The following is a 57,671-nucleotide window of genomic DNA, read 5'->3' on the forward strand; positions in this document are numbered from 1 at the left end:
CAACAGGTTGGGCTAAACAGTCACCGGGAAAGCAGGTATATGTCGACATGGACACCAAACCGCCCAACATGCAAAAGAGCTAGATGCGAGACAAACGGAGCGGCCGCAGAAAAGCGGCCCTTTTTGCTACTTAACCGTATACTTGAACTGCCCCTGCTTGTTCGCCGTCACCTTGATCTTGGAAATGGCCAGGCCTTCCGCCATCTTCGCCAGCACCGACTCCGCGATCTCCGGCAACAGCGTGCCATTCAAGATATGGTCGACATTGCGCGCGCCCGAGTCGACCTCGGTGCAGCGTGCCAGCACCGCCTCCACCAACGCCTGGTCGTAGCTGAATTCGGCCTTGTGGTTGGTGGCGATGCGCTGCTCGATCCTGCGCAGCTTCAGTTCGATGATCTTGATCAGCACGTCGTCCCCGATCGGATAGTACGGAATCACCTTCAACCGCCCCAGAAACGCCGGCTTGAACTGCTTCATCAAATGCGGCCGAATCATCTCCTCCAAGGCCGCCGGCTGCGGCAGGTCGGCGCCGGTCTTGTTCAGGCAAGCCTGCATCATCGCGCTCGACGCCACGTTAGAGGTCAGGATGATGATGGTGTTCTTAAAGTCGATCTCGCGCCCTTCGGCATCGTCCATCACGCCCTTGTCGAACACCTGAAAAAACAGCTCCATCACATCCGGATGCCCCTTCTCGACTTCGTCGAGCAGCACCACGCTGTACGGATTGCGCCGCACCGCCTCGGTCAGCACGCCGCCTTCGCCGTACCCGACATATCCCGGCGGCGATCCCTTGAGGCCCGAAACGCTGTGCGCCTCCTGGTACTCGCTCATATTGATCGTGATGAGTTTGCGCTCACCGCCGTACAGCACGTCGGCCAACGCCAGCGCGGTTTCGGTCTTGCCTATGCCGGACGGCCCGACGAACAGGAACACGCCCTTCGGCTTATTGGGGTCGTCCAAATTCGCACGCGAGGTGCGCACGCGCTGCGCCACCGCCTCGATCGCATACGACTGGCCCAACACGCGTTCTTCAAGCAGATCCTTCAACTTGAGCACCGTCTTGATCTCGTCCTTGACCATTTTCCCAAGCGGGATGCCGGTCCAGCCGGCGAGGATCTCGGCGACCACGTGCCCGTCCACCTGCACCGGCACCATCGGCGTCTCGCCCTGCAGCGCGCGTAGTTCGACCATCAGGGCCTGGATATCCTTGCCCTGGCTGGCGTCCTGCTGCCCGCCCGCCTCCAGCGCGCGCCGGCTGGTCATGAGCTTCTCGGTCAGCACCTTCTCGCGCTCCCAGCGCGCCGACAAGGCGGCATGCTGCTCGGCCGCCGAGCTTCGATCGGCGCCCAGCTCCTTCAGCCGCGCCGCATGCGCACCGCCGACGCTTTGCTCGCGCGCGAGCGAGCACGCCTCGACGTCGATGCGTTCAAGCTTGCGCGTCAGGTTTTCAATCAACGCCGGCGTCGCATTTTGCCCCAGCGCCACCTTGGCGCAGGCGGTATCGAGCACGCTGATGGCCTTATCCGGAAGCTGACGGCCCATGATGTAACGGTGCGACAGCCGCACCGCCTCGGTGATCGCCTCGTCGTAGACGCGCACGCCAAAGTGCTTTTCCATCAATGGCGCCATCCCGCGCAGCATCGCACACGCCAGTTCCTCGCTCGGCTCTTCTACCTTGATCACCTGGAAGCGGCGCGCCAATGCGGCATCCTTCTCGAAGTACTTCTTGTACTCCCCCCAGGTGGTGGCGGCAATGGTGCGCAGCTCGCCCCGCGCCAATGCGGGCTTGAGCAGATTGGCCGCATCGTTCTGGCCGGCGGCGCCGCCCGCGCCTATCATCGTGTGCGCCTCGTCGATGAACAGGATGATCGCGTGCGGGCTTTTTTTGACTTCGTCGATGACGTTCTTGAGGCGGTTCTCGAACTCGCCCTTCACGCTGGCGCCGGCCTGCAGCAAGCCCATGTCGAGCGTGTGGATCTCGACTCCCTTGAGCACATCGGGCACATCGTCGATCGCGATGCGCAGCGCAAGGCCTTCGACCACGGCGGTCTTGCCCACCCCGGCCTCGCCCGTGAGGATCGGGTTGTTCTGGCGGCGCCGCATCAGGATGTCGATCGCCTGGCGGATCTCGGTGTCGCGCCCGATCACGGGGTCGAGCTTGCCATCGCGCGCGCGCTGCGTCAGGTTGGTCGTGAACTGGTCCAGCGACGGCGTCTTGGACCCCGCTCGCGCGGACATCTCGCCGACCGGGTCGCTGCCCTCGTCGGCAGCCGCCTCGCTTTGCAACGCTGGCGCCTCCTGCGATCCGGTGGTAAGTTTGTCGAGCTTATGCTTGATCTGCTCCACGTCGAATTTATCGAACAGCTTCGAGCCGCGGCAGGCCAGTTGCGCCAGTTCCGGGTCCGTCAGCAGGGCTTGCAGCAGATGCGCGCTGCGGATCTCGGCTTGGCGGCCGGACTGAATGTCGAGCGAGGCGATAAGCCACGCATGTTCGAACAACTGCGGCAGCCGCGCCGAAAAGACCGGCGTGCGGGAATTGCCCGCCTTGAGGCGCCCCACCTCCGCACGCAAATCGGCCTCGAGCATGTTGACGCTGATGCCGCTCTGGCGCGCCATGATCGTAAAGTCGCTTTTGGGCTGCTCGAGCAGCGCCAGGAACAGATGTTCGATATCGACCTCGAACTGTCCGAGCGAGACGCAGATGCTGGCCGCGCGCGTCGCCGCGGTGCGGCTGGTGTCGTTCAATTTACTGATCAGCGTTTTCAGGTTGATGCTCATTTGGACGTGCTCCTTGTTGTTGTTTGTTTTGATTTACAACGTGTGAAAGTCATAACGGACGTCGGTGCGGTCTTCGGTCTGCTCGCCACTTAGCAGAAATGCGTCCCATCCCAGCCGCGCGCCGCCACCCGCCTCGCCCAGCGCGGCGCCCCTCACTTCGGCAGCGCGCAGCACCAGTTGCACCTCGTACTCGAGCGTGACGCCGGTGAACATGGTCAGCATGCTTTTGAGCGCGCGCGCCGCCTTCCCGCCGGGCAGAAAAGTGCTGAAACCGGCACGACCGAGCGGCCCGATCTCGAGCCGCAGGCGCAGGTCGCGCTGCCACACCCGCGCGCCGGCCATTGCGCCGCCGCCGAGCGAGGCGTTGGCGCCGCCCAGCGCCGTCTGCTGGTCGGCCGGCACGTCGTACCAGCAGCCGATGAACTGGATCGCCTTGAAGGGTTCATTGAAATACTCCGACAACACGCGCGCGATCTGCACCGACGACGCGGGCCGGTGCCGCATGGCGGCCGCAAAGTAGCCGACCGATTCATCGAGCACGCCGCCGCCAAGGTCGTCGGTCAGGCGCTTGCGCAACGAATCGTTACCCAGGCCGGCGAGCGACAGCAGCAACGGCAAAAAGGTGTCCTTGCCATCCACCTGGTATTTAAGCTCGATCCTGTATTTGCACCAGGCCTCGTAGAACAAGGCCAGCGAGCGGTTCGAGAAGGTGTCGAGGAAGGCGCGCGGGCCATCGTCCTTTTCGTACAGGGCGTGCGCGGCGATGCGTTCGGTGTAGTGCGCCGGCAGCGCGCCGTTCCCGCCCAACAGGCCCATGAAGGCGGGCGTGATGCGGATGTATTTGAGCGTCTGCGCCTGCAGCGCCTCGCCCAGCGCGCGCGCGTCACGCGCCAGACCGCGCGGCTCCGGCTCGAGTTTCAGGAGCTCGCTGGCGGGAAAATCGAGCGAGGTCGAATTCTGGAAGCGCAAAAAATTGGCGACCGTGTTCTGGTGCGGCGGTCCATGGCGCTTGAGCCAGAGTTCGAGCATGCGCACCGCCTGAAAATATTCGAAGCGGTACGGCTCCTCGAACAACCGTTCGATTACAGCAGGCTCAAATCGCCGCTTCGTGGTATGCATTTCAATAGCTCTTCTCCGGTTTTGTTCGATACCATCACCAGTTGGGTGAAGCTGTTGGCATGCACATACAGGCCAAGGAAGCGTTCGATGATGTGGGCAAACGCGTGGATGCCGCTGCCGACAAATGCCTCTTCCTCGATCACCATGCGCACCTCTATGCCGCGCACCAGGCAGGCGAACGGATTCCCCTTGAGCCAAGTGCTGGCCGCCTTGTGGGTGACAGCCTTGATGCCACCGATCTGGCGTTGCGACGAGGGTGAGCGCGACAGGTCGTATAACGTGAGCATTTCGCGGAAGGCGTCGAGGCCACCGTCGGCCAGCGACAGGTGGTTGAGCGACAGGTGCGAAATCAGGCGCCAGTGCGCGCCGCGGCCTTGCTCGAAGCGCTGCGAGGCGCTGGGTTTGCGTAAAAAGGTGATCGCTTTGACGCCCGAGCCGCCCGTGATGGTCAGTTCGCCCCCGCGCTGGCCATAACTTAGCAGCGTCGGCAGGTCGCGGTTGGTGCAGGTCAGCTCTATGCTCAAGGTGTCGGTTTCGACCTCGGCCGGATCGAAGTCGATGTCGACGATCGATATCTCGGTCTCAAAGCCCGGGCTGAGCGAGGCTATGGCCTCGTCGCGCCGCATGAACCAATAGTGGCCGCTTTTTTCGGGCGTCTGGCCGTGGTGCAGTGAATAGAAGGGGCGGAATTCGATCACCGACTCGCCCTGGGGCGTCTGCCGCACCAGCTTGACCGAGTCGATCGAATGCACCTCGTAGGCGAAGGCGCGGCGGCCGTCGCCCAGCACCGGGTAACTGGCGCTCGCGTGCGTGAGGCGAATCGGCTCGCCGCGCTTGCTGAACAGGTTGACCACCGGCGTACAACCGAGCCGCATATTGTTGGTCGAGAGCGTGCCGAGCATGCGCGCGGCGTTCGAGTCGGTGCGCATGCCCGACAGCGCCAGGTGCAGCGTGATCGATCGGCATCCCGACGGCAGCGCGGCGGCGAGCGTCTTGAGGTCGATGTCGAAAAAATTGAATTTTTCGGGATAACAGAAGTACTCGGTCAGCAGGCGGTATGCCGTGTGCGAGCGCGCCGAAAAATCGATCAGCGATTCGTCCTCCTCGAACCCTACCACGCTCACCGGTATGGCCGGCAGCGTGATCCAGCGTCCGTTGCCGTTCGCCTCCACATAGGCCGACACGGTGCGCATGAACAGCGCGTCGCGCAGCGCCGCGCAAAACGACGGCTCGCCATCGATGAACACCCGCAGCTTGTCGAGGCCCAGCTTGCCGACCGCGACCTGCTGGGCGGTGCTGCCGATGGTCAGGCTCACGCTCGAGGTGGCGCCGACCGGCGTGATGATCGCCTCGGGCGGGTCGATGATGGCCGAGAACGAGGCGCGCGTGAGCGCCAGCGGCGCCACCGTGACGTCATAGGCGGTGCGGAAGATGCACTCCGCGCCGCGCACCTCACTCGTTGTGAGCTCGGTGCCGCGCGGGACCACGCTGGCGGTGGTCAGTTGCGTCGCCGTGGCGCTACAGTCCATGTGCGCGATCGAGCACGATGGAAACGGCCGCAGGTAATGCGGGTAGAGCACGTCGAACAGGGCTTCGGTGAACTCGGGAAAGTCGTCGTCGAGCCGTTTTGCGATGCGCGAATTGAGCAGCGCGAACGATTCGATCATGCGGCCGATGTGCGGGTCTTCGCACACCTCGCCGCCGATCAGCAGGCGGCCTGCGATCTTCGGGTAGCGTTCCGAGAACTCGCGCGAATAGCGGCGCAAAAATCCCAGCTCCCGTTCGTAGTACGGTAGTAGCTCATCCAATTCAGGCTCCCTTGGACGCCGTGCGGCGCGCCTTGCTGATGGTGTAATGCAGGCTCGATGGCTGCAGGATCGCGTCGAAGTTGACCGACTCACTCGCCGCGTTCACAACCAGCAGCGCTGTGATGGAAAAATTGAGACGGTTGATCGAGTCGGCCCGCAGTTCGAGCGACGCTGTTACCTCTCTGAGCCGCGGCTCGTGCCGCTCGATGGCGGTTTGCAGGCAGGCGCAGATGTAGGCGCGGTCGTCGGTGCTCGACAGCGACAGCCCGGCAAAGTCGTTCAGGCCATAGGTCACGATCGAGCGGGCGCATTCCGGGAAGTGCAAAAGCAGGTCCTCCGGGATCACGGTGCGGGTGTTGAGCAGCGCCTCGAGATCGCGCGCGACCGAGTCCTTCAGGTCCTCGATCGACAAGCGGCTCACCGTCCCGCTGGAGGCGCCGTGCACCGGCACATCCAACAGTCGGTCGAACAATCCGGGGGTGAATCCGTTCATGGCCATCCGATCGGGTAGTGGTTGTTACGACTTGGTCGATGCGGGAAGCTCGGCGACCAGCCGGAGTGAAACGGAGAGCTCGTCGAGCTGGAAGTGCGGCCGCAGGAACGACACGGCGCGGTACACGCCCGGCCGGCCCGGCACCTCCGACACCTGCACCGAGGCCTCGCGCAGCGGGAACTGGGCCTTCTGCTCCTGGCTCGCGTTGTCGTCGAGCAGAACGTACTGGGTCAGCCAGCGGTTGAGGAAGTCCTCGACACTCGAGGCGGCCGCGAAGCTGCCGATTTTGTCGCGCATCATCGCCTTCATGTAGTGGGCGATGCGCGAGACGGCAAAGATGTACTGCAACTGGGCCGACAGCACCGCGTTGGCGTTGGCCGCCTCGGAGTTGTATTTCTTGGCCTTTTGCGCCGACTGCGCGCCAAAGAAGGCGGCGTAGTCGGTGTTTTTGCAGTGGACCAGCGAGATGAAGCCGAGGTCCGACAGCTCCTTTTCGCGGCGGTCGGTGATCGCGATCTCGGTCGGGCACTTGAGCGCGACCTCGCCCTCGTCGGTCTTGAAGGTGTGGGTCGGCAGGTCCTCGACCAAACCACCGCCTTCGACGCCTCGGATCGCGGCGCACCAGCCAAAGTCCTCGAACGCGCCCGTCAGCTTGGTGCCGAAGGCGTAGGCGGCGTTACACCACAGGTATTTGTGGTGGTCGGTGCCGTCGACGTCCTCGACGAAATTGAAGCCCTCGGTGGTGGCGCCGTCGGCCGGGTTGAACGGCAGGCGGCCGAGAAAGCGCGGCAGCGTCAGGCCGACGTAGCGCGCGTCTTCCGATTCGCGGAACGACTTCCACTTCGCGTATTCGACCGTGTCGAACACCTTGGACAGGTCGCGCGGCTTGCCAAGGTCGCTGTAGCTTTCGAGTCCGAACAGCTCGGGCGAGGCGGCCGATATGAACGGCGCGTGGGCGGCGGCGGCGATGTGCGACATCTGCTCGACGAAGTACATGTCTTCGGGCTGGCGGGTGATCTCGAAGTCGCCCAGCAGCGCGCCGAACGGGGCGCCGCCGAAGGTGCCGAACTCCTCCTCGTAGATCTTCTTGAACATCGTGCTTTGGTCGAATTCGAGCGCACTCTGGAAGTCCTTGACCAGTTCCTTCTTGGTCGCGTTGAGCATCTTGATCTTCAAATTGGCGCTCGTCGCGGTGTTCTTGACGAGGTAGTGCAGGCCGGTCCAGCTGCTCTCCAACTTCTGGAATTCGGGCGCGTGCATCACGGCCGAGAGCTGGGCCGAAATCATCCGGTCCAGTTCCGCCACGCGGGCGTCGATGGTGGCGGCAAGGTTGTCGGACACGAGCACGGTGCCTTCCATGACCTGGCTCACCAGTTCGGAGATCAGGTCCTTGGCGCGCGCGTGCTCGGTGCCGGACTTGGCGACCTTGCTCTGCTCGACGATCTGGTCGAGCAAGCTGGTGTCGTGGACTGCGGCGGCGCCGCCTGCGGGGGTCGGTTGAGCGGACATGGTTTAGTCTTTCGTGGCGTTGGCTTGCTGGCCGAGCGTGGCCAGTTTCTCGGTGCTGCCGAGCACGTCGCTGAGGAGGTCTTCGAGCTTGTCGTTGCCCGCCAGCTTGTTGCGCAGGTCGGCCAGCTTGGTGCGCGCCTCTTGCAGCTTGCGCAGCGGCCCGACTTGCTCGACCACCGACTCGGGGCGGAAGTCGCCGAGCGAGGTGAACTTGAGGTCGACCGAGAAGCTGGACTTGTCGTCGCCGAGCGTGTTGGCGACCTTGAAGGCGGCGCGCGGCGCGACGCCCTTCATGACCTCGTCGAAGTTGTCGCTGTCGATGCCGACGAAGGCGCGGTCCTTGAGGCGCTTTTGCCCGGATTCGGAATTGCCGCCGAAATCGCCGACAACACCCATCACGAACGGCAACTCCTTGTTTTCGGTCGCGTCGCCGATCTCGACGTCGTACGTCATCTGGACGCGCGGCGGACGCACTTTCTGCAGGCGCTTTTGAACACTTTCAACTTTGGACATCTGGTTCCCCTCTGTTTGGATGGACGTGAATGGAAGCTGTTCGAGCGTGCCGAAGACTAACTTGTGATTGTTTCCCCCCAGGGAAACCATGCGCGGACGACGTTGGATTGGCGTCAAGCGGGCCTCTGAAACTGACGGTTTAAAGATGCGCCCATGGAATTAATTATTTAAACTTAACGTTATCAGAAATCCAAAAAGATTCCTGCCGGATCCGGTTACTTTGTTTAGAAACTTTGTCGTAGCGCACGACATGGGCACATTGCGCATCGTTTTGTTTATGGAAATGTTATTGTTCCGCTAATTTACGATAGTACCCATCGACTTTCCCACGGCGAAGGAACATCCGGTATGATCAGCAAAGTACTCTGGGGCGAAGGCCTGTTCCTGCGCCCACAACATTTCCAGCAGCAAGACCAGTATCACGAGCATCGCCTGCACGAGAGCCTGAAGGCGGTCCATCCCTACGCCTGGGGCGTGGACCAGTTGCAGGTCGACCGCGATGCGCTGGGCAACAACACGCTGCGCGTGCAGGCACTGTCGCTGCGCTTCCAGGACGGCGAGCTGGTCGACGCCCCCGGCGTCGACGCCCTGCCGGAAGTCGTCGACCTGAGCCAGCTGATGCAATCACAGCAAACCGTGCTGTTCTACGCCGCCCTGCCCGCCTTCAAGCAATTCGGCGGTAACTTCGCGCCGACGGAGCAAACCGGCAACGCCGCCCGTTTCGTGCAATCGGACCGCGACACGCCCGACCTGTTCACCCAGGCCGCGCTGGCCCAGATCAGCTACCTCAAGAAATCGGTGCGGCTGGTCTCCGAATCCGAGCCGCGCGACTCGTACACCCACTTCCCGCTGCTGCGCCTGCGCCGCGTGGCCACCGGCGGCTTTGAGATGGACCCCGGGTTCGTGCCGCCGAGCCTGTCGGTCCGCAGCGCCCCCATCCTGCTTTTGCAACTGCGCCGCCTGATCGAAGCGCTGCAGGCCAAGGTCAGCGCGTTGTACGGCCACCACCGCGAGCCGAGCAAGAACGTGATCGAATTTCGCTCCGGCGACATGTCCTCGTTCTGGCTGTTGCACACGGCCAGCTCGGCCTACGCTTCGTTGTCGCACTATTTCCACCATCCGACGTTGCACCCGGAGCGGCTCTACGAGCAGTTGCTCGGCGTCGCCGGCGGCCTGATGACGTTTTCCAAAAGCTGGACCCTGACCGACTTGCCACCCTATCTGCACGCCGACCCCGGACCGGGCTTCACAAAGTTGCACCTGATCATCCGCGAGCTGCTTGACACCGTAATATCGTCGAAGTATTTCGCAATCGCACTCAACGAAATAAAGCCCTCCTATTATTTGGGGCAACTCGATTCTGGAAAAATCGACGACAAGACCAACTTCTACCTGGCCGTCTCGGCCAACATGCCGGCGCTCGAACTGGTCGATGTGGTGCCGCTGCGCTTCAAGATCGGCGCGCCCGACGACGTCGAAAAATTCGTCCTCTCGGCCATGCCGGGGGTGCGCATCTCGCACGCGCCGCAGGTGCCGGCGGCGGTGCCGGTGCGCCCCGACACCTGCTACTTCCAGATCGAAGCGAAGGGCCAGATGTACGAGCGGATGCTGCAGGCGCAGTCGATTTCGATCTACTGCCCGTCCGGCATGCGCGAGCTCAGACTCGAACTCGTCGCCGTCACGGCCTGACCCGCGCGGGCCATCCGAATGACTACGACGACCGCCCCCTCCCTGGCCGGCGGCCCCCAGGCGCAAGGGCATGCCTGGGCGGCGCCGCAGACGCTGCTCGACCTGATGTACGACGGCTTCTATGCCCTGTTCATGCTCAAGAACGGCAACGGCCCGCTGGACAACACCGACTTCACGCTCAAGATGACCCAGTTCCTCGACGAGTTCGGGCGCGGCGCCAAAAAGCACGGCGCCTCGGCTGACGACATCGACGGCGCCAAGTACGCATTCTGCGCGGCGGTCGACGAGATCATGCTGCGCTCCTCGTTCTCGATCCGCGAGGCGTGGGCGCGCCGACCGCTGCAACTGGTGCTGTTTGGCGACCAGCTCGCGGGCGAGAATTTCTTTGTCCGGCTCGAAGCGCTGCGCGCGCGCGGCAGCGCCCATCTGCAAGCGCTCGAAGTGTTCCATATGTGCCTGCTGCTCGGCTTCCAGGGCCGCTACATCATCGAAGGCTCGGAGAAACTGAACTATCTGACGGCCCGCCTCGGCGACGAAATCGCCAGCATGAAGGGCAAGCGCGGCGGCTTCGCGCCGCATGCGGAGCGTCCCGACCAGATCATGCACAAACTGCGCCGCGACCTGCCGCTGTGGGTGCTGTCGTCGGTGTTCGCGCTCATTTGCGCGCTCGGCTACATCGGGCTTCGCGCCTCGCTCGGAAAAAACACGGCGATGTGCATGAGCGCATACAACGACGTCGTCAAGCTGCCGCCGCGCGCGGCCAAGCTGACGATCACACTGCCTTGAACGACGCCCCGCCATCGGGAGGCGGCAGCATAAATTTGATGTGCTTGAGATATTTCTCAAGGTGAACTTGGCGGCTTTGCGAAAAGCTGTCAGATCGTGTGGGATGCGCGGCGCGAAACATTGACGTCCCCAGTTTCAAAAACGCGCCGCCTCCCTTTTATTCATCAGGAATTCACTCCACTCGGAATCATGAACGACCACATCGATCCTGTCCCGCCCCCGGCCAACCTCACTTTCATGCGGTGTTAAATGAAAGCCCTCGAAACGATTGCCTCTTTGGGCATCTTCGGCACAGGGTTGAGCCAACATGCGCGGCTCATCACGCTCGCCAGCGCGCAGGACCGGGGGCTGGCAGAATCGCTCATGGCCGAACAGTTCACCGGAAGCGAGGCGGTCAACGAGCTGTTCTCGTTCGAACTCGACGCGCTCAGTGTGTCGACCAACCTGGATCTGTCGCTGTTCAACGGCGAGGAGCTGACCATCGCCCTGCTCCAGGCCGACGGCAGCCGGCGGGCGTGGCACGGCATCTGCAACGGGGCCGCCTGGGTGGGCGCCGACGGCGGCGTGGCGCGGTACCGCCTGCGGCTCGAGCCGGCGCTGGCCGTGCTGCGGCTGCGGCGCGACAGCTATATTTTCCAGGACAAGACCGCGCGGGACATCGTGACCGAACTGCTGGCCGATTATCCGCAGCTGCGTTTTGACTTCGACATCAGGCAAGCCATGCAGCGGCACGCAATCTGCACGCAGTACCGCGAGAGCGATTTCGATTTTTTCAAGCGGCTGCTCGCGTCGGAGGGGCTTAACTGGCGCTTCGAACACGACCAGGCCGACGACGCGGATGCGGGCGATGGCCATGCGCGGCACAAGCTGGTGATCTTCGACAGTAGGGCCGACGCACCCGCGACGCCGGGCGGATCGAGCATCCGCTTCCATGGCGTGCGGGCCACCGACACCGACGACGCGATCGACGGGTTTGCCGCGCGGCGCCAGGTGCAGGCCAACGGGGTCAGCATCAGCAGTTGGGATCCGGCCAAATTGCTGGCCCCGGCGGCGCAGCAGCAGTCCGGACTCGCGGCGGGCGAACTGCCGGCGCTGCCGGTCTACGACGGCAGCGGAGAGCGCATCGCCAGCCTTGACGGGGCGGCCGATCCGCACAGCCTGCTGATGCTGCAGTCGCTCGAGTTCGACAACAAGGTGTTCGAGGGTACGGGCGCGTTGCGCCGGATGGCCGCCGGAAACGCATTTGAGCTGACCCAGCACGAGCGCTACAGCGCTGGTGATCGCGCATTCACGGTGCTGTGGATGCGCCACGAAGCGCGTAATAATTTTCTGCCGCGTATTGGGTCTGGCGTGACTGACGGCCTTGAGGCGGGGACCTACCGTAACAGCTTTGCGTGCGTTCGCAAAAGCGTGGCCATGGTGCCGCGCGAAACGGCGGCGCCGCATGCGCGCACCGCGATGGGGCCGCAGACCGCACTCGTGGTCGGGCTGGACAAAACCGTCGCGACCACTGGGCGCGACTATCAAGTGAAAATCCAGTTCGCATGGCAGCGCGGGCAAGGCGCCAACGCTGGCGGCATGTGCCACAACACCGACGAAACCGGCAATGCGCCAGGCAATGAAGCATCGGGCACCTGGGTGCGCGTGGCCGAAGCGCTCGCCGGACCGAACTGGGGATCGCAGTTCACGCCGCGCATCGGCACCGAAGTGCTGGTCGATTTCATCGAATGCGATATGGACCGGCCGGTGGTGGTGGCGCAGCTTTACACTGGGTCGGACCCGCCGCCGTTCGCGGCCGGATACGAGTCAGGCATCAATCACGCGGGGGTTTTGTCGGGTATTCACAGCCACAATTTTGAAGGTGGCGGGTTCAATCAATGGCAGCTTGACGACACCCCCGATCAATTGCGCACGCGGCTGGCGACAAGCAGCGCCGCGACCCAACTGAACCTGGGTTACCTGATAGAGCAGGCGCCCATCTCGGCCCAACGCGGCAGCTATCGGGGCAGCGGCTTCGAGTTGCGCACCGACGCCTGGGGCGTGGTGCGCGGCGGTGACGGCGTACTGCTGTCGACCTCGGCCCGCGCCGAACTGGGTAGCAGCGTGACATCGACCCAGTTGGACGCGACCGAAGCACTCGGCGGGCTCAAGGTGGCGCAGGCATTGACCAAGGCGCTGACCGGGGCGGCCGCGCAGCAACAAGCACTGTTTAGTAAGGACGGCGCCAAGGCGCAGGCGGACTTCATCGAGCAAATCGACCCGAAGGAAAAGGGAAAGCACCCCGAGTCCTTGGGCGGGCAGGACGCGCTCAAGGCCACAGGCGGCGAGCGCACACTCGACGCCGATCTGCCAGTCGAAAAATTTGGTACGCCGTTGGTGCTAATGGAGTCGCCATCGAGCGTCAACTGGGCCACGCCGGCATCGACCGTGGTCTTCGCAGGCGCGCAGCTGCACTGGACCACGCAGTCGGATCTGCACATGACAGCGGCGCATACCGTCTCGACGGTGGCGGCCAACGCCGCCGGAGTGTTCACGCATGCGGGCGGGATTCAGGCCATCGCTGGCAATGGGCCGGTGTCGCTGCAGGCGCATACGGATCAACTGGAGATTTTGGCGGATAAGTCGATTACTGTGAGCTCGGTGAATGACAGTATCGAGATCAATGCGAACCATAAAATCGTACTGCAGGCGGGACAATCGTCGATCACACTAGAAAGCAGTGACATTACTTTCGCTTGCCCCGGCAGTCTTACCGTTAAGGGTGGGCAGCATTTATTTGACAGTGGCGCCGCCACGAACGCAAAGCTCAACGATCTACCGCACGAGCTTGTGACGCCGACGCTGGAGCCGTACAGTATTCGTTGGGCTGCAATTTCGGCGATTACTGGAAGGCCTGAGCCTGGTGTCGATGTTATTGCGATAGACAGTGTAACAAACGGAACTATCTTAGATGGAAAAACAGCAGCCGACGGCAGGAGCCTACGCCAGCGCGACGAAAAAAAGCGCAAGGAATTCACAACTTTTGTCGGATCAGGGGACTGGGTGACAGAACTCACCACCAGCGATGAACCGCGGCCAGTCGAAAGCGAGGAATGGATGAACTGGGAGGCAGAGGAATGAGCAGAGTGTATGAGGTTGTAGAAGGAGACACCTTGTCCCTAATCGCGGTAGCATTTGGCGTCAACGTACGGGCGCTGGTGAAGTTAAACTGCATCAACAGCCCGATTTCCATTAGGAAAGGGCAGAAATTGCGGATCCCAGATGCTGAGGAGATTCCGATGACTCCCTTTGATCTGAAGCATAAGCCGATCCAAATTGACTTTTCGCGCCTCTTAGCACTCGAATTTTTCGATGCGGCGAACATGCCAATCAGTGGTATGAATGTTGCCATACATTTAGATGGCAAGGTCGAAAAATACAAAACGGATGCTAACGGAAAAATTCCCCATATTACCTCCGACGAAAAGACTGTGGTGCAAGTGCATGTAGAAAAAACGAACTTAGATTGGAAGAAAATATCGGAGATCCAACTCGAAAACGAAGCGACATTCGCGCGTTTGATCAGTCCAAAAATAAAATTGCAGTCCACAATGAAGGTTCACAACGGGCCCGCCCAGACCGCCAGAACGGATAAGCCAGAGCCCCAAGCAGTGGCGACGGAAACTCTAACACGCAGTGCAAACGGGAACCCTGTTCACAAAATTGCGATGGAGTGCCCGAACCAAGAGAACCTAAAGTTGGGAACGAACTTCAAGTACCGCGATATTATTATTGCGGCTGGTAAGCGAAGCGGTTTCTCACCCCAAGCGATTGCAGCGATTATGAATGCAGAAGCTGCGACCCTAACCGTTATCGAATACATACCAAAAATAAACAAAAAGACAAAATTGCCTATTCTAGGAAAGGATGGCAAGGTCTTGATGAAAAAACTGCTAAGAAACGACGGCGAATGGGATGTTAATTCTGCATCTCCCGCATCGTCAGCACGCGGAATGACACAGTTTTTGGACGGAAGTTGGATTGCCCAAGCCGTAATCGATGGATCTTTCGTAAATAGCCGCGCAAAAAAGGAGGGTTGGTTGACGATACGAAAAATAGCAGTAAAGCAGAAGAAAAATTCTGTGGAAAAACAAGTGATTGAATTTAAACTGACTGATGGCAATTTTGTTACCGCAACAAAAAAGCATACATTGGCGCAAGTGCTCATAGCGAAACACTTAACAAGCCGCGCCACATCCAACGACGAAAATCTACAGAAGCTGCTGGATTTACGTTACGAGGCGGAATATTCTATACATGCAGCGGTTGATTATGGAACACAGAATCTGGATGGCTTGAGGGATAAAGAATTTAGGATCGACGACCTAAATGATGGAGACAAAGCCAAGCTTGTATACCTTACTCATCACTTGGGATTAGGTGACGGCAAATCGTTTATCAATAACACGATGGGCGAAGCAACTGCTAAAAACTTGCTTATAACGCAAATCGGCGATGAGGCGGCTGCAATACGCGCAGCGAACGAGGGCGGGGAGTACGTAAAGGCCCACCGAAAATGGCTGTTTGGCTTCATTGATATGAAAATCGATTTGCCGGCAAAGATGTGCGACAAATCTAAAGCCGAGCCCGCTAGATCGCTGCTGGCAATTACTGAAGCAATTCGACCCGCCTAATTAAACTTCATCCTCAAGAAATAATATGAAAATATCGAATTTAATTCTGCTGCATTTTCTTGCATCGTGCACGCTTGTTCAATCGTCCGTAGAGCAGGTGGAAGAATCTAAAACAACAATACTAACTGGAATTTCGCAAGAGCAAGAAAATTCTCAACAGATATATTCAACCAAGCTCGGTATTGTGAAATTTTCGGCCGCTGAAGGCTCCGGCGGACTAGCTGACAGAATTGTCTTAAACGGCTTTGATTTAATCAATTTAAAAGGCAAAGAAGACGCGCAAAACAATACTCAACATTTGATGCCAGGAAATATGCTTATCCATAGCGGAATTGATCTTGGACCAGAGGCAAAGTTACGAAGAAAAGGACCAATAAACATGAGCAGACTTTTGGTTTTTGAAGGCCCCAACCTCAATTGTATAAAACGTTTTTTGATTATCGACTTTACTGGCGATAAACCGTATATATCTGAATATTTTGGGAACAATCCGCAAGACAAACACTGCCTTGTCTTTAAACGTGCGGAATGGGGGGGGGGGAAATCTTATATATATATTGAAGGCCCAGAAACCTATGTTTATCACAGCCATGGAAAAGTTATTGAAATTCACTAGGGAAGCGCTGAACAATTGATGTTTCTGGCGCTAACGCCGGACTCAAAACCGGCCAATTTCTAAACGATGATTCTTTTTGATTTTCGCGCCCAATCAGGTCGTTTTTGATGCAAATCGAAGGATTTTATCCCTATTTTCGTCCTCATAACGTAATACGGGATTCAGTGACCTTAAATTGCCTGCCGCCGAGCACCAGATTCGCAAATTTGAACCGGCTGAACAGTTGCGCAGTGTTCTTGGACAAACCGCGGTAGCGGGTCTTTCGATGACGGAAGAGGTTCTTCACCACTTGAAACGGATGCTCAACTTTCGCGCGCACGCTCACCTTGCCTTGAGGTGGTCATCTCACCTATAAGACCGCGTAACAATTCAGCCGCTATACGGTTGGCTGGATAGGAGTGCAATGGAACGCGTTTAGTAGTACAGCGAGCATGCTGTGCCCCTGCTTACGCAAAGTGTCGAGACACGAGCGGATGATGCAGAAATGCTCGGGGTTCGGAAGCAGCTCGATATTTTCTATTTTATTTTTGGCATGCGCACGGCGTTTTCTGCCGTGTTGTTCGCAAATGGTATCGATGAAGCGCAGGACGGCTTCGGCATGCAAGCGAAAGCGGCGCAACAGGTTCACGGTGGTGGACTGCTGGCGCGGTCGTTTTTGGTGATGTTTTTAGGGTTGAGCGACTCGCCTTCGCGCACGATGCCATAGTAGACGGTGCGGAAGGCGCGGACGTCGTCGCTGAACATGAGCTGCCTTTCGCGCGCCACGTGGCAGAGTTTGTTGGCAGTGAGCAGGAATTCGCTCATCGCCTGTGCCCGTTGCGCTGGCCCCAGACTATCAGTTGCTCACGCGCGGCGGCGCGAAAGGTGTCGCCGGCGGCCAGCAGCACCGATTGGTGGTGCGCCTACATGTGCTTGGCGAGCTTGCCGATGGTCGTGGTCTTGCCGGCGCCGTTGACGCCGGAGATCATCATCACTAGCGGCTCGTGGCGGCCCCCGTACCAGGTAAGTTTGTCGCTCGCGGCAACGTGCAGCCAGTGCAGTTTGCCGGCCCAGTTGGTCGCAGCGGCACGTGACAGCGAGCGCCTGGTGCTCAACAACGCTGAATGCCACGGCGACCTGCCGGCGTCGCTGCTGCAGCTCAAGCAGGGCCTCGTCATCATGCCAGATTGGTTTTTCGAGGCGCCTCGAAACCATATAAAAAATTCCTCAATTGTCCATCCATTCAATATCAGGCTCAGTCCAAGTCCCAGTCGCGACATACTTAAATAAGTTAGTATAAGCTCTATTTAGTCGCACATCTCCAGCAAGTTCTTCACTTCTCCTTTTAAGTCTTGGTATAAACGAATTCGCAATTTTTCGAGCTGCGATGTCATCGCGATGTCGTCGAATAACTCTAGTGTACCCCTCTGCCAAAGTGACGATTGGGAAAGTGTCGTCACTTTCAATAAGCTTATCTAAGTCCTCCAATATTTCTCGTGCTTGGTCTGCGTATGTCAACGCCATTTGTGTGTCATCGGACTGTTCCGCAACAATTAGCAGTTGCTGCGCTAACGCATGCAGGGTGTGTCCCATTGGGTAAGCCTGCCTAGCCGTAGATAATTTTTCTAATGCCTCCGTATGTTCACGAAAATCACGTAAGGCAAGTCCATATTGAAGCCAGAATAAACCATCAAGTTCAAATTTTTTCTCAAGCGATTTGTAAAGACCCAAAACTAATTCTTGATGCCCTTTTAAGACATCTTTCAGAAAGGCATGGTTAATTAATCCTTTGTAGATAGTGCCTTCCAATTTGTTTACATTTTTTATTACGGGTGACTCATACTGAGAGAACGCGTCTAACAGTGCGCCGAGTGCTTTAAATGTGAAGCTAGGATCAACCAAATGGTCAAGAATGTAACGAACATAGACCGGATGGCGAACTGAATGAGCGCCCGACCGCTGCACCACCATGCCGGCCAAATTGTTTGATAAAATTATGTCGCCGTTGAGAATTCCGATGGAACTGAATGCCCTATCGATTAGCGCCGACGGTGCATCTTGTTTTCGATCAGTTATTAGTCCTACAATTAGCAAGCAGAGTCTCTCTTCGTCAGTCTGCAGAGTCTTAAAATCGTTGGCGATAATTTGCCCATATCCCAATCCGAACGTCGCCTCCAGCAGGGCAATCAGCAGTTGTTTTTGAGCACGGTCGACAAGCTCCTTAACTCGTTGAGCCGGTGATAATTGTCCGAGCCGTGTCCAAGAACCGAATTTTTCTAATTTACCAAGTATTTTTTCAGCGTCATGGTAGCTGAACTGATCAACCTTAATTGGAACGCTGCAGTAAGCCCCAATTCTAGTTCGAGTCTTACGTTTCCAAATGTTCTCTCGTTCGGTTCCAAGTAACATAGTCCGACGAAGTCTATTCGATTCAAAAATATCCCGCAATTGATCTGAAACAAAGTCAAAATTATCAATCGCAACAAATATTTTTTGTGCGGTAGATGTTCGCTCAATTGCTTCAAGTGTATCTATTAAATAGTCAATCGGCTGGTTGATGTAGAAAACTGCATAGCCAGGATTCGCCTGTAGTGAATAACACAACTGCATTAGCAACGTGGTTTTTCCCGAGCCTGCCGGGCCAATTAGAGGCCAGATAGAATTGGCTTTAAACCCTTGTTCGATAGCTTTGAGGGACAACGACACAATATCAAGCTCGGCAGGAATACCCTCAATAATGTCATCCCATGTCGGCCGAAATCCTTTATAAAATTCGCGTATTGCATACTTGGCGCTTCGAGCTCGATTCGTTAAAGTGCTTTTCTTTACCGGGGTAACATGATCAAATAGTGACGCGTATTTTTTCACGTCTGGCGCTTTTAATAACTCTGCCAATTGAGGAATACTTTCCATTGCCAATTGTATTGGCTGCAGAGGAGAGGGAAAAGTTTCCTTAAGCCATTGAACGAATTGAGTTAAGGTGCCGGCAATATGCTCAATATTATAGTCCAAAAGTACCTGTTTTTGCAGATCCGTCGCCGAAGGAGTAATTACAAAACTCTTGCCTGGGGATTTTCCAGTAACATTTTTGTATCGTTCGATATGATATTTTAGCAATGGCTCGCTAAGCTTCGTCCCGATAAACAGGATGGGCAGCCGCAGAAAATCAGATGCGCATTGCTCGTACCATGGAAGCGTTTTCGCTGTAGATTTGGCATATTCCGACGAAGAAAATATAATGCCGCCCGACAATCGATCGATTGATCCGTTTAGTTTTACAAGATGCAGCCGTTCAAAAAAATTATCTTGATCCACAATTGCATCAGATGACATCTTTATGCTAATTTTTTGTTTGCTATTTCTTCTTAGCGCAGTCTCCAATGCGTCGTCAATATTTAGCGTATAAATACGGCGCCAAGCAAATTCAGCTAAATAAAGATAGTCCTGGGACGGCTCTGTATGTAAAAAAAGTGATTCCAATATCGGATCTAGTCGTGACTGCAGTTTCCCCCGTACCGCACCATAAACCTCATCTAAAGGTTCGTTGTCATAAGGGTAGCCAGCTTGGTTTGCCAAATGTGCAGCGAGCATAGCGCCGTCTAAAACCCCTTTCCCGCCTCGAATTGTGCATCCTCTTGAAGCTCCTGCTCCGAGAAAAAGGATCAACTCACCATTATTGATTGCCGCTTGCAGGTCTTTGTTCATTGTATTGAAGGATGGTTTTATAGTTTAAAAAATTGGTAGAGCTATACATTTTTAAAGGGTAGGGCGCAAAATACTCGCGTAATTTCTTGCGTGCTAACCTACGTATCGAGACTTTTTAGAAAAAATCCAATTTTAACCGATTGCGATTCATCATACTGCAGTCTGAAGACTGACACTAGTCCAATCGCTTGGCAAGCGTTTATATTGCTGTTCTGTCCGGCATCTGTCACTTTGCCCACTTTGCCCCTGAGTTAGAATGTTATCGACCTCTTTCCTGTTGTTGTGTCTCGCGCTCAATCATCTTCTTTGCCTGTGAAACCGGGCACAGCATCACGGCTTTTTGGCTCCTCGAAAAACCCATGCCAATCTGGCATGATGACGGTGCCTCGAATCTGACGTAAATTTTCCAAGATCAAGAGAGTCTGTTTGCCGACCAAGAAGGTGAAGCCAAGTTGAACAAGCTTGGCGACGCGCTGCGCGTGTTGGAGCAGCACGTCGACTTTGCCGCCCTCGCGGCGGAGGTCGACTGTGCCGCGCCACGCCCCGCCGCGAGCGCGGCGACCGTCCACCGTTCCCAACCGAGTTGATGGTACACGTCCTTTTAATCCAGCAGTTGTTCAACCTGAGCGATGAATAGATGGAATTCCAGCTGCTGGACCGCCTCAGTTTTCAGCGCTTCGTCGGCCTGCGCGCTAGTAGCCATCCCGGACCGCACGACCATCTGCACATTCAAGGGCCGCCTGATCCAGGCCGGCGCCAGCAATAGCATTTCGAGACGGTCAACAATCAGCTGTCCAAGCATGGCCTACATCGCGCGCGGTGGACAGATGATCGACGCGAGCATCGTCCAAGCGCCGAAGCAGTCGTTAAGCAAGGAGGAGAAGGCGCTGGTCGGCGAAGGCCCTATGCCAATCACTCAGACACCGGCGAAGCGCCGGAAGAAGGACACCGATGCGCGCTGAACCAAGAAGCGCGGCAAATTCTATTTCGGCTACAAGTTTTCGGCCAACGCCGACAGGCGTTACAAGCTGGTATGCAAAATCAAGGTGAGCACTGCCAGCGCGCACGACACGCTCCACTTTGAAGACGTGCTCGATCCGAACAACACGAATCGCAACATCTTGGCCGACAAAGGCTATGTCGATGGTGAGCGCGAAGCTCGACTTACGAAGCAAGGCTGGCGCGTGCACATCCAGCGCAAGGGCACGAAGGACAAGCCGGTATAGGAAGCACAGGAGCGGCGCAACCACCCCATCGCCAAGACCCGCGCCCGCGTCGAGTACGTGTTCGCCGGGCTGGTTCAGCTCAGTGGCAAAGACGTGCGCTCGATCGGTCTGCCGCGCGCAACGCTGCAGCTGACTGGAAGGTCGCCGCCTACAATTTGCAGCGCTTAGTTTTGACGGCGACGAAGATCGAGGCGTTCGGACGTCCATGGTCCGTGCGGACAATCGAATTTGAAGGCTGCGGCCTGGAAATAGGGCCGGAAACAGCGCCGTTTTCGGGCTCTATGCCGTTTTCAGTGGATTTTGACACGGCGTCAGCCGCGTGATTCTGCCAAATTGAGTGGATTTCCCCACCCCTAGCCCCGCCCCCAAGGGCGGGGAAGTCCTTGCCGCCGGACGGGCTCGCGGGCTGGATGCCAACCCCGCATCCCACCCTAAGCCCTTGAGCGTAAAGGCATTTTCGATGCCCTCAAGGGTTCGCTGCGCCGTGCTCCGCCCGCCCTTGATCGCCCCGAAAACGCCGGGACCGTTGCGACTTGTAGGTGGCCGCGAACTAGGATGGGCCGAAGCACAGCTTGTCAACTTCCACTCGAAACGGCATTGAACCCGTTTTCGCATTGCCGCGCGCGATTCATGCGATCGACCTGCGGCAGCGCTAAATTCACCGGTTATTCGAGGTGCCCTATTGTAAAGACGCACAAAGGGTTGCCGGTCACCACTAAGGCACATAAGGCCTTGGGTGCATTGCGCTGAACAATTGATGTTTTTAGCGCTAAGGCCGGACTCAGATCCGCCCAATTTCCGAGCGTTGTTTTTTTCGATTTTTACGCCAAATCAGGCCGTTTTTGAGGGAGAACGGGACTCAGTGATCTTAAATTGCCTGTCTGCGAGCACTAGATTGGCAAATCCGAACAGAGTGAACAGTTGCGCAGTGTTCTGTCCAGACCGCGGGCCTGACGGTTCATATTGCTCGTCGATGCAGGCTTAGCATAGGTCCCCGCGTTCGCGGGGATGACGTGAAGGGGGGGCGCGCCCCGCGACGCCAAGCAAACCTCACAGCACGCCCGCGATCACCGGTTCCGAGCCATGCCGCGTGATCTGGTAGCTCGCCTGCAGGCTTTCGGTGATGACGTCGCCGTTGGCCAGGTCGCTGCCGACCACCGCGATCGGCCTTCCCCTGTAGCAAACGGCAACGCCGGCGCCCGTCGTGATGGTGCTCTCGCTGCCGTCCGGATAGCGCACCAGGTCGCCAACGCAGGCCACGCGCAGGCGCCGCTCGCCGACCAGCACCTCGATGCCGGTGCTCGCGGTCACCACTTCGCCGCCGCGCCGCGTGCGCGAGCCGATCGTCACCGCAGCGTGCAGCTTTTTAACGGGACGGTAGGCCGAGGCGGCCTCGCTTTCGGCCAGGAATCGACGCGTCTCTTCTTCGAACATTGGCAATCCCGCTTCCATGGTTGCTCCTCGTTGAGTTGCTGACCGATCGCAAGTGACCAAGGCCAGTCGCTTGATTTTATCGGCAGAGTGAGCAGGAACGGTTTGCGCGCGATCAACATGTTGTGATCGGTAAAGCCAGGGGGAAGCTCAGGCGGCGGGCACGTCGAGCCGCCAGCGGCGGTAGATGCGCAGGGCGACGTGGGCGTCGTCGGCGGCGTACAGGATCTGTTTTTCCGACAGGCGCGCCATGGCCCAGTTGGTGGTCGTGATTTTTTTCGACTTCTGCAGCTTTTGCCCGAAGAAGCGCGCCACCGCCGTCTTGGCGCCGAGCGTGTTGCGCTCGCCCTTGCGCAGGGCGGTCGAGAGGTCGAGCACATTGCGCGTGTCGATGCCGAGCTTGGCGCTAAGGCGCTTGAGGTCGTCGGATAGGCCGAAGCCGACCTTGAGGATGGTGTGCGATTCGAGCACCGTCTTGAGCATGGCGGGCGCGCCACCGCCGCCGCCGATCTGGAACAGGTAGGCCATGTCGTCGGTGGCGAGCTGGATCAGATGGGGGCCGGTCGAGACCTCCCCCTTGAGGAAGGTCGGCTTCGATTCGGTGTCAAAGCCGATCACGTCCATGGCCGACAACGCCGCCAGCGCCTCGGCCGCATCGTGTTCGGTGCGCACCAGGCGCACCGAGGCGAGCGTGATGCCGGCGTAGGGCGGCAGCGGGACCTCGTCGGGCGCGCTCGACATCGGGACTTAGGCGTTGCGGGAGAACTTGGATGCAAGCTGGAGCAGTTTTTCCTGGCGCATCTTGTCGGCTTCGACGGCGAGGGCGGCGTCGCGCTCGGCCTTTTTGCGCTCGGCCTCTTTTTTGAAACGCTGTTGCAGCGTGTCTTTGGCGTGCAGGCGGTGCACGTCGGTCACCTCGGCGCCGGCGTTGCCGTCGAGGTCGTGGCGGACGGTCGCCTTTTCCATCGCGCGCAGGTAGCGCAGCGAACCGGTGTGGATGCCGAGCGCGGCGCGCATGGTTTTGCGGTCGAGTTCGGGCATGCGCGCGAGGATCTGCTTGTCGATGCCGATCGACAACGGCAGGCAGTCGCGGAACGCCGGGAACTGTTGCTGGAACTGTTTGAGCAGGGACCGCGCGGTCGTGGGCGCGGCGGGCGCCTGCTGCGGCTCGCCGCGCTCCTGGGCGGCGGGACTGTCTTGCGAGACGGGCTTCCCGTGCTCCAAAGATGAATTTTGATCGGTGGGGGCTGGTGCTGCGTCGCCCGACTCGGCGACTGGACTAGTTGTATTCATTGACTTCATTGTAAGAGCTGGAACCGGAAGGATAGCATGGGCACAATCGTAAGGCTGCGCCAATTCGCCATGATTGTTGTTTTGAATACCGTTGACGGCGGGCTTTTATTCGCATAGGCAACGCGCAGGAGGGCGCGAAGTCGTGTATGATCCGCCCCTTGTGCTGCGCGCGGCTTGACCTGGCGCAGATAGTAGTTGAAGGTCGACGACGGCGGTTTTTGTTGGCAAGTATACGAAAAACATATACCGGTTATATGATATTTCAATTATCCCGCAAACTTGCTTTACGGCATAATACGCCTGTCTCCTCTATTCTTCTCTGAAAAATAGATTCAAGCCCGTTTTAGCTAGCGGGCTTTTTTTCGTTCCCCATGGACAGCGCCATTTTGCACCAAGCACAACACTGTTTGCCAGCCCATTGCGAAACAATCGCACCCGTCGTGCTTGACATCCGGCCACACCGCCCTTAGCTGGGGACACCCAGAACCACGTTCCATCCGGCCTCCCGCACAGGGGCCGAGGTGGATTATAGACCTCGCAGGCGCGCCACATGCCTCGATCGGAGAGTAAATATGAAGAACCCCGCCAAGACCCTGACATTGACAGCCACCAAGGCGCCGCGCAAAGCTAGCGCCCCGCTGGCCGTGCCGAAAACCGCGACCTCCTACTTCCTCGAAACGGATGCGGCGAGCACGGTCACGGTCGTCAAAAAGGGGTCGCGCCTGGCAGGTGTCGCCGTTCAAACCCTGCCGGCCGGCGTGGAGCAGGGCGCCGCCGCGGCGGTCGCCGTGGTGCGCAAGCGCACCAAGCTGGTCGCCGTGCCGAGCGTCGAGGCCGCACCCGAGCCGGCCGCCGCCGTGGCCGCGCCAAAGGCGCCGGCCAAGCCGCGCGCGGCGTCGAAGAAGGCCGATGCCGAGCCGACCGTCATCATCACCGCCGGCCAGTCGGTGAGCCAGACCACCGACGCGGCCGCGCTGGCCGCGATCGACACCTCGGGCTACCTGTTGCCGTCCGTTAAAGTGCCGGGCCGCCGCGGCCGCAAGCCGAGCGAGTTCACGCCCGAGAACGACGAGGTGGCGGCGCTCAACGCGGTCGAGCGCGCCGAACTCAAAGCGGTCTCGAAGGCGCGCGAGCGCAAGGCCAAGGGCAGCGTCAACGGCGTGTTGCCGGCCGACCCGAAGGCGTCCGAGGCCGACATGGAGCGCCGCCGCAACCAGATCAAGAACCTGATCAACATGGGCAAGGAGCGCGGCTACCTGACCTACGCCGAGATCAACGACCAGTTGCCGGAGAACATCATCGATCCGGAGGCGGTCGAGGGCATCATCGCCACCTTCAACGACATGGGCATCGCCGTCTACGAGCGCGCGCCCGACGCCGAAATGATGCTGCTGACCGACACGGTCGCCACCGCCACCAGCGACGACGAAGTCGAGGCCGCGGCCGCGACGGCGCTGTCGACGGTCGACTCCGACTTTGGCCGCACCACCGACCCGGTGCGCATGTACATGCGCGAGATGGGCGCCGTCGCGCTGCTCACGCGCGAGGGCGAGATCGAGATCGCCAAGCGCATCGAGGGCGGCCTCAAGGACATGGTCCAGGCCATTTCGGCCTGCCCGACCACGATCGCCGAGATCATCGCCCTGTCGCACAAGATCGCCAACGACACCATCAAGGTCGACGAGGTGGTCGACGGTTTCGTCGACCTCAACGAATCGAACGCGCCGGCCGCGCCCGCGCCGCACAGCGCCGCCTCCGACGATGACGAGGACGACGAGGAGGAGCACGAGGAGGAGGATGGCGACGCCAACGGCGGCGCGGCCGGTTTCTCGGCCGAGCAGTTGACGCAGCTGCGCCGCGGCGCGCTCGACAAGTTCGCGATCATCGAAGCCCAGTTCGAAAAAATGGCCAAGGCCTTCGAGAAGGACGGCTACGGTTCGAAGAACTATGTCAAGGCGCAGGAAGTGATCTCGAACGAGCTGCTCGGCATCCGCTTCACCGCCAAGGTCGTTGAAAAGCTGTGCGACACCCTGCGCGGCCAGATGGACGAGGTGCGCCACATCGAAAAGGCCGTGCTCGAGATTTGCGTGAACCGCTGCGGCATGCCGCGCGCCCACTTCATCAAGGTGTTCCCGGGCAGCGAAACCGACCTCGACTGGGTTGACGGCGAAGTCAACGCGAACCATCCGTACAGCACCGTGCTCGGCCGCAACGTGCCGGCCGTGAAGGAACACCAGAAGCGCATGATCGCGCTGCAGGCGCGCGTGGCGCTGCCGCTGGCCGACCTGCGCAAGATTAACAAGCAGATGGCCGCGGGCGAAAAGCGCGCGCGCCACGCCAAGCGCGAAATGACGGTCGCCAACCTGCGTCTGGTTATTTCGATCGCCAAGAAGTACATCAACCGCGGTCTGCAATTCCTCGACCTGATCCAGGAAGGCAACATCGGCCTGCTCAAGGCGGTCGACAAGTTCGAGTACCGCCGCGGTTACAAGTTCTCGACCTACGCGACTTGGTGGATCCGCCAGGCCATCACGCGTTCGATCGCCGACATGGCGCGCACCATCCGCGTGCCGGTGCACATGATCGAGACGATCAACAAGATGAACCGCATCTCGCGCCAGATCATGCAGGAAACGGGCAGCGAGCCGGACCTGGCGACGCTGGCGCTCAAGATGGAAATGCCGGAGAATAAGGTCCGCGAGATCATGAAGATCGCGAAAGAGCCGATTTCGATGGAAACGCCGATGGGCGAGGACGGCGATTCGCAACTGGGCGACTTTATCGAAGACAACACGACGCTCGCGCCGCTCGACGCCGCCCTGCACGCGTCGATGCGCAACGTCATCAAGGAAGTGCTCGATTCGCTGACCCCGCGCGAGGCCAAGGTGTTGCGCATGCGTTATGGCGTTGAGATGTCGAACGACCACACGCTCGAGGAGGTGGGCAAGCAGTTCGACGTCACGCGCGAGCGCATCCGCCAGATCGAGGCGAAGGCGATGAGCAAGCTGCGCCAGCCGTCGCGTTCGGACAAGCTCAAGAGCTTCTTGCACAACCACTGATCGGCGGGCGCGCGACGCGCCTGAGTTTTACAAAAAATGGCCCGGCAATGTCGGGCCTTTTTTTGGGCTTGCGCGGCACGCCGGATCAATTTTTTCGGCGGACCGGCTTGCCTGCGTCCGGCGACATCCTCGTTTGCAAAAACTCGGCGGGTTAATTCTTCTCATTGATTAAGCGTTGGATCATCTTCATAATCAGTATTTCGCCGACAAGAATGCCGACCAGGTCCACCTAATGAAGCGCTCTTTTTTCACCTTGTTGTTCGTTTACTGCCTCGCCGTCCAGGCGCAGCCATCGGCTTTGAATGACAAGGTTGTCCAGAACCTGGGCGAGCATTTGTTCGGACCGGGACAGGCACTGTATCCAAGCGCGCTGGCAAACACTGGCGCGCAGGGCACGGCCGTGATCGAGGGTGTCGCGCACCCCGGCGGTACTTTGTCCGGTTTGAAGGTGGTGAAGACGTCGCGCTCGGCAGCCCTCGACAGAAACGCCCTGGTGCTTGTTAAAATAATCGATCTGGACATGAAAAAGACACTTGCGGAACCGATGAAATTCACGGTTTCCATTGTGTTTATGCGCGATTCGCTGGAAACACTGAAAGAAAAGCCCTGCTCGGATTTTATCGCGGACTATGACTATTTCACGAAGACCTTCCCCGAATTGCCAAGCAAAAAAATGCCCCTGATCGGCTACGCCAGTGGAATACTGCTTCTGGCGAAAATGGACGCCTACAAAGCCCTGATGGCGCGTGAGGAGGCTGTGATCGCCAGCGCTGTCGCGCGCTGTCGCGCACATCCCGAGAACCGATTCATGGCGACCTTCGTGCGCGAAATCGGATAGGCGGCTCCCGCCCTCGCTGTTTAACAGAGACTATGCACGCCACCAGCACATCGACCTACAAAATCTCCGCCGATCTGGCATTCCTTACCGAAGGATGGGCGGACGGCTTGGACTCGGCGTTGCGCTTTGGATAGAGATAGCGTAGTCGACGCTGCCGGCCCCAATCTTCGACGCGCTCATCAAGATTCCACGGGTCGTTGATTTTGAGGATGTTGCGCCCGGACCAGTGCGGCTGCTTGGTAGGCGGATGCCTGCGCAGCCCTCTCTGGCATTCGTGCTCGTTTCGCGCCTGGTTTTGTCTCTTTTCGTCGCATCGTGCCTTGGTTTTTTTGCTGAAAGAAAACCGGGTACAAACGAGACAGAACGCGCATAAATAAGACGCCAAACGAGCATGAATGCCAGAGCGAGTCGTGGGGGAGGGCAGCGGGGGTCCGGCTCTTTCTATGGCTGGTACACGCGCACGTACTCAACCTCCATTTGCACCGGGAAGATCGCGTCGTCGACCGGCCCGCCGAGGTCGCCACCCAGCGCCACGTTGAGCAACAGATACTGCGGATTGCTGAAAGGCCACTTCGCGTTGTCGCCATCCTTCGGATTGACGAACTGGAAAAAATTGCGGTTGTCGACGCCGATCACGACCTGCTCGGCATCCCACCTGAGCTGGTAGTTGTGGAACGCGTCGCAGGCGTCGGCGACCGTCGTGGTCACCGTTTTCTGCGTGTTCATGGGCCAGTTGTAGGCGCCGGTGTGCACGCTGCCCAGGACCTGGCCCGGGGTCTTGCCGACATGCTCCATGATGTCGATCTCGCCGTCCGCCGGCCACGCGCCCTTGCTGCCCAGCGTCCAGATCGCCGGCCAGGTGCCCAGCCCGCAGGGCAGTTTGGCGCGGATCTCGAAGTAGCCGTAGGTCCAGTCGATCTTGCCGCGCGTGAAGAGCCGCGCCGAGGTGTACGACTGTCCGCCGTAGTCGGCCGCGCCGGTCAGCTTTTCCTTGAGCGCCGTGATGACCAGCTTGCCGTCGGCCACGCGCGAATTGTCGAGCCGCGCGCGCGAATAGTACTGCAGTTCGTTGTTGTGCCAGCCTTGCTTGTTGCGGCTGGTGTCGTAGTCCCATTTGGCCGGATCGGGCAGGCCGGCGACGTCGAACTCGTCGGACCAGACCAGCCGCCAGCTGGCCGGCACGCCGCCGGCGGGCATCGCGGGCGGCGCCGGCGGGGCCGGCGTGACGGGCGCGGGCGCGGGCGGGACGGGAACCGGGGCCGCCGGGGACGCCGCGCTGCCGCCGCCACAGGCGCTAAGCGCGCAAAGTCCCGCCACGATGATAGGCAAAGTATTTTTCAATTTACACTCCAAAGGTTTAGCGTGCGTTAGTTGGCGCCGGCGGCGCAATGGGCGGCGATGAATTCGGCCTGGCTCGGCATCGCCTTGACGCATTTGGCGATCACCTGCTCGACATTGCCCAGATAGGCGGCCACCTCGGCCTCGGGCCGCAGGTCGGCGAACGGATGGTAGCCGCGCGGCATCGCGCCTTGCCCGACCATCACCTGCAGCCAGCTCATCTCCGTGAACAACTCATCCTGCTCGCGGTAGATGCGCCCGTTGCTGAGGAACAGGTCGATTTTGCGCTGCAGGCTCTCGGGGATCGGCATGGTGCGGCAGTAATCCCAGAACGCCGAGTCGGTGCGCCGCGTGACCTTGTAATGGAGCACCAGGAAGTCGCGGATGCGCTCGTATTCGACCTGGGTTTGCAGGTTGTACTCGGCGATGTCGGCGGCGTCGAATCCCGCTTGCGGGAAGAAATTGATGATGCGCGATATCGCCGTCTGGATCAGGTGGATGCTGGTCGACTCGAGCGGCTCCATGAAGCCGCTGGCCAGCCCGACCGAGACGCAATTGTGGCTCCAGCTTTTCTTGCGCCGTCCCGTCTGGAAGCGGATGTGGCGCGGTTGCGCGGTCGGTTCGCCGTCCAGGTTGGCCATCAAAATGGCCTCGGCCTGGTCGGCCTCCATGAAGCCGCTGCTGTAGACGTGGCCGTTGCCGGTGCGGTGCTGCAGCGGGATGCGCCACTGCCAGCCGGCCGCGTGGGCGGTCGAGCGCGTCATCGGCAGCAGTTCGCCGGCCGACGCGCAGGGCACGGCGATGGCGCGGTCGCAGGGCAGCCAGTGCGACCAGTCCTCGTAGCCGGCGTGCAGGGTTTGCTCGATCAGCAGGGCGCGCATGCCCGAGCAGTCGACGAAGAAATCGCCCTCGATGCGCTCGCCGCTTTCCATCACGACGGCGTCGATGAAGCCGTCGGGCTCGCGTTGCGACACGCGCGCGATCTTGCCCTCGGTGCGGCGCACGCCGCGTTGTTCGGCGTAGTCGCGCAAGAAGCGCGCGTACAGGCTGGCGTCGAAATGGAAGGCGTGCACCAGGTCTTGCAGGGGCGAGCCGCGCATCTCGGGCGGCGCGCGCATGAACTTGGCGTGGTGCGGTGCGGCCGTGTTCATCGAGTAGGCCGCGAGCGGGCCGGCGCGGCCGAGCTTGGCCATGCGCAGCCAGAAATGGTGGAACGGCAGGGCGTCGCCGGGCTGGCCGACGCGGCCGAAACCGTGGATGTAGCGCTCGCCCGTCTGGCCCCAGTTGACGAACTCGATGCCGAGTTTGAAGGTGCCCTGGGTCGCGCGCAGGAAGGTGTCCTCGTCTATGCCGAGCGCACGGTTGAATTCGTTAATGTGGGGGATGGTCGCCTCGCCGACGCCGATGATGCCGATCTCGTCCGATTCGATCAGGCGGATCTGGCAGGCCGGGCCCAGCGTTTTCGACAGGGCCGACGCTGTCATCCAGCCGGCGGTGCCGCCGCCGACCACGACTATTTTTCGCACAGGTGTGAGGGTCATGCGCACGTCTCCTGCAATAGAGTTAGAACAATCACCTTCGTTGAAACACCCACGGCCAAACATCCACGGCCACCCGCGCACCGACCAACCGTGCCCGCGCACCCACTAACCGTCATCCCCGCGAAGGCGGGGACCTATGCTGAGCATGAATGTAAGTGCAGTTAGATCATTCAGGCCGTGCAGCGGGGCTAAAATGGGTCGACGGCGCGTGACCGCATATTCAATATGGGGCAAACGCATGCGTTCGCACTTTCGCGGGGATGACGTTGGGGGGAGGTGGGTTTGATTCTTGGTTTTCGACTTCTGTTTGGCCGGCGGCCAATGCGGCGCCGCCGGCCCACTTCCGCTTAGAACTTGTAGTTCATCCCCATCAAGACCTGGCGTCCGAAATAATACGTGTAGTTCGGCAGCAGCATCGATTTGTCGGGCGCGTTGTCGCCCGGCGTCACGCTGTTCTGGGTCGGTTTGTCGAACACGTTGTTGACCTGCAGCAGGAACGACAAGCCCTTGTAAGCGCCTTTTTCGATCTCATAGCCGATCTGCATGTCGGCCACGCGGTCCACATTCTGCTCGCGCGTCGTCGCGTTGAGGAAGATGTCGCGCGTGGTCGCCGTGAACGCCGAACGGTAGCGCTGGCTAAAGCGCGCCGAGAAACCGTGCTTCTCGTAGTACGCCGTGGCGCTGCCCGACACCCCCGACAAGCCGTTGAGCTTGATCTCCTTGCCATCCTTGTCCTGGATGTCGCTGAACAATTTGGACGCGCTCGCCACCAGGCCGAAGCCGTCGAGCATCGGATGGATCATCGCGCCTTCGAGCGAGGCCGACAGTTCGAGGCCCTGCAGCTTGCCGCCCTCGGCATTGACCGGTTGCATCACGGGACCGAATTTCTGCACCACGATGCCGGCCGGCAGGCCCGGCGGCAGCGGGAATGACGAATTGTCGCGCGCGCGCAGTTCGTTGTAGACATAGTTCTCGAGCGTCTTGTGGAACGCCGCGGCCGACACGTAGGTGCGCTTGCCGAAGTACTTCTCGAACGAGAAGTCGATCGAGGTCGCGCGCCACGGCTCAAGCTCCGGATTGCCCGAATAGGCGACCGTCCATTTGCCCTGGTCCGGACCCGGCTCCTTGATCACGGTCGGCGTGCTGCTGCCGGCGCGCAGGTCGACGATGTTCGGGCGCGCCAGCGTCTTGGCCGCGCCGAAGCGGCCGATGAAGCCCCTCGGGAACTCCGCCACCAGGTTCAAGCTTGGCAGGTAGTCGGTGTAGCTGGCGCCGCCGCTGCGGGCGAACAACTGGGTGATGTCCGGGGTCGCATTGTTGCCGCGGTATTCCCAGCCCGTCGAGTTCTGTTCCGTCTTGACCGCCTGCAAGCCCAGGTTGCCGCGCACGGGCACGTTGCCGAACTCGGTGTCGATGTCGAGCTTGGCGAACGCGGTCATGACCTTCTCGTGCACGCCCGAGTCGTTGTCGACCTTTTGCGCGAACAGCGGTTGCAGCGAGACCACGCCGGTGTTGGCCAGCGCCGGCACGTCGATCCGGATCATGCCCGGGATGCCGGCCCACGACATGTTGATCGGGGCGCCCAGCGCGGAGGCCGGGATGTCGCGGATGTAGTTGCCGTTGGCATCCTTTTTCATCAGCAGGCGCGCCTCGTTCTTGCTCACGTCCTTGTCGCGCGCGGTGTAGTTGACGCCGGCGGTGAAGTCGCTGAAGAAACCGTCGAGCCGGCGCGTGGCCGACAGGCGCAGCGTCTTGATCTGGTCCTTGATGTTCGGGTTCCGGATCGCGCCGGTGTAGGCGTCCTGGTCGCCGACGAAGTCGAAGCCGCCCTGGTCGCCCATCTTGACGATGCCCGGGTTGGCCAGGTAGTCGGCCTGGGCCGGGGTCCAGGTCTGGGCGCCGCCGTCGACCGGCACGTTCCAGCTGAAGCTGCCGTAGGTCCAGTTCTGGGCGGCGCTGTCGTACGGCGCGGCGTACACCTCGGAGTAGGTCTCGTTGCGGTCGCTGCGCGAGAAGCTCACGTCGCTCATGGCGCGCCACTGGTCGTTCAGGCGCAGCTCGGTGTTCCAGCCCAGCGCCGAGATGCTGTCCTTGCGCTTGGTGTCGAAGTTGCCGGTCGTGACCGGCATCTTGTCGGCCGTGGCGCTGGTGGTGAAGGTGTTCTGGCCGACCTGGGTGGTCTTGACGTTCGACAGGTTAGGGGCGACACCGCCGCCCCAGGTCGCGAACATGCTCGAGAGGAATTTGGCGCCGACCTCGTGGGTGTCGAACTTGGAGTAGTACAGGTCGAGCTGGCTGCGCAGATTCTTGTTGGGCTTCCATTCGAGCACGGCCATGAGGCCGTCGCGCGTGTTGCGCTTGGTCGAGGAGGTCGCGGTCCAGAACATCGGCAGCATCGAGTTGCCGTTGGCCACGCCCGGCGCCGGGAACTTCGAAGGCGCGTTGCCCGACACGGGCAGGCCGTACGGGCTGAAGTCGCCGTACATGACGAGCTCGGTCTGCTTGACCTCGCTGGCGACGTCGAGGCGGGCGAAACCGGCCGCGATGCCGAAGGTGTTGTTGGCGAACTGGTCGACGTAGGAGATGCTAAAGCGCTTGCCGATCCCCGGCGCCACGCCCGAGACCAGGTTCTCGGTCGAGTTCTTCTCGCCGCGCAGGTTGACCGCGATCTCGCGTCCGCGCGTGTCGAGCGGCTTGCGCGAACGCAGGTCGACCGTGCCCGACAGGCCCTGGCCGATCAGGGTGCCGTCGGGGGTCTTGTAGACCAGCGCAGAGCCGATCAGCTCGGACGGGAACTGGTCGTATTCGACCGTGCGGGCGTCGTTGGAGCTGACCACCTCGCGTCCGTTGAGCAGCGAGCCGGAGAATTCGGGCGACAGGCCGCGGATCGAGATCACGCTCACGCGGCCGTCGGGGCCGCGCTGGCCGACCACGCCGGGCAGGCGCGAGAGCGCCTCGGCGATGCTGGCGTCGGGCAGCTTGCCGAGTTCCTCGGCCGAGACGACCTCGACGATGGAATCGGACTTGCGCTTGGTCGCGACCGAGTCTTCGATGCTGCGGCGGATGCCTTTGACGACCACGACCGTGACGGGTTCGGCGGCCGCGGCGGCCTCGGTCTCCTTGGCCGCGTCTTGCGCCTGGGCCGCGCCCGACACCACCAGCAGGGTGGCGCAGGCCGCGGCGATCGGGCTCAGACGGAAATATGGGCGGGTGCCACGGTTGTCGCGTGGTCGGATTGTGGTCTTCATCTACGTTCTCCAAGTAGTGTAATGATAGGGTGACCCGGGGCTTTTGGGGTCTTATGGAATCGTTTCCATTCGTCTTTTTTGAAATATATCATTCATTAAAGCGAAGTGCGAACAATTTCTTGGAAACGTTCCCACTTTTTTGCAAGTTCGCAACAGCGGGGGCTCGAAGGGCGCGTTTTTTTGGGGAGGGGAGGGGGCGGACGGCGCGCGGACGGCGCAAAAAAAATGCGCGCCCTGTGGTGCGGACGCGCGAATCGGAGACTATGGCGTGATTGTAGGCCGCCGTTTGCGGCCAACTCTATCCAATTGTGTCAATACCGAGCAATTGCTCGGATGGCAATCATATAGCTGTATAGACCAGTTGTGCCGCCATGCAAGAGTGAATGGCGTCGAACGCCCCGCCGTCGTCCTCGCTGTGGACTCGGCATGGTTCCCCGCCTCCGCACAATACTGTCCGGGATAATTTCCTTGACATCTTACCGGTGCAGAAATTGGTGTTTAACGCGGCAGAAATTGAGCTTTCGATCTTCATCAATAAAAATACTCAACGTCATCCCCGCTTTGGCGGGGATGACGTGGAATTTGATATTAAGTTGACTGTGACACGATTTCTGAAGCGACTAAACAGCCAATTTAGCCCATTGCGATGTTAAGGTTTTTATTCCGGACAGCAGTGCGCGTCCGCGAGGACGACGGGGCGCGTGGTCGCGCCGCGCAGCGGCCCGGGGCGCCGCCCGCCTCAACCGGAATTGCGCAAGCCCGCCGCCACCCCGTTGATCGACAGGTGGATTCCCCGGTGCACCCGCTCGTCGGCCTTGCCCTGGCGCGACAGCGTCCGGTGCCGCTCGATCAGCTCGACCTGCAGGTGGTTGAGCGGATCGAGGTAGGCGAAGCGGTTCTGGATCGAGCGCGCCAGCAGCGGATTGCCGGCCAGCCGTTCGTGCGCGCCGGTGATCAGCGCCAGGCAGCGCAGGGTGGCCGCGTGCTCGGCCTCGATGCGCGCGAAAATGCGATCGCGCAGCAGGGCGTCGGCCACCAGATCGGCGTAGCGCGAGGCGATCGCCAGGTCGGTCTTGGCCAGCACCATGTCCATGTTCGACAGCAGCGTGGCGAAGAACGGCCACTGCGCGTGCATCTCGCGCAGGGCGGCGATCTTCTCGTCGCGCCGGCCGCCGTCCTCGATCCAGCCGCCGACCGCCGAGCCGAACCCGAACCAGCCCGGCAGCAGCAGCCGGCACTGGCCCCACGAGAACCCCCACGGGATGGCGCGCAGGTCCTCGATCCGGCGCGTCGACTTGCGCGAGGCCGGGCGCGAGCCCAGGTTCAGTTCGGCGATCTCGGCGATCGGCGTGGCCGAGAAGAAGTAGTCGGTGAAGCCCGGGGTGTCGTACACCAGCCCGCGGTAGGCGCGGTAGGCGCGATCGGACAACTCGGCCATCACGGCCTCGAAGCGCGCCAGCGCCGGCGCCGCCGCGCCGTCGTCCCCGTGCGGCGTCAGGCTCGCCTCGAGCGTGGCCGCGACCAGCAGCTCGAGGTTGCGGCGCCCGATCTCGGCGTTGGAGAACTTCGAGGCGATGATCTCGCCCTGCTCGGTCAGCCGGATCTGGCCGTTCACGGTGCCCGGCGGCTGCGCCAGGATCGCCTCGTAGCTCGGCCCGCCGCCGCGCCCGACCGTGCCGCCGCGCCCGTGGAACAGGCGCAGCTTGACGCCGGCGCGCGCGAACACCCCGACCAGGTCGATCTCGGACTTGTACAGCTCCCAGTTCGACGTGAGGAACCCGCCGTCCTTGTTCGAGTCCGAGTAGCCGAGCATGACCTCCTGCTGCATGCCCTGGCGCGCCACCAGCGAGGCCACCAGCGGCAGCGCCATCCACTCGTCCATGATGGCGGCGGCGCGCTGCAGGTCGGGGATGGTCTCGAACAAGGGGATCACCATCAGTTCGAGCCCGCCGGCGCGCAGCATGCCGGTTTCCTTTTGCAGCAGCAGCACCTCGAGCAGGTCCGACACCGTCTCGGTGTGCGAGATGATGTAGTTGCGGATCGCGCGCGCGCCGTAGCGGCGCCGGATGTCCCTGGCCGCGCGCAGGATCGCCAGCTCCGAATTGGTCTCGTCCGAATACAGCGCGTGCGGCGAATGGAGCATGCGCGGCTGCGACAGCTCGGCCAGCAGCAGCGCGACCTTGTCGGCCTCGGCCAGCTGCGCGTAGTGCGGCTCGGCGGCGGCGTTGGCGAACAATTCGCCCAGCACGCGCTCGTGCACGTCCGAGCTCTGGCGCATGTCGAGCGAGGCCAGGTGGAAGCCGAAGATGTCGACCGCGCGCATCAGCGTGGCCAGGCGCGGCTTGACCAGCAGGGCGCCGTGGTTGAGCCGCAGCGACCCGGCCAGGATGGCCAGGTCGGCGCCGAAGTCGGCGGCGCCAAGGTAGGGCGCGGCCTGGCCGACCTCCTTGCGCAGGATGTTGGCCGCGCCGAGCGCGCGCGCGGTCGCCGCCAGGCGCGCGTAGATGCCGATCAGGGCGCGCCGGTACGGCTCGTCGGCGCGGTGCGGCGAATGGTCGGGCGAGGCCTCGGCCAGCGTCAGCAGGGCGTCGCTGGCCTCGACCAGCAGGGTCGAGATCGACAGCTCGGCGCCCAGCGCGTGCACCTCGTCGAGGTAGAAGTCGAGGATGGTGGTGGCCTGGCGCACCAGCGCGTGCGCCACGGTGCCGGCGTTGACGTTCGGGTTGCCGTCGCGGTCGCCGCCGATCCAGCTGCCCATCTGCACGTACGGCGCGCCGCCAGCGGCCGGCGTCGATCCCGGATAATGGGCCGCGATCTCGTCCTCGATGTCGTCGTACAGGCCCGGCAGCTCGCGCAGGAAGGTGATCCGGTAGTACGACAGCGCGTTGTCGATCTCGTCGGCCACGGTCAGTTTGGAGTAGCGCAGCATGCGCGTCTGCCACAGCGTGGCCACGCGCGCGTGCAGCAGGTGCAGGTTCGCGACGCGCTCCTTGGGCGTGAGCGGCAGGTCGCGCTCGGCCAGCAGGCGCGCGATCTCGTGCTCGGCGTCGAGGATGCTCTTGCGCTGCACCTCGGTCGGGTGGGCCGTGAGCACCGGCACGATCAGCGCGTCGTTGAAGAACGTGGCGACCGTGCCGGCCCCGACCCCGGCCCCTTTGAGCTTGGCCAGCGCGAAGCCGACGCTGCCCTTTTGCGGCTTTGATCCGGCCAGCAGGTGGGCGCGCCGGCGCCGGATGTGGTGCTGGTCCTCGGCGATGTTGGCCAGGTGCGAAAAATACGAGAACGCGCGCACCACCGTGATGGTCTGCTCGCGCGTGAGCTTGTGCAGCAGCTCGGCCAGGTCCTCGCCGGCCTGGGCGTCGGCCTCGCGCCGGAACCGCACCGCCGTCTGGCGGATCGTCTCGACCACGGCGAACACCTCCTCGCCCTCCTGTTCGCGCAGCACGTCGCCGAGCAGGCGCCCGAGCAGGCGGATGTCCTCCTTGAGCGGGGCGTCCTTGTCGGCGCCCGTGTTTGTGATGTTGTTTGCCATGTTGGTCTGCCCGGTTGTCCAGCGTGAAAGGGGGAGTGACTGCAAAAAGGGTGGAGCGACTTAAAAGGGGGCGATCAGGGATGCGGATGGCTCGTGGCCAAGGTCCGCGCCGGGGCCGCATGATAAAATTTGCGATCTTATTCAAGAGCCGACAGCGACAAATCGTTTTCTGCCAGGCCAACGACAGTGAAAGTAGCCGTTTTGAACTCAACCGAAGCAATGCCGCAGCATCCAACCCGATTGGTCATCGCCTCGCGCGAAAGCCGTCTTGCCATGTGGCAGGCCGAGCACGTGCGCGCGCAACTGGCTTTATTATATCCACAATGCAGTATCGAGATCCTCGGCATGACCACCCGCGGCGACCAGATCCTCGACCGCGCCCTGTCCAAGGTCGGCGGCAAGGGCCTGTTCGTCAAGGAGCTCGAGGCGGCCATGCAGGACGGGCGCGCCGACCTCGCCGTCCACTCGCTCAAGGACGTGCCGATGGACCTGCCCGAGGGCTTCGCGCTGGCCGCCGTGCTCGAGCGCGAGGACCCGCGCGACGCCTTCGTCTCGAACCACTACGCCAGCCTGGCCGAGCTGCCGCCGGGCGCGGTGGTCGGCACCAGCAGCCTGCGCCGCCAGGCCCTGATCGCGGCGCGCCACCCGCGGCTCGTCATCAAGCCGCTGCGCGGCAACCTCGACACCCGCCTCGGCAAGCTCGACCGCGGCGACTACGCCGCCATCATCCTCGCCGCGGCCGGCCTCAAGCGGCTCGGCCTGCCGCAGCGCATCCGCGGCCTGCTCGAACCCGAGCACAGCCTGCCGGCGGCCGGGCAGGGCGCGATGGCGATCGAAATCGTGGCCGGGCGCAGCGCCGGCGGGGCCGACCTGGCCGCGCTGCTCGCCCCGCTCAACCACACCGACACGTCGCGCGCCGTCACCGCCGAGCGCACGGTGTCGAAGGTGTTCGGCGGCAGCTGCCAGATCCCGCTGGCCGCCTTCGCGACCATCGACGGCGACACCATGCGCCTGCGCGCGATGGTCGCCACGCCCGACGGCGCCCGCATGGCCAGCGCCGAGCTGTCCGGCCCGGCCCGCGAGCCGGCCGAACTGGGGCGCGCGGTGTCCGAACTGCTGCGCGCGCAGGACGCGACCGAGATCCTGGCCGCCTGCCACCAGCAGGCCGACGCGGCCGACGCGGCCGATGCCTGAGCCGGTGCCGCCGATGCCTGAACCGCTGGTCGTCATAACGCGCCCGCGCGCGCAGGCCGAGCCGCTCGCGCGCAGCGTCGCCGCGCTCGGGCGCGAGGTGGTCGTGCTGCCGCTGCTCGAGATCTCGCCGCTGCCCGACCAGCGCGCGCTGGCCGCCGTGCTGGCCGGCCTGCCGGCCTACGCGCTCGTCGCCTTCGTCTCGCCCAACGCGATCGACGCCGCCTTCGCCCACCTGGCCGGCTGGCCGGCGGGCGTGGCGCTGGCGGTGCTCGGCGAGGGCAGCCGCGCCGCGCTCGCGCGCCACGGCGTGACGGACCATAACGCGCGCATCCTGTGCCCGGCCGACCCGGCCCGAAGCGACTCCGAAAACCTGCTCGGCTCGATCGACCTGGCGGCGCTGGCCGGCAAGAAGGTGCTCATCGTGCGCGGCGAGAGCGGGCGCGAACTGATGGCCGACGGCCTGCGCGCGGCCGGCGCCGAGGTCCACACCGTGGCCGCCTACCGGCGCAGCACGCCGCCCCTGAGCGCCGAGCTGGGCGCGGCCCTGCGGCGCCTGCTCGCGGCCCCGAACGACTGGATCATCACCAGTTCCGAGGCGCTGCGCGGGCTGGCGGCGCTGGCGCGCCAGGCCGAACCCGTCGACGGCGTTGCAAAATTGCTACAACAACACCTGATCGTGCCGCACGCGCGCATCGCCGAAACGGCGCGGGCGCTGGGGCTGACCAAATTGACCCTCACCGGATCAGGCGACGCCCGCCTGCTTGCCGCGTTACAATCATGAGTATGAACGAATCGCCCAACCTACCCGAACCCAACGCAGCCGCGCCCGCCGCCGCCGCCACCCCAGCCCCAACCCCTCCGGCCGCCGCCCCCGCGCCGCCCGCGCCCGCCGCCCCCGCGCCGCCGGCGCGCACGTTGCCCGCCGACACCCTGGCCGAGTTCGTGCAGCGCTGGATGCCGCTGGTGGTGGTGCTGCTGGTGGTGCTGCTCGCCGCGCTGGCCTGGTCGACCCACAACCGCTTCAACAAGCTGCGCCGGGACATGGCCAACGGCCTGCGCACCAGCGCCGCCGAGGTGGCCGCCGCGCGCACCCTCGCGCGCACGGTGCAGGACCACACGCGCGAGCTGCAGGCCAAGGTCGGCGTGCTCGAGACGCGCCAGCTCGAGGCGCAAAGCCAGCAGATCGCGCTCGAGCAGCTGTACCAGGACATGTCGAAGAACCGCGACGAGTGGGCGCTGGCCGAGATCGAACAGGTGCTCTCGACCGCCAGCCAGCAGCTGCAACTGGCCGGCAACGTGGCCGGCGCGCTGATCGCGCTGCAAAACGCCGACCGCTCGCTGTCGCACTCCGACACCCCGCAGTTCATCTCGATCCGGCGCGCCATCGCGCGCGACATCGAGACCCTCAAGGGCCTGCCCTCGGTCGACCTGGCCGGGGTCGCGCTCAAACTCGACCAGGCCATCGAACGGGTCGACCGGCTGCCGCTGCTGTCGGCCGAGACGCCGGCCCCGGTCGCGCCGCTGATCGCGCCCAAGCCGGCCGCCGGCGCCGCGCCGGCGCCGGCCTCGGCCGCGAGCACCTACGCCGCGCGCGCCAGGGAGACCTGGACCAACTGGAGCAACGAGATGTGGAGCGACGTGCGCGAGCTGATCCGGGTGCGCAAGGTCACCGAGCCCGACGTGCTGATGCTGGCCCCGAGCGAGGGCTACTTCGTGCGCGAGAACCTCAAGCTGCGCCTGCTCAACGCGCGCATGGCGCTGCTCGCGCGCAACCAGGCGGCCTTCCGCGGCGACCTCGTCGCGGCCCAGCAGGTGCTGGCCAGGTACTTCGACACGCGCGCCCGGGACACCCAGGCGACCCAGGCCACGCTGCGCCAGGTGCAGGCCAACGACCTGGCGATCGACATGCCGACCCTGTCCGACAGCATCAACGCGGTGCGCAACTACAAAGCGAAGCCCTAAACCATGCGCCTCCTCCTCTGGCTAGTCGCGCTGATGGCCGCCGCCATCGGCATCGCCGTGACGGCGCGTTTCAACCCCGGCAACGTGGTGTTCTTCTACCCGCCGTACCGGGTCGACCTGTCGCTCAACTTCTTCGTGGTCGTCGCGGTGCTGCTGTTCGGCCTGATGTACGCGACCGTGCGCGCCTTCCGCGCCACCATCAGCATGCCCAAGCGGGTGGCCGCCTACCGCCTGCGCAAGCGCGAGCGTGACGGCAACAAGGGATTGCGCGACGCGCTCAAGGCGCTGTTCGAGGGCCGCTTCGGGCACGCCGAGAAGGCCGCCATGCGCGCCGCCGAACTGCCCGAGAACGCCGGCCTGGCCGCCCTGATCGGCGCGCGCGCGGCGCACCGCATGCGCCAATCGGCGCGGCGCGACAGCTGGCTGGCCGGCATCGTGCGCGACAATGCGATGAAGACCGCGCGCCTGATGACCGTCACCGAGCTGCTGGTCGACGACCACCAGCCCGAGGCCGCGCTCGAGGCGGTCGCCGAGCTGACCGCCAGCGGCACCCGCCACATCCACGCGCTGCAATGGTCGATGAAGGCGCACCAGCAGGCCAAGAACTGGCCCGAGGTGCTGCGCCTGGTGCGTTCGCTCGACAAGCACAAGGCGCTCCATCCGGCGCTCTCGGCGCGCCTGCGTGAGCTGGCCTACGACGCGCTGCTGTCGGACCCCTCGCACGACGCCGAGTCGATCATGCGGGTCTGGTCGGGCGTGCCCGGCGCCGACCGGGTCAAGCCGTACATCGCCGCGCGCGCCGCCGCCGCGCTCAGCGCGCGCGGCCTGCACGACGAGGCGCGCCTGACGGCCGAGGCCTCGCTGGCCGTGGAGTGGGACGCCCGCGTGGTGCGCGCCTACCGCGACGCCGCGCCGGCGGCCGGCTCGCCCCCGCTGCTGGCCCAGATCGAGCGTTGCGAAACCTGGATCAAGCAGCATCCGAACGACCCGGAGCTGGCGCTCACGCTCGGCACGCTGTGCCTCAAGCAAAAGCTGTGGGGCAAGGCCCAGCGCTATCTGGAGCGGGCCCTGTCGGACGCGGGCGAGGCGCGCGTGGTGCGCGAGGCCCACCTCAAACTGGCGCAGATGCACGACGCGCTCGGCCAGCAAGAGGAGGCGGCGGTCCATTTCCGCCAGTGCGCATTGGCCAGCATCGTGTAGCGGAACGTTGCGCCGGGCGGCGATTTCATTGCTGCGCCGCACCAATGGCCCCGTTTTTTGGTTATAATTCCGCAATTGCCATTGCCAGTCACCAAGGAATCCCATGAGTTTGAATAAAGTCTCCTCCGGCCGCGACGTGCCGAACGATTTCAACGTCATCATCGAAATCCCGATGAACGCCGATCCGATCAAGTACGAGGTGGACAAGGAGTCGGGCGCGATTTTCGTCGACCGCTTCATGGAAACCGCGATGCACTACCCGTGCAACTACGGCTACGTGCCGAACACCATCTCCGACGACGGCGACCCGTGCGACGTGCTCGTGATCACCCCGTTCCCGCTGATCCCCGGCGTGGTGGTGCGCTGCCGCGCCATCGGCGTGCTCAAGATGACGGACGAGGCCGGCGGCGACGCCAAGATCCTGGCCGTGCCTGTTGACAAGATCCTGTCGATCTACAGCCACTGGCAAAAGCCGGAGGACATGAACGAGCTGCGCCTGCGCCAGATCCAGCATTTCTTCGAGCACTACAAGGACCTCGAAGTGGGCAAGTGGGTCAAGATCGAGGGCTGGGCCGGTCCCGAGGAGGCGAAAGCCGAGATCATGTCGGGCATCGCCGCGTTCAACAAGGAACTCGTGGCGTAATTTCCGCGCCGCGGAAAAGGAGGGGCCGGCCGCTCGCGCGTCCGGCCCCTTTTTTTTCGTGGCGTGGCGCGGCGGACGTGGCGCGGCCGGTGTTCGATAGCGGACAGCGCTGTTGTCCGGTTCCGGACGGCGCGGCGCCGCCGCAAAAAAAGGGCCGCCACGATGACCGGGCGTCCCTTTTCAGTCTTGCTTGGCAACCGTCACCAGCCGATGTCCTTGAGCAGGGGCGTGGTCAGGTCGAACGGCGGCACCAGCGCCTGCTTCAAATCGTCGTTGATGGACGGTTCCATGAGTTGGTTCCGCTTGGCGTCCGAGCTGAAGTGCGACACCGACGAGCCCGGCGAGTACTCCGCCGGCGTGAACAGCAGTAAGCGCCGCAGGTGGTCGGTGCCGGCCAGCCGGTCCGGGTTGATGCCGAGGCTGGCGACGACGCCCGAGGCGGTCCCGTTGTGTGCGAGCAGGCGCGCCTTGAGCGCCGCGCCGGCCTGCTGCGTGATGCGCACGGCGGGAATCACGACGGTCGGGTCTTCGCCGCCGAGGCCGGTGACGGCCCCGGGGGCGTTGTCGGCCACGATCATCGCGCGCGCGCCGGCCTGCTGCAGGTGCCTGGCCTTGTCGGTGAAGGCGCAGCCGCCGCGCTCGACGAGCGCGATGTTGTCCTTCACGGCCAGCGCGTTGGCCTCGTTGAGGACGGTGCACGCGAGCCCCTCGGAGCCGGCTTGCCCGGCCACCGGCATGAGCTGCCCGGTCACCGCGTTCATGCCCAGCGCCGGGCCGAAACTGGCGTCGCCCACATCGTAGTTGCCCGCCGCCCCGCCGGCGGCCGGCCCGCCGACGGCCAGGTTCGATTTGGGAGCCAGCACGAACGGCACCGCGCCGCTCACGTTGGCGCCGTTCCAGGACAGGCCGTCGCCGCTTGTGGCCGAGGCGCGCCGCTCGGCGTCGTCCATGGCCAGCCACAACTTGTCGCTGCGGTTGTCGAGCATGAAGTGGTCCCACACCGACGGCTTGCCGCCGGCGCGCTCGCCGCTCTGGCCGTCGGTGAAGGTCTGGAAGCCCAGGCCGTGCGCCATCTCGTGCAGCAGCACCGCGACCAGGTCGATCTGGGTGCCATGCTTGCTGTCGAGGCCCAGATAGAACGGGTTGCCGGGCATGCAATCGGAGAACAGCCCGAGGCGCGAATTGAAGCGCGCCCGGATGTGCGGCTCCCCCGGGTCGGCCTGGTCGACCCCGGCGAGCTTGCTCGCCAGCGCGCTCGGGTACCAGGTGTCGGGCTTGGGAGCGTTGGGGAAGTCGGCGAAGATGTCGTTCGCGCCGGCCGAGCCGAGCACCGCGCTGTCGGCGGTGCAGGCGAGCGGCACGAACGAGGCGCCGACGCGCACCGCCACCTTGCTCGTGAGCGTGGCGGCCCAGATGCCGGCCGCGTGCTGGAACGCGAGCAGGCGCTGCTGGCCCAGCGTGGTGCCCTTGTTGCCGCCGATGGGCGCCACCGGGGTCGGGTCGTTGAATCCGACCCCGGGCTCGTTGGTGTTGACGATGGTGATCTTGGCGGCGGCGCTGGCGCCGCCGAGCGCGCAAGCGAGCAGCACCAGCGCGGCGGCCTGGCGCAGGCGGCGCAGATTATTTGGTGTCATGGCCGCTCCCCTTGGCGGCGCGGGCCACCGGTTCCTTGGTGACGGCGGCGGCCGCCTCGGCCGCCTCCCTGCCGGTCAGGCAGTCGACGACGAGCTTGCCATCGGCGCCGCGGGTGACCACCGAGTAGACCATCGCGCTCTCGCCGAGCCGCATCTGCGACCTGCCGTCGGCGCGCTTTTTGAGCACCGGCTTGGAGGCCGGCGGCAGCATCAGCTTCTCCTGGGCGCGCAGTTTTTTGAGTTCGCCCGGGGTGGGCGGGCGCAGCTGGCCGGTGTCGGCGTCGCGCACGACCACGATGCCCGGCTGCTGCGCCGCGCCCACACCGGGGATCAGGATGGCCGCCGCGACGGCAAGCAGCGCGGCGCGCGCGCGCGTTGGCGGGCGCGCCCGCGGGCCGCACGCAAAGTTGGTTTCGTCAGTCATGGCTCCTCCAGGGAAAGTGGTCGCATGTGTCCACGCGCTGGAAGGCAGGCCGTGGGCCCATTGCTCACTGAATAATATGACCTGAAAAAGATCGAACCTTGATATTTCTTCGATGTTCCGGCGGCAAAAAAAAACGCGGCCCGAAACGGGCCGCGCGCGCACGGGGCGGGCATCGTCAGCCGGGCTTGGGCCCGGGTTTGAACCCGAGCATGCGCAGCTTGCCCACTATCCCGTACGGGAAGAAGTAAATCGAGAGCACGAACAGCACGCCGAGCCACAGCATCCAGCGGTCCGGGTGCAGCGCCGCGGCCAGCATCGGCAGCCCCGCCGCCGCCTCGGAGCCGGCCGCCATGAGCGACTTGAGATAGTTCTGGGCGATGATGAACAGGGTCGCGCCGACCACCGCGCCGTACATCGTGCCCATGCCGCCGATGACGACGATGAGCAGGATGTCGGTCATGACCTCGAAGCCGAGCATGGTTTTGGGCCCCACGTAGCGCAGCCACAGCGCCATCAGGGCGCCGGCCAGCGCCGCCACCAGCGCGGCGATCACGTTGGCCCAGACCCGGTAGACCATGGTGCGGTAGCCGAGCGCCTCGGCGCGGAACTCGTTTTCGCGGATCGCCTGCAGCACCCGGCCGAACGGCGAATTGACCACCCGCAGCAGGAACAGGAACAGTGCCAGGCAGCCGCCGAAGACGATGTAATAGGTGATCAGCTTGCCGTCGAGGGAGCGCCCGAACAACTCGAAGTCGAACAGCTTGAAGCCGGGCGTGAGCAGCTCGGGCACGCCGAAGGTCTTGCCGTCCTCGCCGCCGGTGAAGTCCGACAGCTGCGAGGCCAGCACCGCGAAGGCCGACGCCACCGCGAGCGTGATCATGGCGTAGAAAATGGCGCGCACGCGCAGCGCGAACAGCCCGACCACGAGCGAGAGCGCGAGCGCGAGCAGCAGCGCGAGCAGCAGCCCGCCGATGGTGGCCAGCCAGGTCGGGTCGGCCGCGCTGGCCAGCGCGAGCCCGACGCCGTAGGCGCCGATCCCGAAGAACATGGTGTGCGCGAACGAGACGATGCCGGTGTAGCCGAGCAGCAGGTCGTACGAGGCCACCAGCACGATGTAGACGCAGATCGTGGCGGCGGTGTTGAGCGGGCGCGCGCCGCTCGTCAAAAAGGGCGCGAACGCCAGCCCGAGGAAGATGAGCAGCAGGGTCAGGCCGAGGGTGCGGCTGCGGGGCATGTCGCCCGAGAGGATTTGTTTGAGCATGGGGTTTTCCTAGCGCCGGCTGCCGGAGTAGAGTCCGGCGGGACGCCACAGCAAGATGGCGATCATGAGGATGATGTGGGAGATCAGCGCCACCTTGGGCGCGAGGAAGCCGGCGTAGTTGGCCACCAGCGCCATCAGCAGCGCGCCGATGAAGCAGCCGCCGACCGAGCCGAGCCCGCCGATGATGATCACGATGAAGATCATCACCATGATCTCGCTGCCCATGGCCGCCGTCAGCGACTCCTTGTACAGGCCCCACAGCACGCCGCCCAGGCCGGCGAGCGCCGAGCCGGCCGCGAACACGGCCACGAACAGGCGCCGGACGCGGTAGCCGAGCGCCTCGACCATCTCGCGGTTCTCGACGCCGGCCCGGATCAACAGGCCGATCTTGGTGCGGTTCAGGACCAGGAACATGGCCGCGAACACCACCAGCCCGATGACGACCGCCACCAGCCGGTATTTTTCGACCGCGGCGTCGCCGAACAGGATGGCGCCGCGCAGGCTGGCCGGCAGCGGCAGCGCGATCTGCTCGGCGCCCCAGATCACGTTGATGAGTTGCTCGGCCACGATCATGCCGCCCATGGTGATCAGGATCTGCTTGAGGTGCTGGCCGTAGACGGGCGCGATGATGATGCGCTCGAACGCCCAGCCGAGCACGGCGGTGGTGAGCATGGCGACCCCGATCGCGAGCGCCAGCACGCCCAGGTTGAGCGGCAGCGAGTCGATCTCGAGCATGTTCTGCATCGGCAGCAGCACCATGGTGGCGGCGTAGGCGCCGACCGCCACAAAGGCACCGTGGCCGAAGTTGAGCACGTCCATGAGCCCGAACACGAGCGTGAGGCCGCTGGCCATGATGAAGATCATCATGCCCATGGCCAGCCCGGCCACGGTCAGGGTGAGCCAGATGGGGAAGCTGCCCACCAGCGGCAGCATCAGCAGCATCAGGGCGGGCACCAGCAGCAGGGGCGCGAGGTCGCGCGGGGCCGACGGCAGCGCCGCGTCGGACGGCGGCGCGGCCGGCGGCAGCGCGGTGGTCGGTGGCAGCACCGGGGTTTGAGCGGTCACGTTCATTGTCCTAAGGTTGGGCTACTGGTGGGCGGCGAGCGAGAGCCCGAGCAGGCGTTGTTGCAGGGCCTCGTCGGCGACCAGATCGGCCATGGCGCCGGCGTGCACGATGCGGCCGTCGTCCATGACGCAGACGTTGTCGCCGAGGTTCTTGACGAAGTTGAAGTTCTGCTCGACCAGCAAGATCGTGGTCTCGCCGGCCTTGAGCTCGCGGAAGGCGGCGATCAGGCTGTCGATGATGGCCGGGGCTAGGCCCTTGGTCGGCTCGTCGATGAGCAGCAGCTTGCGCGGCTCGACGATGGCGCGCGCGATCGCCACCATCTGCTTCTGGCCGCCCGACAGGTTGCCGGCCGGATAGTTCCAGAATTTTTTAAGGGCCGGGAAGAAGCCGAAGATCCAGTCCAGCCGCGCGCCGTCGGGGGCGCCGCCGCGCGCGGCCAGCAGCAGGTTCTCGCGCACCGTCAGCTCGGAGAACACGGCCATGCTCTCGGGGACGTAGGCGATGCCGGCGCGCGCGATGTCGGGCGTGGACATGGCGCCGATGGCGCGCCCGTCGAAGGTCACGCTGCCGGCGCTGGCCTGCCACAGTCCCATGATGGTGCGCAAGGTGGTGGTCTTGCCGGCGCCGTTGCGTCCCAGCAGGACGGTCAGCGAGCCGCGCGGCACGGCCAGCTCGACGCCCTGCAGGATGTGGTACTGGCCGATGTGGGTGTGGACCCCCGAGAGGGTCAGTAATGGTTCAGACATGTTGTACGCTTCCAGTGCCAAGATAGGCCTCCTGCACGATCGCCGAGGCCATGACCTCGGCCGGATTGCCGTCGGCCACGAGGGCGCCGTTGTGCAGCACGATGATGCGGTCGGCCAGCTGGCGCACCACGTCCATCTTGTGCTCGACGAGCAAAATGGTCTTGTTGCGCTCGCGTTTGACCTGCTCGATCAGCTCGAGCACGACCGGCACCTCGTCGACGCTCATGCCGGCGGTCGGCTCGTCGAACATCATCACGGACGGCTCGAGCGCGAGCAGGATGGCGACCTCGAGCTTGCGCTTGTCGCCGTGCGAGAGCGCCGCCACGTACGAGGCGCGCCGCTCCTGCAGCGCCACGCGCTCGAGGTAGTGCTCGGCGCGCGCGATGAGCTCCTGGTGGCCGAACCAGACCGAGAACATGTTCAACCCGAGCCTGGCGCGGCTTTGCACGGCCAGGCGCACGTTTTCGATCACGGTCAGGTTCGGGAACAGGTTGGTGAGCTGGAACGCGCGCCCGATGCCCATCGTGGTGCGGCGCGCCGCGCCCAGGCGCGTGATGTCGGCGCCGCCGAGGTGCACCGTGCCCGAGCTGGCCGGCAACTGGCCCGACATCAGGTTGAAGTAGGTGGTCTTGCCGGCGCCGTTGGGGCCGACGATGACGGTCAGGGTGCCGGAAAAGAAGTCCGCCGTGACCCGGTCGACCGCGACATGGCCGCCGAAGCGGATGGTCAGGTCGCGGGTGGACAGGGACGGGGTTGCGCCGTCGTTCGGTTTCATCGCTTGTTCTTGACCGGCAGCGGCAGTTCGGAGGCCGGGATTTCGCGCACCAGCTCGAGCAGGTCCCATTCGTTCTTCTGGTCCTTCTTGATGCGGAAGTGGTACATCGATTGCAGCGCCTGGTGGTCCTCCTTGCGGAACTTCATCTTGCCCTTCGGGGTGTCGAACTCGAGCCCCTCCATCGCGGCGATGAGTTTTTCGGAGTCGCCCGAGCCGGCCTTGGCCAGCGCGCTGACCACCGCGCTGGCGGCGGCGAAACCGCCGGCGGTGAACATGTCGGGCGGCGCCTTGTAGCGCTTGGTGTGCTCGGAGACGAGCCAGTCGTTCATCTTGTTTTTGGGGAAGGCGTAGTAGTAGTAGATCGTGCCCTCGATGCCCGGGTAGCTCTTCCAGGTTTTGAGCACCGGCAGGATGTTGCCGCCCGGGGCCAGCGCGATGCCGTAGCGCTCGGGGTGCATGTCGGCGATCTTGTTCATCGGGTTCGGGCCGGCCCATACGATGCCGAGCACGCGCGGCTGCGGCTTGTCCTTGAGCGCGGCGAAGATGCGCTGGGCCGATGCCGTGAAGTCGCTGGTGGTCTGCGGCGCGTACTCCTCGTGCACCACCACGGCCTTGCTGCCGGTCGCCTTCAGGGCGTCCTTGCCGGCCTTGATGGCGTCGCGTCCGAAGGCGTAGTCCTGCGCCAGGAAGGCCACGCTGCCGCCCTTGAGGGTGCTGGCCGCGGCCAGCCCGTCCTGCATCGAGCTGCGCGAGGTGCGGAAGATGTAGCGGTTCCATTTGTCGCCCGTGATCGCGTCGGCCACGGCCGGCTCGACGATGAGCACCTTCTTGTATTCGAGCGCCACCGGCAGCATCGCGATGGCCGAGCCGGACGAGGAGGTGCCGACCGCGATGTCGACCTTGTCGTCGCCGTAGGCCTCGGCCAGCAGCGTGCGGCCCAGGTCCGGCTTGCTCTGGTCGTCCTTGACGATGACCTTGAGCTTGCGCCCGTTGATCTCCATTTTGCCGCCGGTGAGGTACTCGAGGCCCATCATGAAGCCGGTCTCGGTCTCCTTGGCGTAGGCTTCGAGCATGCCGGTCTTGCCGGCGATCAGGGCGACCTTGAGGTCGGGGCCGGCGGCCAGCGCCTGGACCGGCGCGCCGGCGGCGAAGGCGGCCAGCAGGGCCGCCGCGATCAGATTGGTTTTGTTCATGGTGTCTCCAGTTTCGTCACTTGTAATCTAAATGCGGACGTCGCGGCCCTAATCGACCTGCGACAAAAATTTGCGTATCGCCTCGCGCGCCGGCGCCTCGGTCAGCATCGGCGCGTGGCCCACATTGGGCACCTCGGCGTACTGCAGGGCCGGGGCGACGCTGCGCATGTAGCTCGCCTCGTCCGGCCCGACCAGGTCGGACAGGGCGCCGCGCACCAGCAGGGTGGGGCGCTTGCGCGCCAGCCGCCGGAACGCCAGCTTGGCGATAATCGAGCTGGTCTTGATTTTGCCGTTTTGCAGCGCGCTTGCGATGTTCGGATCGTACCGCAACACGAGCTGTCCTTGTTCGTTTTCAATGAACGCGCGATGCGCCCATTTGGTCCACTCGTCCGAGGGGTTTTCGGGAAACGCGCTCTCGTTGATGGTTTTGCAGTAGTTGGCCGCCGCGTCCCAGGATTCGAGCGCGCAGCCCTTGCCCGCGTACGCGGTGATCCGCTCGAGCCCCTGTTGCGCGAGCACGGGGCCGATGTCGTTGAGGATGGCCGCGCTGATCAGCCTGCTGCGGCGCAGCGCGACCGTCATGGTGATGATGCCGCCCATCGAGGTGCCGACGAACACGGCGCGCGCGATGCCCAGGGCGTGCGCCAGATTGATGATGTCGGTGGCGTAGACCATCGCGTTGTAATGCGAGGGATCGGGATCGAAGGCCGAGTTGCCGCGCCCGCGCACGTCGACGGCGAGCACGCGGCGCCCCTGGCTGGCGATCCACGGGGCCAGTTCTTCGAAGTCGGCCGAATTGCGGGTAAGTCCGTGGATGCAAATGACCGGCAGTCGCGCCGGCCCGCTGGCAGGCGCGTAATCGCGCGCATACAGCTGGAGGCCGTCGCTACTGGTGTAAGTCGTTTCGGTAAATGGGGACACGTTGGACCAGTCTATGGATGTAAGTGGCGCAGGTTTCGCATGCCAAGCAGTGTGCGCCAAATGGCTATGCGGCGGAAGGGAACTGCGCGAACACCCTTTGTGCATTTATGCACAAGCGCAATGCCAACGCCCGGCCCACGCCCGGGCCAGGGCATGATCCAGATTGATCCATGTCGAAATTCGCGTGCCCCCCCGTTCCGGGCGTAAGTAAATAATTGCCAGCTGATTGTGCATTGATGCACAATGGTCCGCATGAAGACATTGCCTGAATGGACGGACCTGCGCTACTTCCTCGAGCTCGCGCGCGCCGGCACCTTGTCGGGCGCCTCGCGCCGGCTCGAGGTCGAACACACGACGGTGGCGCGCCGCATCGACCGCCTTGAAGCGCAGTTGGGGTCGACCCTGTTCGACCGCTCGCGCGAGGGCTACGAACTGACCGAAATGGGCCTGGCCCTGATGCCGCACGCGGAAGTGATGGAAAGCGCGGCGCTGGCGGCGCAGGACCAGTTGAGCGGCAACCAGATCGAGGTGCGTGGCGTCGTGCGCCTGGGCGTGCCGGAGGCGCTCGGGGTGCGCGTGATCACGCCGCTGCTGTCGCGCTTTTTGCAGGGGCATCCCGACCTGTCGATCGACTTGCTGGTGCAGCCGCGCTTTGCCAACCTGGCCAACCGCGAGGCCGACCTCGGCGTGATGCTCGACGCGCCCAGCACGGGTCGCTACATGGTGACGCGGCTGGTGTCGTTCCGGCTGTACCTGTACGCCTCGCCGGCCTACCTGGCGCGCCATCGGCCGATCCTGCGCCAGGCCGATCTGGCCGAACACGACTTTGTCGACTACGTGCAGGACCGGCTGGCCAGCAACGAGCTCAATTTTCTCGACGAACTCGGTTTCGTGCCGCGCCGGCGCCTGTGCTGCACCGGCATGATGGCGCAGGCCGAGGCGGCGGCGGCCGGGCTGGGACTGATGATGGCGCCGCCCTACGTGATTCCAGAAGACGGGCGCCTGGTGCCGGTGCTGCAGCACGAAGTGTTTGCCGAGCGCTCGTACTGGCTGGTGGCGCCGGTGGACCTGTACCGGCTGCCCCGGGTCAGGACGGTGTGGAATTTGCTGCGCGAGTATGCCGACGCGCAGCCCGGCCTGTTCGTCAACGGCGGCCCGGCGCCTGTGGCGCTGCCGCTGCCGCGCACGCGCAAGGGGTAGCCGTTTCCATGCAGGTGTGCTTGCTGGCGTGTCCGCGGATGGACGTTTAAAACACTGGACATGAAAAAGGGGGAGGACGATTAATCGTCCTCCCCCTTTCTTTATGCGCCGCGCCTTAGAACTTCAGGCCGAGCGTCAACTTCACGGTGCGTGGGTCGCCGTAGAATGTGGTCACAGTGTTGAAGAAGCCGGCGAAATTATAGCCCGCGACCTTGTAGCGTTTGTCGGTCAGGTTGCGCCCGTGCAGGCCGACCTGGACCTTGCGGTCGGCGCTGGTCCACACCAGGCCTGCATCCCACAGCGAGTAGCCTTCCTGGGCCAGCATCAGGTTCGGCACGACCGCCGCGTCGAGACTTGGCACCCCGGCCGGCTTGATGATTTCAGTCTGGTACACCTTGCTCTTGTACGAGAGGTTGTTGTTCAAGCTCAGGGTGCCCTTGTTGCCGCCAAATGCCAGCGGCCACTCGTAATTGACTGCCAGGTTGCCGCTGTTCTTCGGCGTGTTCTGGAATTCGGCCGAATTGGCGACATTGACCAGCGCGGTGCCGTTCGACACCATCCACTCCTTGTACTGGGCGTCGATGTGGCTGTACATGCCGCTCACGGTCAGCTGGTTGGTGACGCGGGCGATCGCTTCGAGCTCGATACCCCTGATCTTCGCCTTGCCGGCATTGGTTAGCAAGCCTGCGAAGCCGGTCACGACACCCTGCGCGTTGAAGGTCGGGACGGAGCCGGGGATCTGCACTTCCTTGTAGTCGGTGTAGAACACCGCCATATTGGTTTGCAGGCGCGCGCCCATCATGTTCGACTTCAGACCCAGTTCAATCGACGCGACTTCCTCGGGGTTGACGCCCTGGCGCTTGATCAGCGAAGCGGGGGTGTTCGGGCCTCCCGTGGCCGCCAAGTCCATGCGCGGATCGTACATGCCGCCCTTGAAGCCTTCCGAGTAGGTGCCGTACAGATTGTGTTCGGGCGCCATCTTCCAGCCGAAGCCGAGTTTCGGCGTGAACTTGGTGTCCTTGCGATTGAGGTCGCTTTTGCTCATGTCGGTGTTCGGCGCAGCGGCGGGAATGGCGTTCGGATTGCCCAGCGTGGGCGATCCGGCCAGGCCCAGGTAGGTGCGCTTGTAGATGCGCGCCTTGCGTTCGTCTTCGGTGAAGCGTCCGCCGACGTTGATGTTGAACGTGTCCGACAGCGAGTAGCTGATGTCGGCGAAGGCCGCTGCCGACTTGCCGTCGATATCGTCGAGCGTGTACAGCGCCAGGCCGCCGGCCACGTTGTAGAGCACGTCGAATTCGTTGAAGGCGTTGGTCTTCATGAAGAACACCCCGGCCACGCCCTGGAATTTGGACCCGGTGTAGGTGAACTGGAGTTCCTGGCTGGTCTGCTTGTCGCTGTAGATGGTCGGCGCTTCGAACAGCGGGGTGTCGAGCGAATCGAAGTCGATCGGTGAGTACGACTTCGAGGAACGGCGCGCGCTGATCGACTTGAACGACAGATCGGAATTGATGGTGTAATCGACCAGCAGCGAGACGCCCTTGTTGACCACTTCCTGGTCGTGGCCGAGCACCTTGTACAGGTTGGCGCGGGTGTCGTAATCGCCCGGCAGCGGAGCGTAGTTGGTAGGCGCGGGGCCGGCGGTCAGGCGGTAGCCGTGGCGCGGCAGCGAATCGTCGTCGGTTTTGTCGGCGGCGAGGCGGATGAACAGGTCCGCGGTCGGCGTCGCTTCGATGCTGACGCGGGCGGCGCCGACTTCCTTGTTGTAATTGTCCTGGCCCGTGATGACGTTCTTGCCGAAGCCGTCGCGGTTGAAGCTGGCCACGCTGGCGCCGATGCGGATCATCTCGTTGATCGGCATGCTGCCCTTGAACAGGACGTCCTGCTGGCCGTAGTTGCCGAGCGCGCCCTTGAATTCGAAGGTCGGCTTGTTCGACAGCCGGCGCGTGACGTACTTGATGGCGCCGCCGATGGTGTTGCGGCCGTACAGCGTGCCTTGCGGGCCGCGCAGCACTTCGATGCGTTCGAGGTCGTAGATGTCGGTCAGCGCGCCCTGCGGGCGGGCCAGGTAGACGTCGTCGAGGTAGACGCCGACGCCCTGCTCGTAGCCGGCGACCGGATCTTGCTGGCCGATGCCGCGGATGAAGGCGGTCAGCGTCGTGTTGGTGGCGCGCGAGGTTTTGAGCGTGGTGCCGGGCACCAGATCGGCGAGGGCGGTAATGTCCGGAATGGCGCGCTTTTCGAGATCTGCGCCGGAAATCGCACTGACGGCGCCGGGCACGTCCTGGATCAATTCGGCGCGGCGGCGCGCCGTCACTACGACCTTTTCCATCCCGCTGGTGGCCGCTGGCGCGGCTTCAACCTGGGCATAGGCGCCCGTTGGAACGGCGATGGCGGGCAGGCCCATCACAACGGCCATGGAACGACGCAGCATGATCTTCTGTTTCCTGGTCAAACGCATTACGATCTCCTTCAGTTGTTATTGTATTGCGGGTCATTTATGCAATGCGATGGAGTGTGCACGCTTTAGCCACTCTCTGAAAGACAGAGGCTTGCACGGCCTGTGTGCAAAATTGCACACGGTGGCGCCCAAACCTGTTTTTGCGTACGGCCGGGCGCCGGCTCCTGCGATGCGTAAGCAGCTTGCCCGCCGGCGAGGGTCGGCGCGGGGCGAGTTGGTTCGGCCTTGATGTGAATCAATCGCAGTGGATCAAAAACCACACAACCGGGCCCGGCACTAGTGGACTTCAACGGATGAATCAGGAGGAGCCGGGCGGCAAGCGGGGCCGGAAATCAGGCGCCGGGCGGGCGCTTGAGGAAGGGATTGCGGTCGTCGAGTTCGTCGAGATAGTCGTCGATGCCGCCGTTCTCGCGCTCAAGGAAGCGCTCGATGGCGTCGGCAAACGCCGGGTGGGCCAGCCAGTGGGCCGACCAGGTGCGGGTCGGCAGGAAGCCGCGCGCCATCTTGTGCTCGCCCTGCGCGCCGCCCTCGAACACGGCGATTTTTTGCTCGATGCAGAACTCGAGCGGCTGGTAGTACGCGGCCTCGAAATGCAGGCAGGGCACGTGTTCGAGTTCCCCCCAGTAGCGCCCGAACAGGGTGCGCTCGCTGTGGATCACGAGCGAGGCGGCGATCGCGTGGCCGCCCCGTTCGGCGATCACGAGCAGGATGTTGTGCGCCATCGTGCGCCCGATGCGCAGGAAAAAATCGAGGTTCAGGTAGGGCGTCGAGCGGTGCGCGGCGTAGGTGTGCTCGTAGCAGCGGTGGAACAGGCGCCAGTCGTCCCCGCTGGCGTCGAGCCCGCGCACGCGCCGCAGCGTCACGCCCGCCTCGCGCACCTTGCGCCGCTCGGCGCGGATGTTCTTGCGCTTCTTGTGCTCGAGCGTGGCGAGGAACTGCTCGAAGTTGTCGTAGCCCGCGTTGAGCCAATGGAACTGCACGCCGCTGCGCAGCATGAAGCCGGCGTCGGCCAACTGCCGCACCTGGTCTGCCGGCGGATACAGGATGTGGGTCGACGAGACGGCGCTGGCCTCCTGGGTGGCGCGCAGCACAGCGAGCAGGGCGGCGCGCGCGTGGGCGTCGCGCGCCAGCAGCCGCGGGCCCGTCACGGGCGTGAACGGGATCGCCGAGAGCAGCTTGGGATAGTAGTCGAGCCCGTTGCGCTGGTAGGCGTCGGCCCAGGCCCAGTCGAACACGTACTCGCCGTAGGAATGCATCTTGACGTACAGCGGCATGGCGGCGGCCAGCTCGGCGCCGTCGTAGAGCGCGACGAACTGCGGCTGCCAGCCGGTCTCGGTGCAGGCGCCGCCCGACTCGTGCAGCGCGTGCAGAAAGGCGAACGAGACGAAGGGATTGGGATCGGGCTGGGCGGCGGCGAGCGCGTCCCAAGCCGCCTGCCCGATCTCGGAAAGAGAAGATACGATATGCGTGCGATAATCCACTTTTGTCGGTAATGCATCCATGCGCGCTGACTTCCCATTTTTTTTGGTTGTTTTTTAACTCAACCTTTTTAGCTCACGCTTTTAAGCCCACGCTATTAAGCCCACGCTATTAAGCTCACGTTTTTAATCTCACTCTTTTAAGCTCACTGCTACGCCGTCATGACAGTCAAAGTCGCCATCGTCCAAATGAACAGCACCGTCGGCGACCTCGCCGGCAACAGCGCCAAGATCGTGCAGTGGGCCAGCCGCGCCGCCGCCGCCGGCGCCGACATCGTGCTGACCCCGGAGCTGTCGCTGGTCGGCTACCCGCCCGAAGATCTCCTGCTGCGCAATGCATTTTACGCAAAAACGCGCGAGACGTTGGCCGCCCTGGTCGCCGAGCTGGCCCAGTTCCCCGGCCTGCACGTGGTGGTCGGCCATCCGTCGATGGACGCGGCCACCGGCGCGCGCCACAACAGCGCGAGCGTGCTGGCCGACGGCCGTGTGCTCGGCAGCTATCACAAGCACGAGCTGCCCAACACCACCGTGTTCGACGAGAAGCGCTATTTTTCGCCGGGCGAGGCGCCGTGCGTATTTACGGTCAAGGGCGTCGGTTTCGGCGTCAACATCTGCGAAGACACCTGGTTCATGCGCGCGCCCGCGCTCGCCAAGGCGGCCGGCGCCGAGGTGCTGCTGGTGCCGAACGGTTCGCCCTTCCACATGAACAAGCAGCACCTGCGCTACGAAACCATGCGCCAGAACGTGTGCGCGCAGGGCATGTCGCTGGTGTACGCGAACCTGGTGGGCGGGCAGGACGAGCTCATTTTCGACGGCGACTCGTTCGTCATGGACGCCGGCGGCGCGCTGTGCGCGCAGCTGCGCCATTTCGAGGAGGACCTGCTGGTGGTCGACTTCGACGGCGCGCGCCCGCTCGCGCACGCGCTGCCCGAGCCGCTCGCGCTCGAGGCCCAGGTCTACCAGGCGCTGGTGCTGGGGGTGCGCGACTACATCGGCAAGAACGGCTTTCCCGGTGTGCTGATCGGGATGTCGGGCGGGGTCGACTCGGCGCTCACATTGGCCATCGCGGTCGACGCGCTAGGCGCCGACAAGGTGCGCGCGGTGATGATGCCGTCGCGCTACACGGCCGACATCTCGTGGATCGATTCGCGCGAGATGGTCGCGCGGCTCGGCGTGCGCTACGACGAGATCCCGATCGGCGCCTGCGTCGACGCGTTCGGCGCCACGCTGGCGGCCGAATTCGCCGGCCTGAAGGAGGACGCGACCGAAGAGAACATCCAGGCCCGCATCCGCGGCACGCTGCTCATGGCGCTGTCGAACAAGCATGGCAGCATCGTGCTCACGACCGGCAACAAGAGCGAGATGGCGGTCGGCTACTGCACCCTGTACGGCGACATGGCGGGCGGCTTCGCGGTCATCAAGGACATCGCCAAAACGCTGGTGTACCGTCTGTGCGACTACCGCAACGGCGTCGGCGACGTGATCCCGCAGCGCATCCTCACGCGCGGGCCGTCGGCCGAGCTGCGCGAGAACCAGCTCGACCAGGACTCGCTGCCGCCCTACGAGGTGCTCGACGCCATCATGCGCATGTATATGGAGGAGAACCACTCGGTGGCCGAGATCATCGAGGCCGGCTATCCGGCGGCCGACGTGACGCGCGTGACGCGGCTCATCAAGATCAACGAATACAAGCGGCGCCAGTCGCCGGTCGGCATCCGCGTCACGCACCGCGGCTTTGGGCGCGACTGGCGCTACCCGATCACTTCCCGGTTTTTTGAATGAAATTGTATGAAATTGAATGAAACTTAAGGAGACGTCATGAAACAGATCACCTGTGTAATCAAACCGTTCAAGCTCGACGAGGTGCGCGAGGCGCTGGCCGAAGTCAATGTGACGGGCCTGACGGTGACCGAGGTCAAGGGTTTCGGCCGCCAGAAGGGGCACACCGAGCTCTATCGCGGTGCCGAGTACGTGGTCGACTTCCTGCCCAAGGTCAAGATCGAAGTCGTGGTCGACGATGCGATGACCGACCAGGTGGTCGACGCGATCATCAAGGCCGCGCGCACCGGCAAGATCGGCGACGGCAAGATCTTCGTGCAAAACGTCGAGCAGGTGATCCGCATCCGCACCGGCGAGACGGGACCCGAGGCGGTCTGATTTGTTCGCGCCGGCCGCCGCCAGGACTGGCTAGCGGTGGCCGATGCGCATGTCGAACTTCCACGACATCAGGCGCAGCCCGGTGATGACGGTCGCGCTCGACCAAAGCGCGAAGTCGTTGGAGATGTCGAACTGCAGCATCAGCAGGTACATGCAACTGCCGATGAAGGAACAGATCGCGTACG

Annotated in this window: 43 protein-coding genes and 3 pseudogenes (1 of these 46 running past the window's edge); 16 read left to right on the forward strand and 30 right to left on the reverse strand. The window is 63.0% G+C overall.

The features are described from left to right. Window positions 1-126 precede the first annotated feature (126 nt). From tssH to tssB, 6 genes are read right to left on the reverse strand one after another with little or no spacing between them, the layout of a single operon-like run. A complete protein-coding gene (tssH, locus tag C7C56_RS25430; protein WP_106760143.1) occupies window positions 127-2,778 on the reverse strand; it encodes a type VI secretion system ATPase TssH in 2,652 nt (883 codons plus the stop codon). A gap of 33 nt (window positions 2,779-2,811) precedes the next feature. After that, entirely contained in the window at window positions 2,812-3,897 is a 1,086-nt protein-coding gene (gene tssG, locus C7C56_RS25435; RefSeq protein WP_106760144.1) for a type VI secretion system baseplate subunit TssG, read from the reverse strand. Continuing rightward, complete coding sequence (tssF, locus tag C7C56_RS25440; RefSeq protein WP_106760145.1) at window positions 3,861-5,705, reverse strand: type VI secretion system baseplate subunit TssF; 1,845 nt, start codon at window positions 5,703-5,705, stop codon at window positions 3,861-3,863. The genes tssG and tssF overlap by 37 nt, the downstream gene beginning before the upstream one ends. A gap of 1 nt (window position 5,706) precedes the next feature. Beyond that, window positions 5,707-6,198, reverse strand: a complete 492-nt coding sequence (gene tssE, locus C7C56_RS25445) for a type VI secretion system baseplate subunit TssE (protein ID WP_106760189.1) — start codon at window positions 6,196-6,198, stop codon at window positions 5,707-5,709. A gap of 24 nt (window positions 6,199-6,222) precedes the next feature. After that, window positions 6,223-7,707, reverse strand: a complete 1,485-nt coding sequence (gene tssC, locus C7C56_RS25450; protein WP_106760146.1) for a type VI secretion system contractile sheath large subunit — start codon at window positions 7,705-7,707, stop codon at window positions 6,223-6,225. A gap of 3 nt (window positions 7,708-7,710) precedes the next feature. Continuing rightward, window positions 7,711-8,220: a type VI secretion system contractile sheath small subunit gene (gene tssB, locus C7C56_RS25455; protein ID WP_106760147.1), complete on the reverse strand. Its 510-nt coding sequence runs from the start codon at window positions 8,218-8,220 to the stop codon at window positions 7,711-7,713. A gap of 348 nt (window positions 8,221-8,568) precedes the next feature. Between tssB and tssK the strand changes: the two genes are divergently transcribed. The 5 genes from tssK (at window position 8,569) to C7C56_RS28420 (ending at window position 15,984) form a co-directional block, all read left to right on the forward strand. Continuing rightward, window positions 8,569-9,909, forward strand: coding sequence for a type VI secretion system baseplate subunit TssK (gene tssK / locus C7C56_RS25460; protein WP_106760148.1), 1,341 nt, complete (start codon window positions 8,569-8,571; stop codon window positions 9,907-9,909). 18 nt (window positions 9,910-9,927) lie between these two features. Beyond that, window positions 9,928-10,695 (forward strand): type IVB secretion system protein IcmH/DotU, encoded by a 768-nt coding sequence (icmH, locus tag C7C56_RS25465; protein ID WP_106760149.1) that lies wholly within the window; start codon window positions 9,928-9,930, stop codon window positions 10,693-10,695. A 249-nt stretch (window positions 10,696-10,944) separates the two neighbouring features. After that, a complete protein-coding gene (locus C7C56_RS25470) occupies window positions 10,945-13,815 on the forward strand; it encodes a type VI secretion system Vgr family protein (protein WP_106760150.1) in 2,871 nt (956 codons plus the stop codon). Between the two features lie 32 nt (window positions 13,816-13,847). After that, on the forward strand, window positions 13,848-15,368 hold the full coding sequence (locus C7C56_RS25475; protein WP_181373351.1) for a LysM peptidoglycan-binding domain-containing protein: 1,521 nt from the start codon (window positions 13,848-13,850) through the stop codon (window positions 15,366-15,368). Window positions 15,369-15,393: 25 nt separating this feature from the next. Then, window positions 15,394-15,984 carry a hypothetical protein gene (locus C7C56_RS28420; RefSeq protein ID WP_146204641.1) on the forward strand — a complete coding sequence of 197 codons (591 nt, stop codon included), beginning with the start codon at window positions 15,394-15,396 and terminating at the stop codon, window positions 15,982-15,984. 142 nt (window positions 15,985-16,126) lie between these two features. On the opposite strand, the pseudogene C7C56_RS25480 reads toward C7C56_RS28420, so the two are convergent. The 6 genes and pseudogenes from C7C56_RS25480 to C7C56_RS29150 all read right to left on the reverse strand — a co-directional run. Continuing rightward, window positions 16,127-16,312 (reverse strand): annotated as a pseudogene (locus C7C56_RS25480) (transposase); the annotation flags it as partial. A 48-nt stretch (window positions 16,313-16,360) separates the two neighbouring features. After that, window positions 16,361-16,612 carry a hypothetical protein gene (locus C7C56_RS28425; protein ID WP_146204642.1) on the reverse strand — a complete coding sequence of 84 codons (252 nt, stop codon included), beginning with the start codon at window positions 16,610-16,612 and terminating at the stop codon, window positions 16,361-16,363. Further along, window positions 16,609-16,788 carry a hypothetical protein gene (locus C7C56_RS25485; RefSeq protein WP_106760152.1) on the reverse strand — a complete coding sequence of 60 codons (180 nt, stop codon included), beginning with the start codon at window positions 16,786-16,788 and terminating at the stop codon, window positions 16,609-16,611. The genes C7C56_RS28425 and C7C56_RS25485 overlap by 4 nt, the downstream gene beginning before the upstream one ends. 11 nt (window positions 16,789-16,799) lie before the next feature. Further along, window positions 16,800-16,976, reverse strand: a pseudogene (locus C7C56_RS25490) (zeta toxin family protein); the annotation flags it as partial. A gap of 214 nt (window positions 16,977-17,190) precedes the next feature. Next, window positions 17,191-19,668: a P-loop NTPase gene (locus tag C7C56_RS25495; protein ID WP_106760153.1), complete on the reverse strand. Its 2,478-nt coding sequence runs from the start codon at window positions 19,666-19,668 to the stop codon at window positions 17,191-17,193. Between the two features lie 293 nt (window positions 19,669-19,961). Next, the gene (locus C7C56_RS29150) at window positions 19,962-20,162 is read right to left on the reverse strand and encodes a hypothetical protein (protein ID WP_181373352.1); all 201 of its coding nucleotides are present in this window, start codon (window positions 20,160-20,162) and stop codon (window positions 19,962-19,964) included. On the opposite strand from C7C56_RS29150, the pseudogene C7C56_RS25500 reads away from it, so the two are divergent. Then, window positions 20,070-21,061: pseudogene (locus tag C7C56_RS25500) on the forward strand (IS5 family transposase); the annotation flags it as partial. The gene C7C56_RS29150 and the pseudogene C7C56_RS25500 sit on opposite strands and share 93 nt — an antisense overlap. 883 nt (window positions 21,062-21,944) lie before the next feature. Here the strand turns inward: C7C56_RS25500 and C7C56_RS25510 are convergent. From C7C56_RS25510 to C7C56_RS25520, 3 genes are all read right to left on the reverse strand, one after another. Further along, window positions 21,945-22,346, reverse strand: a complete 402-nt coding sequence (locus tag C7C56_RS25510) for a PAAR domain-containing protein (protein ID WP_229458997.1) — start codon at window positions 22,344-22,346, stop codon at window positions 21,945-21,947. A gap of 129 nt (window positions 22,347-22,475) precedes the next feature. Continuing rightward, the gene (locus tag C7C56_RS25515; protein WP_106760155.1) at window positions 22,476-23,066 is read right to left on the reverse strand and encodes a 3'-5' exonuclease; all 591 of its coding nucleotides are present in this window, start codon (window positions 23,064-23,066) and stop codon (window positions 22,476-22,478) included. 6 nt (window positions 23,067-23,072) lie between these two features. Next, a complete protein-coding gene (locus tag C7C56_RS25520; RefSeq protein ID WP_106760156.1) occupies window positions 23,073-23,618 on the reverse strand; it encodes a ProQ/FINO family protein in 546 nt (181 codons plus the stop codon). 572 nt (window positions 23,619-24,190) lie between these two features. On the opposite strand from C7C56_RS25520, the gene rpoD reads away from it, so the two are divergent. Then, window positions 24,191-26,677 carry an RNA polymerase sigma factor RpoD gene (gene rpoD, locus C7C56_RS25525; protein WP_106760157.1) on the forward strand — a complete coding sequence of 829 codons (2,487 nt, stop codon included), beginning with the start codon at window positions 24,191-24,193 and terminating at the stop codon, window positions 26,675-26,677. Window positions 26,678-26,852: 175 nt separating this feature from the next. Next, window positions 26,853-27,515: a TonB family protein gene (locus C7C56_RS25530; RefSeq protein WP_106760158.1), complete on the forward strand. Its 663-nt coding sequence runs from the start codon at window positions 26,853-26,855 to the stop codon at window positions 27,513-27,515. 441 nt (window positions 27,516-27,956) lie between these two features. On the opposite strand, the gene C7C56_RS25535 is transcribed toward C7C56_RS25530, so the two are convergent. From C7C56_RS25535 to ppc, 4 genes are all read right to left on the reverse strand, one after another. Continuing rightward, window positions 27,957-28,856: a glycoside hydrolase family 16 protein gene (locus C7C56_RS25535; protein ID WP_229458998.1), complete on the reverse strand. Its 900-nt coding sequence runs from the start codon at window positions 28,854-28,856 to the stop codon at window positions 27,957-27,959. Between the two features lie 26 nt (window positions 28,857-28,882). Further along, window positions 28,883-30,394, reverse strand: coding sequence for a tryptophan halogenase family protein (locus tag C7C56_RS25540; protein WP_106760160.1), 1,512 nt, complete (start codon window positions 30,392-30,394; stop codon window positions 28,883-28,885). 347 nt (window positions 30,395-30,741) lie between these two features. After that, complete coding sequence (locus C7C56_RS25545) at window positions 30,742-33,642, reverse strand: TonB-dependent receptor (protein WP_106760161.1); 2,901 nt, start codon at window positions 33,640-33,642, stop codon at window positions 30,742-30,744. 739 nt (window positions 33,643-34,381) lie between these two features. After that, on the reverse strand, window positions 34,382-37,174 hold the full coding sequence (ppc, locus tag C7C56_RS25550) for a phosphoenolpyruvate carboxylase (RefSeq protein WP_106760162.1): 2,793 nt from the start codon (window positions 37,172-37,174) through the stop codon (window positions 34,382-34,384). A 219-nt stretch (window positions 37,175-37,393) separates the two neighbouring features. On the opposite strand from ppc, the gene hemC reads away from it, so the two are divergent. From hemC to ppa, 5 genes are all read left to right on the forward strand, one after another. Continuing rightward, entirely contained in the window at window positions 37,394-38,368 is a 975-nt protein-coding gene (hemC, locus tag C7C56_RS25555) for a hydroxymethylbilane synthase (RefSeq protein WP_106760163.1), read from the forward strand. A 13-nt stretch (window positions 38,369-38,381) separates the two neighbouring features. After that, entirely contained in the window at window positions 38,382-39,149 is a 768-nt protein-coding gene (locus C7C56_RS25560; RefSeq protein ID WP_106760164.1) for a uroporphyrinogen-III synthase, read from the forward strand. 2 nt (window positions 39,150-39,151) lie between these two features. Further along, on the forward strand, window positions 39,152-40,330 hold the full coding sequence (locus tag C7C56_RS25565; RefSeq protein WP_106760165.1) for a uroporphyrinogen-III C-methyltransferase: 1,179 nt from the start codon (window positions 39,152-39,154) through the stop codon (window positions 40,328-40,330). A 3-nt stretch (window positions 40,331-40,333) separates the two neighbouring features. Beyond that, a complete protein-coding gene (locus C7C56_RS25570) occupies window positions 40,334-41,530 on the forward strand; it encodes a heme biosynthesis protein HemY (protein ID WP_106760166.1) in 1,197 nt (398 codons plus the stop codon). A 103-nt stretch (window positions 41,531-41,633) separates the two neighbouring features. After that, window positions 41,634-42,173 (forward strand): inorganic diphosphatase, encoded by a 540-nt coding sequence (gene ppa, locus C7C56_RS25575; protein WP_106760167.1) that lies wholly within the window; start codon window positions 41,634-41,636, stop codon window positions 42,171-42,173. Window positions 42,174-42,373: 200 nt separating this feature from the next. Here the strand turns inward: ppa and C7C56_RS25580 are convergent, their stop codons facing one another. From C7C56_RS25580 to C7C56_RS25615, 8 genes are all read right to left on the reverse strand, one after another. Further along, window positions 42,374-43,807, reverse strand: coding sequence for a PA domain-containing protein (locus C7C56_RS25580; RefSeq protein ID WP_106760168.1), 1,434 nt, complete (start codon window positions 43,805-43,807; stop codon window positions 42,374-42,376). Next, entirely contained in the window at window positions 43,794-44,231 is a 438-nt protein-coding gene (locus C7C56_RS25585; RefSeq protein WP_106760169.1) for a post-PEP-CTERM-1 domain-containing protein, read from the reverse strand. The genes C7C56_RS25580 and C7C56_RS25585 overlap by 14 nt, the downstream gene beginning before the upstream one ends. 175 nt (window positions 44,232-44,406) lie before the next feature. Beyond that, window positions 44,407-45,492 carry a branched-chain amino acid ABC transporter permease gene (locus tag C7C56_RS25590; protein WP_106760170.1) on the reverse strand — a complete coding sequence of 362 codons (1,086 nt, stop codon included), beginning with the start codon at window positions 45,490-45,492 and terminating at the stop codon, window positions 44,407-44,409. Window positions 45,493-45,501: 9 nt separating this feature from the next. Then, window positions 45,502-46,557 carry a branched-chain amino acid ABC transporter permease gene (locus C7C56_RS25595; protein ID WP_370660248.1) on the reverse strand — a complete coding sequence of 352 codons (1,056 nt, stop codon included), beginning with the start codon at window positions 46,555-46,557 and terminating at the stop codon, window positions 45,502-45,504. 21 nt (window positions 46,558-46,578) lie between these two features. Further along, complete coding sequence (locus C7C56_RS25600) at window positions 46,579-47,304, reverse strand: ABC transporter ATP-binding protein (RefSeq protein WP_106760172.1); 726 nt, start codon at window positions 47,302-47,304, stop codon at window positions 46,579-46,581. Then, window positions 47,297-48,079 (reverse strand): ABC transporter ATP-binding protein, encoded by a 783-nt coding sequence (locus C7C56_RS25605; RefSeq protein ID WP_106760173.1) that lies wholly within the window; start codon window positions 48,077-48,079, stop codon window positions 47,297-47,299. The genes C7C56_RS25600 and C7C56_RS25605 overlap by 8 nt, the downstream gene beginning before the upstream one ends. Next, a complete protein-coding gene (locus tag C7C56_RS25610) occupies window positions 48,076-49,272 on the reverse strand; it encodes a substrate-binding domain-containing protein (protein WP_106760174.1) in 1,197 nt (398 codons plus the stop codon). Before C7C56_RS25610 ends, C7C56_RS25605 begins: the two co-directional genes overlap by 4 nt. 48 nt (window positions 49,273-49,320) lie before the next feature. Further along, window positions 49,321-50,193 carry an alpha/beta fold hydrolase gene (locus C7C56_RS25615; RefSeq protein WP_106760175.1) on the reverse strand — a complete coding sequence of 291 codons (873 nt, stop codon included), beginning with the start codon at window positions 50,191-50,193 and terminating at the stop codon, window positions 49,321-49,323. A 252-nt stretch (window positions 50,194-50,445) separates the two neighbouring features. On the opposite strand from C7C56_RS25615, the gene C7C56_RS25620 reads away from it, so the two are divergent. Then, window positions 50,446-51,393, forward strand: coding sequence for a LysR family transcriptional regulator (locus C7C56_RS25620; RefSeq protein ID WP_106760176.1), 948 nt, complete (start codon window positions 50,446-50,448; stop codon window positions 51,391-51,393). Between the two features lie 115 nt (window positions 51,394-51,508). On the opposite strand, the gene C7C56_RS25625 is transcribed toward C7C56_RS25620, so the two are convergent. Together C7C56_RS25625 and C7C56_RS25630 are read right to left on the reverse strand one after the other, a co-directional pair. Beyond that, on the reverse strand, window positions 51,509-53,824 hold the full coding sequence (locus C7C56_RS25625; RefSeq protein ID WP_229458999.1) for a TonB-dependent receptor: 2,316 nt from the start codon (window positions 53,822-53,824) through the stop codon (window positions 51,509-51,511). 359 nt (window positions 53,825-54,183) lie between these two features. Continuing rightward, a complete protein-coding gene (locus C7C56_RS25630; RefSeq protein ID WP_106760178.1) occupies window positions 54,184-55,353 on the reverse strand; it encodes a GNAT family N-acetyltransferase in 1,170 nt (389 codons plus the stop codon). 138 nt (window positions 55,354-55,491) lie between these two features. Between C7C56_RS25630 and C7C56_RS25635 the strand changes: the two genes are divergently transcribed. Together C7C56_RS25635 and C7C56_RS25640 are read left to right on the forward strand one after the other, a co-directional pair. Next, the gene (locus C7C56_RS25635) at window positions 55,492-57,111 is read left to right on the forward strand and encodes an NAD+ synthase (protein WP_106760179.1); all 1,620 of its coding nucleotides are present in this window, start codon (window positions 55,492-55,494) and stop codon (window positions 57,109-57,111) included. Between the two features lie 36 nt (window positions 57,112-57,147). Further along, window positions 57,148-57,486 carry a P-II family nitrogen regulator gene (locus C7C56_RS25640; protein ID WP_106760180.1) on the forward strand — a complete coding sequence of 113 codons (339 nt, stop codon included), beginning with the start codon at window positions 57,148-57,150 and terminating at the stop codon, window positions 57,484-57,486. A gap of 30 nt (window positions 57,487-57,516) precedes the next feature. Here C7C56_RS25640 and C7C56_RS25645 read toward each other — a convergent pair whose 3' ends face one another. Further along, window positions 57,517-57,671, reverse strand: partial view of a trimeric intracellular cation channel family protein gene (locus C7C56_RS25645; RefSeq protein WP_106760181.1) — the end only. It continues 454 nt past the right edge of the window; the window shows 155 of its 609 coding nt (coding positions 455-609); its start codon lies off the right edge, out of view; it ends in the stop codon at window positions 57,517-57,519.

Source organism: Massilia glaciei (assembly GCF_003011895.2).
GTDB lineage: Bacteria > Pseudomonadota > Gammaproteobacteria > Burkholderiales > Burkholderiaceae_D > Telluria_A > Telluria_A glaciei.

What these genes read in the sequence shown, in the direction of transcription:
- C7C56_RS25470 (WP_106760150.1), top strand. Translation starts at nt 10,945, where the DNA reads ATGAAAGCCCTCGAAACGATTGCCTCTTTGGGCATCTTCGGCACAGGG.
- C7C56_RS25540 (WP_106760160.1), bottom strand. Translation starts at nt 30,394, where the DNA reads ATGACCCTCACACCTGTGCGAAAAATAGTCGTGGTCGGCGGCGGCACC.
- C7C56_RS25495 (WP_106760153.1), bottom strand. Translation starts at nt 19,668, where the DNA reads ATGAACAAAGACCTGCAAGCGGCAATCAATAATGGTGAGTTGATCCTT.
- tssK (WP_106760148.1), top strand. Translation starts at nt 8,569, where the DNA reads ATGATCAGCAAAGTACTCTGGGGCGAAGGCCTGTTCCTGCGCCCACAA.
- C7C56_RS25510 (WP_229458997.1), bottom strand. Translation starts at nt 22,346, where the DNA reads ATGGAAGCGGGATTGCCAATGTTCGAAGAAGAGACGCGTCGATTCCTG.
- C7C56_RS25520 (WP_106760156.1), bottom strand. Translation starts at nt 23,618, where the DNA reads ATGAATACAACTAGTCCAGTCGCCGAGTCGGGCGACGCAGCACCAGCC.
- C7C56_RS25545 (WP_106760161.1), bottom strand. Translation starts at nt 33,642, where the DNA reads ATGAAGACCACAATCCGACCACGCGACAACCGTGGCACCCGCCCATAT.
- icmH (WP_106760149.1), top strand. Translation starts at nt 9,928, where the DNA reads ATGACTACGACGACCGCCCCCTCCCTGGCCGGCGGCCCCCAGGCGCAA.
- hemC (WP_106760163.1), top strand. Translation starts at nt 37,394, where the DNA reads ATGCCGCAGCATCCAACCCGATTGGTCATCGCCTCGCGCGAAAGCCGT.
- C7C56_RS25620 (WP_106760176.1), top strand. Translation starts at nt 50,446, where the DNA reads ATGAAGACATTGCCTGAATGGACGGACCTGCGCTACTTCCTCGAGCTC.
- C7C56_RS25565 (WP_106760165.1), top strand. Translation starts at nt 39,152, where the DNA reads ATGAACGAATCGCCCAACCTACCCGAACCCAACGCAGCCGCGCCCGCC.
- tssG (WP_106760144.1), bottom strand. Translation starts at nt 3,897, where the DNA reads ATGCATACCACGAAGCGGCGATTTGAGCCTGCTGTAATCGAACGGTTG.
- rpoD (WP_106760157.1), top strand. Translation starts at nt 24,191, where the DNA reads ATGAAGAACCCCGCCAAGACCCTGACATTGACAGCCACCAAGGCGCCG.
- C7C56_RS25625 (WP_229458999.1), bottom strand. Translation starts at nt 53,824, where the DNA reads ATGCTGCGTCGTTCCATGGCCGTTGTGATGGGCCTGCCCGCCATCGCC.
- tssE (WP_106760189.1), bottom strand. Translation starts at nt 6,198, where the DNA reads ATGAACGGATTCACCCCCGGATTGTTCGACCGACTGTTGGATGTGCCG.
- C7C56_RS25610 (WP_106760174.1), bottom strand. Translation starts at nt 49,272, where the DNA reads ATGAACAAAACCAATCTGATCGCGGCGGCCCTGCTGGCCGCCTTCGCC.
- tssC (WP_106760146.1), bottom strand. Translation starts at nt 7,707, where the DNA reads ATGTCCGCTCAACCGACCCCCGCAGGCGGCGCCGCCGCAGTCCACGAC.
- C7C56_RS25570 (WP_106760166.1), top strand. Translation starts at nt 40,334, where the DNA reads ATGCGCCTCCTCCTCTGGCTAGTCGCGCTGATGGCCGCCGCCATCGGC.
- C7C56_RS25635 (WP_106760179.1), top strand. Translation starts at nt 55,492, where the DNA reads ATGACAGTCAAAGTCGCCATCGTCCAAATGAACAGCACCGTCGGCGAC.
- C7C56_RS28420 (WP_146204641.1), top strand. Translation starts at nt 15,394, where the DNA reads ATGAAAATATCGAATTTAATTCTGCTGCATTTTCTTGCATCGTGCACG.
- C7C56_RS25605 (WP_106760173.1), bottom strand. Translation starts at nt 48,079, where the DNA reads ATGAAACCGAACGACGGCGCAACCCCGTCCCTGTCCACCCGCGACCTG.
- ppa (WP_106760167.1), top strand. Translation starts at nt 41,634, where the DNA reads ATGAGTTTGAATAAAGTCTCCTCCGGCCGCGACGTGCCGAACGATTTC.
- C7C56_RS25590 (WP_106760170.1), bottom strand. Translation starts at nt 45,492, where the DNA reads ATGCTCAAACAAATCCTCTCGGGCGACATGCCCCGCAGCCGCACCCTC.
- tssH (WP_106760143.1), bottom strand. Translation starts at nt 2,778, where the DNA reads ATGAGCATCAACCTGAAAACGCTGATCAGTAAATTGAACGACACCAGC.
- C7C56_RS25640 (WP_106760180.1), top strand. Translation starts at nt 57,148, where the DNA reads ATGAAACAGATCACCTGTGTAATCAAACCGTTCAAGCTCGACGAGGTG.
- C7C56_RS25580 (WP_106760168.1), bottom strand. Translation starts at nt 43,807, where the DNA reads ATGACACCAAATAATCTGCGCCGCCTGCGCCAGGCCGCCGCGCTGGTG.
- C7C56_RS25630 (WP_106760178.1), bottom strand. Translation starts at nt 55,353, where the DNA reads ATGGATGCATTACCGACAAAAGTGGATTATCGCACGCATATCGTATCT.
- C7C56_RS25515 (WP_106760155.1), bottom strand. Translation starts at nt 23,066, where the DNA reads ATGTCGAGCGCGCCCGACGAGGTCCCGCTGCCGCCCTACGCCGGCATC.
- ppc (WP_106760162.1), bottom strand. Translation starts at nt 37,174, where the DNA reads ATGGCAAACAACATCACAAACACGGGCGCCGACAAGGACGCCCCGCTC.
- C7C56_RS25560 (WP_106760164.1), top strand. Translation starts at nt 38,382, where the DNA reads ATGCCTGAACCGCTGGTCGTCATAACGCGCCCGCGCGCGCAGGCCGAG.
- tssB (WP_106760147.1), bottom strand. Translation starts at nt 8,220, where the DNA reads ATGTCCAAAGTTGAAAGTGTTCAAAAGCGCCTGCAGAAAGTGCGTCCG.
- C7C56_RS25600 (WP_106760172.1), bottom strand. Translation starts at nt 47,304, where the DNA reads ATGTCTGAACCATTACTGACCCTCTCGGGGGTCCACACCCACATCGGC.
- C7C56_RS25585 (WP_106760169.1), bottom strand. Translation starts at nt 44,231, where the DNA reads ATGACTGACGAAACCAACTTTGCGTGCGGCCCGCGGGCGCGCCCGCCA.
- C7C56_RS25485 (WP_106760152.1), bottom strand. Translation starts at nt 16,788, where the DNA reads ATGAGCGAATTCCTGCTCACTGCCAACAAACTCTGCCACGTGGCGCGC.